Source organism: Pseudoalteromonas mucoides (assembly GCF_049257175.1).
In the GTDB taxonomy this organism is placed as follows: Bacteria; Pseudomonadota; Gammaproteobacteria; order Enterobacterales; family Alteromonadaceae; genus Pseudoalteromonas.
The window spans coordinates 57672-115342 of the sequence record NZ_JBMMUC010000017.1 but is presented as its reverse complement, the minus strand read 5'-3'; the positions used below and the strand labels follow the sequence as shown (position 1 = coordinate 115342).

Sequence of the window (57671 nt, the reverse complement as noted above, 5' to 3'; positions counted from 1 at the left end):
TTTGTAACCGCCTTATAAGTTTGTAGAAGCAAGCGTCATCTCGTGGTATTTTAAGCCTAGAGTATAAAAGGATACCTTCTTGTTTAAACTTCCCCCGACGACTATTGCACTTATCATCATTTGCTTCGGATCCATTATTGGTCCACTTGGAATGGCAGGCGTTAACATCGCGATACCCAATCTTGCTGAAGATTTAGACGCAAGCGCAAAAATGATCGCTTGGATGCCTACATTGTATTTACTCAGTAGTGTCATATTTATGCTCCCGTGCGGAAAAATTGCAGATAACTATGGCCGTAAACGCGTTTATGCGTTTGGTTTAGGCTTAAATGCACTCGCCTCGTTTATGTGTGCGATAGCAACCGCTATTGAATGGGTCCTTTTTTGGCGCTTTATTCAAGGTGCGGCTGGGGCCATGATTTTTGGTATCGGAGTTGCCATCATTACTTCAGTCACGCCAAGTAACAAACGAGGCATGGCGCTCGGTACTTCAGCAGCGTGTGTATACATTGGACTCAGTGGAGCGCCTGCGGTGGGGGGGTGGCTGACTGAGCTATGGGGGTGGCGCGCCGTGTTTTACTCGCAAATTCCGCTGGTACTTATGCTGCTCATTGCTATTAAATTGTTTTTACATGGAGAATGGAAAAATGATACCAAAACACCCTTTGACTGGTGGGGTACCGTTATTTTCTCGCTTTTTGCATTTTGTTTAGTATTAGGGCTGAGTGACTTACCGAGTACTGCGGGCTGGTTATTAACCGTGCTTTCAATCATCTGTTTAATGCTATTTATTGTTCACCAAAGTAGAAGTCGGCGCCCCCTAATTCGTGTACAAATGTTTTTAGAAAGCAGAGTGTTCAGCCTATCACTATCAACTTCATTTCTAATGTATGCCAGTAACTTTTCATTGGCCTTTTTATTAAGTTTATACCTGCAATATATTAAAGGGTTGAGCCCTGCACAAGCTGGGCAAATAGTATTACTTCAAGCAGTTTCAATGGCTATAATGGCGCCTCTAGCCGGTAAACTTGCCGATAAAATACAGCCTCGCTTACTTGTTACATTTGGCTGTATGATTGCCATGTTCAGCTTTTTTATGCTGTCCCAGCTATCGGTTAGTTCAAGCATAACTTACATAAGCGGCTCACTACTATTATTAGGGATTGGATTTGGCTTATTTTCAACCCCAAACAACAACGCCATTATGGGGGCTGTCGATAAAAGTGAGCTAGGCGTCGCATCTTCTTCAATGAACTTATCTCGTACAATTGGTAATTTATTTGGCATGAGCTTAATCAACTTGATTGTGCATTACTACCTTGGTGACAGCACCTTTTCAGCGCAAAATAGCCACGCATTAATGAATACCATTTCATTGGCGTTTAAAATATCTTTCGGATTTGTAATTTTAGCAAGCTGTATTTCTGCGCTGCGTGGCCGAGCTTAATTTATTAAAGAGTGTGGGGTATAAAAACTAAATAAAATATCTACTAACAATAAATCTATCTCCAGCGGTTGGTCCAACCTACGAGTGAAATATTTTTTAAAGTTTGATACCTACTTGAATGAGCCGAAAACCGTGATAACCAAATAACATCGGTAAATTGCGTGTTCATACGATGATAACAAACAGCCATTAAAGTAAATGCTTTAATAATTCCATACGTACGCGGAGCTCTTAGCTTTAGTTTAAATCTAGTTAAGTGCTTAAGACCACACTATACAAGTTTTGATGCGACCAAAAGCACTTCCATTTATAAAAAGTTTAATCTAAAAGCTGTTTTATTGTTGTTTGCACAGTTTCATATTCTGATGACTCAATAAATCCAATTGAAAACCGTTGTGCTGTAGTGAGATATTTATCTTTATTGCTACGGCCAAAACCAAACACCGTCATATCTGGTCTACTTACGTAATTATCAGGATTTTCATCATCTTCATGGTGTAATAAATACAGCATACGCGGGCTATTAACATCGCCAAATGCTATCCATTCAGGTGAGGGTAAATCCCCTAAAAATGATTCATCAATTAAATGAGCTTTAGTGTCGGCGGATGAATACCAAAAATCGGTTTTATCCATTTCGCCATAAGGTACGCCTTCATATTGCACCCAATAGCTATATCCTTCACTGACTTTACTCATGGTAAAATCTAACCGGCGTGGGTAAAAATCCCATTGCCCTTGCCATTGTTTGTTTTCAGACGTAAAGGTAATACGCACGTGTTGTTCAGATTCAATATCTACCACAGATGTAGATAGCTCTGTGCCAGCATTGAGTGCATGGAAATAGTTACCGTCTTGTTTATGAATCGCATTAGGAAATCCGCGATACTCTCCTTTATGGCCAGAGCCTTTTTCATTATGAAAACCTAGCCAATCAATCCCCTCTTTATCGACAAGACTTGATAAACCCCCACCTTTCTTTTCAAGATAGTAAGTCGCGTTAGTTGTGTTAATTATGTAGCTTGATACGCCCCCCGCTGATTCATCAATACCATGAGTAAGTTGTACATAGTCAATTGCTTCATTGTTTTGGTGATCAGTCGTGCAGCCAAAAATAAAAAATAATATTCCAAGCGATAAAACCAAATAACTTAATTTTGTTAGCTTCACAGGTAACTCCTTCTAAATTTATTACGAATTTGTATTGCAGGATACGGCGTTACACATGCAGTTGGTAACGCCGAAAGTCATTAAAACGTTATGCTAAAGCGTGTAGTGGCTTTGCACTTTTTTTCAACAACATGCCTGTAATAAAAATGATCAACGCACAACATACAAAAATTAAGCGCCCCCACCATGGGTTAGGAATTAATGCCATAAAGACAATTCCAGTGCCCATATACATCACCATAGATCCTAGTTTGTTACGCTGCTGACGGTCGTAATCATCTTGTTCATCATCCGCTATTACCGGGGTTTCAAGATCTTTAAAGAATTCATCTGTTTGCTGTTTGTATTGATCATTTTCTTCTTTATAAAACACTGACGTTAAGCAGAAGAACCCCGCGGTAATCACCAAGTGCGCGCCGATGGTTAAAATCAAGTTCATATCTGTTGCTTCTCTTGGCGTAAATTCAGCAATACCAATGAAACGCGCAAATACATCAGGTGTTAATATATTCATCACGAACCATGAAACAAATAAACCAAGTGCAACCGTAACCCAAGGAGCCCATGTCGGCGTTTTCTTAATAAATAAACCAAAAATCAACGGGATTAAGATGGGTACTTGGATCATCACAGAGAACGACATCATTAAATCAAACAAACTAAGCTCTTTTAAGGACTTGAAAAACAACGCCATCACAATAACTAGTAAACCACTAATAAAGCTTAATATTTTACCCATTTTTAAAAGGTGTTCATCTGTTACTGCTTTGTTGCGCTTTGCTAAAATGGGTTGATAAATACTGCGAATAAAAATACCTGAGTTTTTATTTAATGCTGAATCCATTGATGACATAGACGCTGCAAATAACGCAGCTAACAATAGCCCTACAGTCCCTATCGGCATCGCATTTCGTGCAAACACTAAATACACAGCATCGGCGGCTTTATTACCAAGCTCAGCATACGCAACCGCTGCATCTGGGTATAAAATTGCAGATGCCCAAGGTGGGATAAACCAAATAATACTCCCAATGCCCATCAGTACCATGGCTAATAAGGACGCTTTACGTGCATTGTCTGTGTCTTTTGCATTTAAAAAACGAAATGAATCATTTAAGTTCATTATGGTGATCATTTGCTTGGCGAGGAAAAATACAAAAGTGCCCACCAACAATAAGCCATAATTCATATCAGGGCCCATTACAAATCCTGATGGGAAGTTATCGACTAACTCGACCGGCCCACCTACCATAACTAGTGCCACTATCGCGCACGCGATAGACACTACTGCAACCACCAGCGTTTGCACAAAATCAGACGCAACAACACCCCACGCCCCCGACAACACCGAAATAAACAACACAGCTAAACCGGTAACAATAATAGTGACGTTTATATCCGCCTCAAATACTGCACTGGTAAAAACGCCTAGCGCATTTAACCAAATACCTGCATTTAAAAAGCTAAAAACGATCAAGGCACACGAGAAAAACAATTCATTTTGGCTACCAAAGCGCCGCTTGATACCCTCGGTTGGAGTATCTACACGCATTTGACGAAAACGATGCGCAAAAAAAGCCCAACCACAAAAATAAGCAAAGGTATTAGCAAAAAACACTAAGCTCACGGCAAAACCATCTGTAAATGCTTTGCCTGCGGCTCCGGTGAATGTCCAGGCAGAAAACTGCGCCATAAAGGCGGTAGATCCAACCATCCACCACAGCATCCGCCCGCCACCACGAAAGTAATCACTGGTTGATTTTGCTGCCATTTTTTTAAAGGTAAAACCAATACCAATAACTAACAGAAAATAACCTACTATCACTGCGTAATCATAGAACATGTTGTCGCCCTTCTATTAAAGTTTACTAACGTCTACCCAATAGTCATTTTTACGAATTAGGTCTATGAGTTGCTGATATTGACTACCTTCTTTAAAGGTTTGATACGGCTGCACATCTTTGCCTTCAATATCACTGACCATTTCACGAATGAGGTAACGCCAGTTTCTTTCGGTATCTCCTTCAACGTCAGGTATATTTGCAGCTATATCACTTGGTAATGCTTGCTCAAGCCATTCTTTAGCATCCCCCCCATTACTTTCACCATATAAATAGAGTGGTCCTGCGCCGTAATGACCTTTAATATAAATAGCGCCTTTGCTGCCATAAAATACAATATGATCTTCATTAAAACGCGGGTGTAAACCGCCATGTTTAAACATGACCGACACAGGCTTTTGCGCGAATTCGCTTTCAAGTTGTGCAAGCACGTTATAAGACCATTCAACATTGGATTCCCCCCACTTTAATGAAGGGTCGTTAATGTTCTTGGGAATAAAGTCACGACGTGTTTTAAAGTTATGTACCCCTTCAACAATCGGTGCTCGGCCTAAATCGTCGCGCACCTCTCCCATAATGGATAATATTTTTTCACCGACCACAGAGGTCACTATCGACATCATATGAGTAAAGTTATTGTTTAAACGCCCGCCCCCCTCTTCTTGACGATGTGACCAACCAAAGGGAATATCACGCTCTAAGTTAAAGTGAGAAATACACTCGACTTCGAGAGGCTCACCAATTGCTCCCGCTGCTACTAAACGTTTAGCATGCAAAATTTCAGGCATGTATCTAAAGCTCGATGCAAAAGCCGTTTTAACACCTTTTGCTACAGCTAAGTCGTATAACTCTTTTGAGGTAGAGCCATCTGCGGTTAACGGCTTATCTGAAAATACATGGCAACCAAAAGCAATGGCTTGCTTGATAGGCTCGACATGAGCGCCGCCTGGTGTGGCGATAGATACCACATCAGGTTTACAGTCTTCGAGTGCTTGTTGCCAATTTGTGCCCGCGTAGGCAATCCCCATGTCTTTGGCAACTTGGTTAACGATGCTTTCTGTTCTTCCTACTATGCCAATAACTTCTGCACCTGCGTATCTAAATGCTTCTGCGTGGCCTTGGCCTGCAAAACCAGTTCCGTGAACTAATACTCTGACTTTATTACTCATTTTGTCACCTGTGATTCTTTAAATTATCTATTATTTTTATAGCTATTAAATTGCTTTTACCAGTTCCAGACTGTTCCATCTTCTAATCGGCTGACTGGTAAATACGAGCGTTTATACGGGTACTCAGCTGCGGCCTCTTCATCAAATTCAATGCCTAACCCAGGGGCTTCGCTCATTATTCCCATGCCGTTTTCAACGGTGAAATTATGTTTAAAAATACGGTTTAACCCTTCGTTACCAAAACCAACAAATTCCTGAATACCAAAGTTAGGTGCCCAAATATTTAAATGCATGTGAGCTGCAAAACACACTGGCGATAGATCAGGTGCGCCATGTGGCGCAGTTTTAACATTGTAAATGCTGGCAAAGTCGGTAATTCTTCTAAGTGCTGTGATTCCACCAGCATGTGTCGCTGCCACACGGATATAATCAATCAACTGATTTTGAATAAGATCTTTACAATCCCAAATAGTGTTATAGGTTTCACCAATAGCTAAAGGCGAGGTGGTATGATTACGAATAACTTTGTAACTATCTTGGTTTTCTGCCATAGCTGCATCTTCAAGGAATAATAAGTTATAAGGTTCTAATAACTTACCTAACTTAGCAGCTTCAATTGGGGTAAGACGGCTGTGAACATCATGAGTAAAATGTACTTCATATCCAAAACGCTCACGGGCTTGTTTAAATAACTCAACAATTGAATTGAAATACTTTGCGGTTGACCATTCTTCTTCCGGTGGTAACGGGCGGCTACCTTGTAATTCAAAGTAATCTTTTTTATCACCTAGCACACCATAGGTCACTTTTAGCCCTGGAATGGCTGATTGCAAACGAATAGCCTTAAAGCCATTGTTAATATGTTCTTGCGCCCTATTTAAGGTGTCGTCGATATTTTCGCCATTTGCATGCGCATAAAACGTAACACCTTTTCGGCTTCTGCCACCCAGAAGTTGGTAAACGGGTAAGTTGGCCACTTTACCTTTAATATCCCAAAGAGCCATATCTATAGCTGCAATTGCAGCCATAGTTATTGGCCCTTTACGCCAGTAAACACCTTTGTATAGATATTGCCAAATATCTTCAATTTCTTGTGGGTCGCGACCAATTAAACATGGCACGAGATGCTCTTCTAAATAAGCAACCACCGCCATCTCTCGGCCATTTACCGTTGCATCACCTAATCCATATGTACCTGCATCAGTGATTATTTTCACTGTTACAAAGTTTCTTCCAGGACTACATACAAATACTTTTATGTCTTTAATTTTCATTGGTTTTCCTTATTTAGATTACCAAACCTAAAACTTACTAAACCGATTTAGTTGGAAATTATAGTACTGATGCAAAATTACTAAGTCAACAACATTTCTTAAATCAAATCTCCTCCGTTTAAGATCCTTCTTCGCCAATAAATAAGATAAACGAGGAAATATCAGCAGTTTAATTAATAAACAATAATAAAATTTATAAATTAGCTAGCATCTTAAAATCAACCGTTAACATATTTATTACAACCGCTCAAATATAACCCTATTGACATCTGGTTATTATGTGTTAGGTTTTTAATAAATCGATTTAGTAAATCGGTTTTTATTTCTGGTTAGTTACATTTTTAAGCGATTTGTTTACACGAACAATAACGACAACACACATAGTTAAAGGGTTAATCATGAACATAAAATTAAATAAAATAAGCTCTGCACTGCAAAACCGTCGATCATATTTACCTTTGTATAGTGCCGCGTTAGCCGCATTTTTAGCTACACCGAACATTCATGCTCAGGAAGTTCAAGCTGATGATGACCTTGAAGTTATTCAAGTAAGCGGTATACGCAGTGCGCTGACAAGCGCGCTTTTAGAAAAGCGTGATTCAAATAATTTAGTCGAAATTATTGAGGCCGAAGATATTGGTAAATTGCCTGATCAAAATCTTGCGGAGGTTTTAGAAAATGTAACTGGTGTGCAAATTACACGCACTGCGGGTGTTGGCACAGGTGTACAAATCCGTGGTACTAACGCTAACCGCACTGAAATAAATGGAGTATCAACTGTTGGCTCTGGAGCGGGTCGCAGTGGAATTAATTTTGAGGATGTATCAGCTTCCATTATTGCCGGTGTCGAAGTTACAAAATCGCCAGATGCAAAAACCATTGAAGGCTCTGTAGGCGGTACCATTAACTTGCGTACAATTCGCCCACTTCAATTAAGTGAACCTCTCGCATCAATTAGAGTACAAGGTGAATCTAGTAGCCTGTCAACCGATGGTATAAAACCTCGTCTTTCTGGCACATACGGTGATAATTGGTTTACTGAACATGGTGAGTTTGGCGTTGTAATTAGTGCAAGTTATGCTGAAAAAGATGTAACTGCTTTTCGTCCGCGTGTTGACCGTGATAACGTGATTACTTCAGATGGCGGTACTGCAAACGCTCAAGATTTTGATTTTTTAGGTATTCAGTTTCTAAACCAAGATTACGATAATCATGAGTATGAAACTAAGAATATATCAGGCTCATTTGAATGGGCTCCAAATTCTGACTCAAAACTTTATTTTGATGCCACTATAAATGATCAACAACGCTATGCTGAAGGTGTAGCAATACAAGCATCCGGTGTCAGTGATGTTATTGGTGTAGGTGTTCCAACAGCATTTGAAACAGTTAATTTTGGCACCTTGAATGGCCAAAACCTAGGTAGTATTCAAGCGGCTACTCAAGGGGTTATTCCTGTTGAAGATGGTGGTGGCGATCCAAACTTACGTGTTAATGCTGATACCAGCTCTCGGGTAACAAAAAGCGAAATATTTAGACTTGGTGGAGAGTGGCAAGGTGACAACCTTAAAGTAGTTGTTGAAGCATCAACATCAACGTCTGATTCATCAAACCCTAGCATCAACACCAGACTTAACTTTATAAACCCAAATGCTGCACTTAATTCATCTAATGAAAATGGCACACCATTTATTTATGACTTAACCGGAGGTTCACTCGCATTTGGTGTTGCATTTGATGAGGCGAACTCCCCAACAGTCGCAGATATGATGAACCCTGCAAATTATATGCTGCGTGATGTACAATCCGCTCGCGATAAAACAGAAAACACTGAAGACGCTTTTCGTGTTGATCTAACTTACGGTTTAGATTGGTCAATATTTACTACTATAGATTTCGGATTACGCCACAGTAAAGCAACGAGTATGACAGATCAAATCCGCTCTAATGTGGGTTTAAGAACAGCAACAGATAGCCCGCGAGGTGACTTATTTGCTGAACTGCTGATTGCGGGTCCAGATAACTTTGGCGATGCTGATGGTAGAGAGTTATTTGTAAGTGATTTTCTCATGGTAAACCCTGAGATGGTTTCAGCCGATCAAGATAATGTGTTACGTATTTTAAACGATGCAGTAACCGCCCATGGCGGATCAACACCTATTACAGCGCCAACGTCTGAAGTAAGTGCATTTTTTGATATTGAAGAAACGACAAACGCGCTTTACGCCCAAGCAAACTTTTCAACCGATTATATACGCGGTAACGTGGGTGTGCGGTATTTAGAAACAGAAGTAACCTCTACTGGTAATTCTGTTACTACCGATACGAATGGCAACCCCACAGTATCAAAGGTAACAAACGTAGGTGATTACAGCTTTTTCTTACCGCGCATTAACCTTGTTGGCGATGTAACAGAGGACTTAGTTCTTCGTGCTGGTTGGGGTAAAGATATACGTCGCCCTGACTTTAATGACCTTTCAACTTCAGTAACTTATAGCACTAGCCCTAACCCACCGGTTTCAGTTGGTAACCCTAACTTAGAACCCGAAGAGGTGACTTCATTTGATCTTTCAGCCGAATGGTATTTCGCACAAGCCAGTGTATTTAGTATTGGCTATTTTCATAAAACACGTAACAACCTATTTGCTAATCAACAAGTAGACCCATATGAAGACCCAGAAACAGGGTACCGTGATACAACAGGCCCTGATTGCGAACAAGGGGGGATTTGGAACCCTATTGCTGATATTAATGTATTTGGCCCTGTAGGCGTGGGTGTTTGTGTTCCTTGGTCAACAACGATCAATGACACCGGCGAAACCACCCAAGAAGGTGTTGAAATGGCTGTTCAGTATGACTTATCTAGCTTTGAAAGTGAGTTAGGTTGGGCATCAGGTTTTGGTGTTTTAGCAAACTATACGTATCAAAAATTTGATGGCGGTGAAGCATTAGATTATGCCGCAAGTCGTCCAAATGAAGTATTTGCAGCAACAACGGGGATTGACGGAATTGAAGTCTCAGCGCTGCATGGGCTGCCAGATTTATCTGAAACCGCCTATAACTTCACCTTGTATTACGAAAAATTTGGCCTAAGTGCAAGAATGCGTTACACCTGGCGTGAAGCATATCGTTCTGAAGATTTCGGCAGTACAACTACATACCCATGGGGTTTCATGGTTGTACAAGAAGACAGAGGGCAACTTAATGCCAGCATTAGTTATGATGTAACAGAGCAGCTAAACATTGGCATCGAAGGGGTTAATTTAACCGAGTCCGAAGTGGCTCAATCTTGTGTCAATGGCGGAGCATTACTTTGTTTCCAAGGTCTTACTGATCGCCGCATTACATTTGGTGCAAGTTACCGCTGGTAAACTTAACACTTCTAGATGATATAAATAGCGGCCATATATGAATATGGTCCATTTTTAGCTACAAAACATAGCTTATGCACACTTGCTGGAGATCACATAATATGAAGATCAGTACACTATTTTTGAGTGCAATTGTATTGCTTGCATTCACTTTTACCGCTAAATCACAAACTGCTTATACCTTAAAAAATAATGATGTAACTGTCATCAAAGGCGTGCTTACAAGTACAACACTCACTGATGCTACAGGTGATAATTATCGTCCTTCGGTTATTATTCCCAATAAACTCGATGGACAAGTTATAAAAAAAATTGGCAATAATGCCTTTCAAGCCAATGGCCTTACAGCCGTACGATTACCTTCTGGGCTCACAGCTATTGGTGACTTTGCTTTTCAAAATAATCGCATATCAAATGTAGACTTACCTGCTGGACTTATCTCAATCGGCGAAGGTGCTTTTGAATTTAACACGCTAACCCGTGTAGATTTACCTGCGGGTATCACATCTGTTAGTAAAGGTGCTTTTGCAACAAATAGTATTAACCATGTGACTTGGCCTAAAGGGCTTAAAAGCGTCCAAGGTAGTGCTTTTAGGGATAACAGCCTAGTTATTGTCGATTTACCTGCAGGTGTTACATCTATCGGGGACTTTGCTTTTCAAAATAACCGTATAACCCGTGTAACTTTTCCGCCAGGTATTACAACCATTGAAGACAGCGCTTTTAATGTTAATTTTTTAATCACGGTGGATTTACCCGCAGGACTTAAAACCATTGAAGAAAGTGCTTTTCGAGATAATCGTTTAACCCACTTAAACTTACCGAAAGAGCTTGAATATATTGGTGAGAAAGCGTTTTTGGCTAATCGCCTCACTCACGTGGATTTACCCGATGGAGTGACCTATATTGGAAAAGACACGTTTAAAATCAATAGCGACTTTAACAACTTTGTATTACCAAAAGGCACCACAGCAAATACTCCTCTAAAGTGGCAAGCAAGTGATGGCACAATTTTAGATTCAAAGCATATTGTTTCAACAGATAGCTTTGGCAAGAGTTATAAGGCTATTACTCTCGATTAGATAACCTACCCCAGCAACCATAGTGTTGAGATCAGCTTAGCTGATATAGCGCAATGGTTGCTTTATCTTCATACTACTTTCGCTATAAATCTAGGATAAACGCTTTTTTGTAGCGATAAAACGGAATTGTTTTAAGCAGCTCTTCAATGGGTAGCAATGCGAAAGCCCAAAAAATTGAGACCTCAAAATACAAAACTAATAATGCACACACAGGTAATGCTATAACCCACTGCGTAATAAAATGAACTTTTAGCACTAAATTACTCTTACCTAATGCACGAAGTATGTTTCCTGCCACTGTATTGTAGGCTCTAATGATAGGCAAAATGATATATAAGGGTGCAATAATCATTAATGCGATTTGCGTTTCTTGCTCTATATCGGGATAAATAAACGCCATGTACTGACTCAGTACACTAAACAACCCTGCAATAATAACCGCTAAGAACATGGCTACTTGCGTACTATGTCGGGAAAATAGTTTTAAATTTCCCGTTTCTTTATGACCTAAAAGTTGGCTAATACTGATTGCAGATGCTTGCGCCCAGGCGTTAGGGAACTGCGTTCCAGCCCGTAACCAAGGAAAAATTAAGGTGATAGCCACAAATGCATAGAGATCTAATTGAGCAAACAATAATTGATACGCCGTCGAGCCAACACTCAGCAAAAGAAAATTAGCGGCAATTGGGTATATTTCACTAAACTGCGGCCCAATTTCACGTAAGAATAGCGTTTTTTTAGGGAAGGATAAGTCCGCTTTTTCATCTGTACCTAATACAACGTAAAAAAATACAGCCCTTAAGCTTACGGCTATCAAGCTCCCCCACGCAGCACCTTCTAAACCAAGCCCTTCATAGGTATTAAAGCCATTGATCAAAAAGTAGCTAAGTAATGCATTAATGGGTAATTCGAAGATAAAGCCCTTTAAAGAGACTTTAGAGTTACCGCGACCATTACAAAAGGCCGTGCAAACTTGCGTGTAAGCTGTTATCAAAACAATATACTTAGTAATTGATATATATTGCTCTGCTAGTTGCGCTATATCAATATCGTCAGTTATAAACGCAATTAAGCTTTCACTGCTCACAGTCAAAATGGCGATACAGCCCAATGCTGTTGAAACACTTATCAAAAGACCTGACCAATAGGCAATTATTAAACCAGCTTTATTGCCTGAGCCGAACGCTCGCCCGACAAGTAATTGCACCCCATTACCAATAGCGATTTCAAGACCCAGTACAAATGCAATAATTGTGGTAGCAATCCCCATAGCGGCAATGGGTACTTCTCCCAACGACGCAACAAACAATGTATCAATCATCAACATTGATTGAACTAATAATGCATTAAATGCGAGTGGCCACGCTAATGCAAAATTATGCCGAATATACGCACGAGGGTTCATTTGAGGATGACCTATATAAAAAACTTACTTTAGGTGAATTTTAAAGGGTTAACCTTACCAATTCAGTGCACACTATAAGCACCGCAACTAAATCGGTTTAGTTGATTAAAATATCACAATATTGCAAAATATCAATATTAAACGTATTTAGACTTTTAAAGAAAATACAGATGCAAAAAAAAATAAAATTAATTGATGTTGCACAGCTCGCCGAAGTTTCAAAAAGTACAGTGTCTCAATACCTAAACGGCCGCTTTGACTACATGTCAGAAAAAACTAAGGAACGAATCAAGCTCGCGATTCAAGAGCTTGATTATGTACCAAACCCTATCGCCCGTAGTTTAAAAATGAATACAACAAAAACCATAGGAGTCATTGTTAGGGACATTACCGGTTTTTATACCAGCCGCACGATTCGTGGAATTGACGACTACTGTAAAAAAAGCAATTACAATGTATTGATTTACAACACTGATTTTGACTCAGAAATAGAGGCAAAATCATTAGAAACCTTATATCAATTACGGGTTGATGGAATAATTATTGCTTCATCGGGTAAGAATACCCAGTTAATTGATAAGTATATTAGCAACGGCTTACCGATTGTTCATTTCCAATTAGAGCATGATGGCAATGAAAAAAATATCGTGGTTTCTGATTATCGAAAAGCCGCTTTCGATGCCACTGAGTATTTAATTAAATTAGGCCACAAACGGATCTGCTTTCTGACTCAAGACTTTCAAAGTATGAAATCAAGAAAAGACCGTTACTTAGGCTATAGCGATGCTTTAGAGAAACATAATATTGGAGTCGATAAAGCGTTAGTACAATATTGGCATCGTGAGTCAGGGTTTGTCCAGACACCTAAAAACATGCTTGATGCTCCTAATCCTCCAACCGTATTCTTTACCCAGCACTTACCTATTACCACTGAATTATTAAAAGCTTTAAATAACGAAAATATATCCATTCCTGAGGATGTATCACTATTAGCATTTGATGAAATTCCAATGGCTGAATACTTAAAAGTGCCTATTACTGTCGTCACTCAAAACCCTTATGAGGTTGGTAAAGAGGCAACGAAATTACTGCTTGATAACATTAGTAACAACGACGCACCGCCGCAAAAAGTGATTATCCCAAGTGCATTTATCAAAAGGCAGTCATGTAAAGATGTGTCTAACTAATTCATTAAAATTGTTTTATTAATAAGTCTATGTGCTGATGCTATTTATCAGCATTTATGAACAATAAAGTGCTCTGAATAACGTTAAAGATCATTTATAGATCATACTTATTAGCCCTCGCATTAATTACGGGGTCAATTATGAACCTTTACAGTAACAGCCCTTACTATCAGTGACGACTAAATTTGAGTTAAAACCAGCGGCCAGGTTATCAATGGCGAGCTCAACAAAACCAGTTGAAGCAGAGCATGCTAAACCTTGTGAAAGTGGCCCTGCGTATACCAGGTTTCCACTAGCATCTAACAATACTGCACCTGGAGTATTAGGTAGTAAATGAGTAGCTGTTGAAGATTGATTTATAATTTGTACATCATAGCTATTTCTCGCAACGTATTTTTGCAACTGCTTTATGTGGCTAAAAGCTCGCTTAGAGCAACCACATGTGCCATCAATAACAATAATCAGCTTAGGATTCTCAGAAGACAACCATTTTATGTTTCGTTTGAATTGTTCTGACCATTTTGATTGGGTCATTTCATTTTGGGGATCAAACGTCGTGATGCTCGCGAGCTGAAAATACACGAGTCCCGAGACAACCACGACGAGCCAAATCAAAACCAACAGGTAGAGCCTAACTTTCGGGTTATTTAAATTTAGCAATGCTTTGCTCAAGTACATCAATACTCACATCAATCATCTGCACTTTAGCCGTTAGTTTTTCAACAATCTCAGAATCTAATTGCTGGCTCATGCGCAAACCATCTGCACTGGCGGAAATTTGTTCAGTATTGGTTGCTTGCTCTGCAACTACTCGAGCCACTGAATCCGTACTTTTTGCCACCGTGTCAATTTGTTGTGTCATACCCAAAATATTTTCTTTCATAGTGAAGCTAATTTGTGTGAGTTCATTTACCACACTCAAACACTGACTCATAGATTGTGTTGAGGTTTGGCTATTTTTAACCAAATCATTAAGCGTATGAGCAATTTTATCTGTTGTTGCTTTACTGCTTATAGCCAAAGAGCGTACTTCATCAGCAACCACAGCAAATCCCCTGCCTTGCTCACCCGCTCTTGCAGCTTCAATTGCTGCATTTAATGCTAAAAGATTTGTTTGTTCGGCAATACCTGATATCTCATTAAGCAAATTAGAAATTACATCTCCGGCAGCCACTAGATGATTAATTTGTTCTTCAGTATGATTTAAGTGTCCACGTAATTCTTGGCTTTTATCATCTGTTTGTTGCACATCGTTCAACGCATCATCAGCGGCAAGCGTAATTGCATCCACTTGTTGTTTAAGCACTTCACTTTCTTGCTCAACTAAATTAAAACCCTGTGCAACAGATACCCCGGATTGTGCAATATCGTCCGTTTGCTGAGCTCTCAGTGCCGCCGCATCAGCTAACTCATCGTGTACAGCCACTAACTCCTGCGAATTAGCATGCAATGAACCGGATTGAATTTTAACTTGTTCAATTACTTTACTTAAAGTATCTAATAAAGAATTAAAACCCTGAATAACTATATTTTTAGTATCATCAGCACGTACTGACAATTGAATATGCTCAGGATCTGCCATTATCTGTTCTGTCGCATTACTTAATGATCGACCCCCTCTACGTTCTCTTCGCAAAGAGACTGCAATGTAACCGGCTACGACCGCTTCAGCTATAGCATACACCGCATGTATCAGTACTGTACTGAAAGCTAATCTATCGGGGTCAAATACATAAAAACCGGAGCCTTGAGTTTGTAAATAATAAAATGAAAGATGATGCACAGCGACAAAGGCAATGGCAGTTATAAATACCTGCCATTTAACAAACATAATTAACACAGCCAGCAAAATAAATATTTCAAAATGCACTTCAATCAAACCAAAAGTTTGCTGTATATGTAAAAAAGCAAAAAGCATTAAAGATGCGCTGGCTACGTGCGCCGTTATGGGGCTATCGGGTTGTGTTTGCAGCAGCCAGATAGGTAATAAGGTAAGGGGAACACCAACAATTAATGCAGGTATTAGGGTTGAAAAATAAAACCCCAGCGCTAGTGACTCTATAAAGAGCAAAGCAAATAAAATAGTAAACAAACGACTTATATGAGTCATACGCACCCCTAATAAACAACTCTAAACGTTTTGAATCTCCATTTAGATCATTCTAAATCCCTAATACAGTAATTATAGCATGTTCCTTACAATGCAAAAAAATGTGTTGTGTTGTCACTTAACGATTTTCAGCACTTTTTTAAACTGCTCTGTAGCTGCTACCTCAGCCCATTGGAAGATCACACTTTCTGCGTTCGAGATTATAGCGCCGGCCTCCTGTAATTGTGCTATTGCAATATCACGATGACGGTCTTGGCGTGAGCATACGCCATCAGCAATAATAAATACGTTATAGTCCTGTGCCAGTAAGTCTAAACAAGTTTGCAACACGCAAACATGCGCTTCCATACCAACAACAATAATGTGTGGCTTTTTATAGCACGCAATTAGTTCTTTGAATCCTGGTTCTTTATACGCGCTAAAATGGATTTTATCAAAATACTGCGCATCTACTAACTGACTTTTTAATACCTCATCTGTTTCGCCCAAGCCCTGTTTATACTGTTCAGTGACAAGTGAAGGTACATCAAACAGTACTGCAGCTTGACCCAACTGCTTAGCAACGTCTTTTACTTGCTCATAGCGAGTCATTGCTGGTGCGAGTTTTTGTTGAATATCAATGACCAACAGAAGGCTCTGTGCACTTTCTGGTGAAAACACTTTTTTCATATTCTGCTCCCTGACGTTCAGTCTACTTTGTTGCAACAAAGTTTATAAATACTTAGTAATTAAATTATTACTAACGAATTGCTATGCTATATTTATCTATAATAGTAAATTTAGCTGGGTAAACATATACGTGCGTTTGAGAACCTTTTTTATCATATTGTTAGGTTTCATATCGACTTTATGTAATGTGCAAGCAAATACAAAAAATTATGCTCAACAACTACAACGCTTATCTACCGATGAAGGCCTCTCGCAAGGCCTTGTAAATGATATTTTGCAAGATAAGCTAGGTTATATTTGGATAGCAACCAACCAAGGCTTAAATAGGTATGACGGCTATCAAGTACAGATTTTACCTGACTTTGATCAATTCTCAATATTACTAATATACGAAACCAAAGACAGAAAAATTTTTGTCTCTACAGAGTACTCTGGTGCTTATATTATTGACCCTACGACCTTAGCGGTAAATAAAATATATTCAGGCAAACTCAACGAAGTAGATAAAATATTTTCTCCAATTATGGCGGTTGAACAACAAGGTGATCTGTTTTATCTAGCTATTAATCAACATGTGTATATTTATAATGCGGTGAAAAAAACGTTCAGTCATGAATTTTCTATTCAAAAAAAGGATCATGTCGTTCGTGCCCTTACAGTTCATAACAACTATCTTTATATTGGTACTAGCGACGGCTTATTTTCACAATCATTAATTGATGGATACACAACCAAAATACCTTTATTACCTAAGCTCAAACAAAACGCAGATAACAGTAATGTGAAATTTTTAAGAGCCGACCAACAGCTAGGTTTAATGGTTGGTACGGTTGAAGGGCTTTATAGAATTGCATTTAATGAGGTAGGTCAACTAAATACAAAGCAGATCAAAACTTTAATAAGTGAACACAACATATGGGATTACATAAACAGCCCGTATGGTGAATATATCGCAACCGAGAGTGGGTTATTTCAATATCATCGTAATACTGGTGAAAAAGAATTTATTCTTAGTTTTGATCAAAGTAAATTTAATATCTCTGACAACACCATAATGAACGTAATGTTAGACAACACCGGCTTAGCGTGGCTATCTTCTCGCTCACAAGGTGTATTTAGATGGTCGACGCTTGCGAAAAGATTTAAAAACATAGAAATAAATCACAATGGCAAATTACATAACAATCTCGTTCTAAGTGTATATCAAGATGCATTAAATACACTTTGGGTTGGTACCGGTAATGGGCTAACGAAACTAAATACAGCCACCTCACAAAGCCAAACATTTTTATCAACTGAAGATAAAAAATCTTTTTTTGGCGAGTTTGCCGTGTTTGGTGTCACTGATGCAGACTTGGGAAAACCTAATAGATATTTATGGTTATTAGTTTACGATGGCCTTGCCCTTTTTGATAAGAAAACACAACGCTTGTCACCTATAAAGAGCCATGGCCTAACTCAAAGCGTTATTAATCAACGTGGTTCGTTTGGTTATCATCAAATCACAACGGACACATTTGCCTTCATAAATTCTGAAAATTTTTATTTATACGATGGCACTACGGGGAAAACCAGAGTCATTAAAGGCCTTATTGACCAATTAGATCCCCTTGTAATGCATACATTTTTAAAACCGCTGACTAATTCCCCCAATGATTTTCTCATTAGTGCATCAGGTGCTTTGTACCGCTACAATGAAACAACGCAAAAGCTCACCACTATCTACCAAGTTAAAAACCACAACCCATTGATGTATATAACAATTGATGATTGGGTTATTGATTATAATAATACCTTATGGCTTGCATCATCCCATGAAGGCTTAATTGCCTTAGATGCAACCAGTTACAAGGAGAAACATCGTCTAAATTTCGCCGATGGAATAAACACTAAATCTATTTTTGCGTTACAGATTGACCAGTTTGGTTTTTTATGGGCAAGCAGTCAAAATGGTTTGTACAAAATTGATGTAAATTCAATGCAGGTCGATTCATATACGGTCAAAGATGGCTTAACGGTCAACGAGTTTAACCTTGATGCACACGCAATTCTTGATGATGGCCGAATTGCCTTTGGCACTACTCAAGGTTTATTAACAATCGCCCCGCAAGATTTTTTAGATGTAAGTGATGTCACAAACAAACTCAACACCCAAATCACCAACGTTTCATTATTTTCAAAACATATCCAATATTACCCAATGCGCTACGAAAATAAACAACTGGAGTTAAGCGCCGATGATATGGGTTTAGAAGTCAGCTTTTCAAATTTCGATCTTATAAATATTGATAAAGCCCGTTATCAAGTTTCTTTAACTGGACCTAGCTCATTTAGTTATAACAATTACCGAGACAATAAAGTTTTTTTACCTACATTACCACCAGGTAAATACACATTATCCGTCGCCTCATACATAAATAGTGACACAAAGTTAACTACGCCTGCTACATTGCACTTTAAAGTTGCCTACGCCCCTTGGCGCTCACCAATTGCATTATCTTTATATGGGCTTATGAGCGTATTCATTCTACTTTTTATTTTTTGGCAATACCGTACGAAGCGAATTACCATAGAGCAATCTCACAAAAATGTGTTGCAATCACAACAGCAAACTGCTTTAGCATTAAGTAGCAGTAACAGTGGCGTCTGGGAGGTAAACTTACTAACTCATTCAGGTACTCAACATCGTTTAAAGCAAGAACTTGGTTATAAAAGCTTACCTGATAATATCGATTTTTCAGAGTTCTCTAAATTAATACACCCTAACGATTTTAACAAGCTAAGCCAAGACTGGGAAAACTTCATAACCCAAAATAACAATCAACAATGGCAAGCAACATACCGTATAAAACATGCTCAAGGCCATTGGTTATGGTACCAAGATATTGGTAAAGTAACGCAAAGAAACGAAACAGGTGAGGTGATACGAGTATCAGGGATCTATACCAATATCACTCAACAAAAAGCAAACGCGCTACAAGCCGCGATATTAGGCGAAGCATTTAGCCAAATCAATGACTGGTTATTAATATTAGACTGTAATTATCAACCTCTTTCGGTCAATAACAGTTTTGCTGAAGCATTTTCTATCAACTCAAAAGCAGATAAGTTAAATATCAAACGTTTCTTGTCAGCCCTTGGTAAGCACCAATACCTCAATTATATTAATGTTATTAAAACCTTAAAGGCGAAAGGAAATTGGCGTGGTGATGCATATATAAAAACCAAGGCCAATCCTTCCCACCCTATCCATGTTAGCATCACCGCTATTACCAAAGAAGCTCCACTAATTGGCTACTATGTTATTGTTATTTCTGATCTAACTGAACAGAAGCGAGCTGAAAATGAATTGCGCTATTTAGCCAACTACGATCCACTAACTAAATTGCCTAACCGCTCTTTAATGTACAAAAAAATTAACTATATTATAAAAACAGCCCACCAAGATGGGACTCTCGCGGCACTCCTTTTTATTGATTTAGATAAATTTAAGCCTGTGAATGATTCTTTTGGCCATGCTGTTGGCGATCAACTCTTATGTAATATCACTCAACGTGTAAACAATATGCTGGATAGTAATTCACTATTAGGACGCCAAAGTGGTGATGAATTTTTATTGTTAGTAAAAAATATTGAGTCACCTCAATCTCTTAGCGTTTTAGTAAAATCTGTTTCAATAGAGCTTGGTAAACGCGTTGAAATAAATGACTTTGCAATCAATATATCAGCCAGTATTGGCGTTGCCCTATACCCTTTTGATGCCGATAACGCAGATACACTGATCCGCCATGCAGACATAGCCATGATGCATGCTAAACAAGCTGGTAGAAATAGTTTTAAGTTTTTTACCGAACAAATGAATGAGCGGATAACACAAAAGTTACTATTAGAGAATGCCTTAAAAGATGCGCAAAAAGACGATCTATTATTCAACAATTACCAACCAATTGTTAATAGCAAAACAAAAAAAATAAATGGCGTTGAGCTATTAATGCGCTGGAAGCATCAAGGCAAAATGATTTCTCCGGCAGTATTTATTCCTATCGCTGAAGAAGCGGGTTTAATTGATATTCTCACTGAGCAAGCGCTAATTAGAGCCTTAACAGAGCTAGCCTCAGTGCTTCGTGCTAACCCTAAGTTTTATTTATCGCTCAACTTATCCCCTGTGCATATATTAAAAACAAATCTTAATGTTCGGCTTTTGGAAATTTTATCGCAGCACCACATTAATCCTACTCAATTAAGGTTGGAGATCACCGAAAACACCTTACTTGATGATAAAGAAAAAGCGGCAAAGCAATTACAATTGTTAAAAAATGCAGGGTTTAAACTATTACTTGATGACTTTGGTACAGGCTATTCTTCGCTTACATATTTAAGCAAGTTTCCTATTGATGTAATAAAAATAGATCAAAGCTTTATCAGAAATATCGGCACTGATGAAAGTAATGAATCTATTATCAAAACAATTTACTTACTAGCAGAAAACTTAAATTTATATTGCATTGCTGAGGGAGTTGAAACAATAGAACAAATACAATTTTTGACCAAATTAGGCTGTTACGATTTTCAAGGGTATTATTTTGCCAAGCCAATGTCCTGTAATATGCTTTTAGATGAAAAAGAGCTCAGCCCTTTACTGCAAAAGCTACAAAACGTATAGCCTAAGATAAAACAGCTGATAAGTTTAATTAAATACTCACATTTACACTGAGTTGGTTAGCCACTTATTAAGGCATTTATACAATTGTTCTCGAGCTACAGGTTTAGCTATAAAGTCATTCATTCCAACGCTTATACATTTATTTTTATCATCTTCGAACGCGTTGGCTGTAATGGCAATAATAGTAACTTCACCGTATTTTGAAGTATTTTCACGAATGTGAGCCGTGCAATCAAAGCCATCCATTTTAGGCATTTGGCAATCCATCAAAATTAAATCAGGTGTGATAGTCTCTAAACATTCCAAAGCATGCTCACCATCATTCGCTATTGTAAGCGTACATCCTGTCGCTTCTAATATCTTACCTATAACCAGTTGGTTAATTGAGTTGTCTTCCACGAGTAGCAAACTATAATCAGTTAAAGCAGGTACCCCTGTTTTATCAGAAACTTGGCTAATAGTCTGGGCGTGCTTCACAGGTATTTCGAAACTAAAACAACTTCCTACATCAACCTCACTGGTTAAATTAAGTCGTCCTCCCATTAATGTAATTAAACGCTTACAAATAGCTAAACCAAGCCCTGTCCCGCCATAATTACGGGTTGTTGAAATATCGGCTTGGGTAAATTCTTTAAAGAGTAATTTTTGTTGTGCCTGTGATATACCTATGCCGGTATCTGCTACTTCAATAGCAAGTTTTGATGCTGAATACTGAACATGTAAGGTAATTTCACCAACAGAGGTAAACTTACCGGCATTACTGAGCAAGTTATTAATGATCTGACTGAGCCTTAAACCATCTAACAAGAGAATTGCGGGTAAATTAGGGGAAATTTCAAGGTTAAATTTCACCCCTGACTTCAAACCCGTACCTATAAACACTTTTGTCAAACGAGTGAGTAACTGTTCAACATTTACACTTTGTAAATCGAGTTTTAATGCACCTGCTTCTATCTTCGAAAAATCCAAAATATCATTTAGAATAATTAATAGATTATCAGCACTTTGTTGAATCATTTTTAAATAGCTATGTTCTTCATCATTCTTAGATTTATTACTAAGCAAAATATCTGTTAAACCTATTATGCCATTTAAGGGTGTACGAATTTCATGACTCATATTCGCTAAAAACTGTGATTTTGCTTGGCTTGCTTTATTTGCAACTGCAACTGCATTCAACAGCTCATCCGTTTTTTCATTAACTTGATATTCAAGCTCAACATTAAAGTTTTTTAGTTGTTGATTAAGTGCGTTATTTTCGGTGTTAACTTGCTTTAACTCATTAAAGTTATTACTTAATTTAACTGCCATGGAAGTAAACTGTTGTTGCAGGTTGAATAATTCTAACCATGAACTCGCATTTTGAGGAAACGAAACCGCATTGAATTGTGGGTCAAATTCATCAATTTGCGAGCTAAGCTCCTTAATTGGACGCACCAACCACTTACATAGCTGCGTTATAAAAACGCTGATCAATAAAATAATAATGGTGGCTAGCAGCAGTGATTCAAGCCAAGCACTTGCTGCAACTAAATTTGCATATTTGCGTTTAAACAACGTAACAACATACCATCCCTGTTGCGGTGTCTTTTGTAATTGCACATAGTGCTGCTCACCATCGATCGTTTTTTCCATAATTGACCTTGAATTCCCATTAAACTGAGAGAGATCAACATCCGTTAATTTTGATAACACAGTGTAATGCTTACTAAGTGTAGAAAAGACGACTTGTTTGCTCGCATCGAGAACAATTAACTCCCCCTCATTATCAAAAAAGTGAGGTCTAAATTGCAGCAGTGAACCAAATACCAGAGAACCTTCAACAATCCCTTGAAAAACTCCGTTAATAGTTATTGGTGCTGACACCCCAACAATAGCCTCACTCCCTAAACCTCGGCCTTTAAATATATTAGAAATATAACCGTTTGGCTGTTCCTTTCCTTGCCTATAGTAATCACGATCAGCAATTGACGGAGCATCATCATTTAAACTTGTTTTTAAACTTCCAGGATTAAAAATGCGCACAATTGCGTTCTCATCACTGACAATCGAAGACCGAAAGTTAGGATATTGAGCCATTAAATTGGCTAAGGCAGCCTCTTCATCAACGCCCTGCTCAATTGCTTTGGCTGTTAAAACTACCGCACGACGATAATCATTAAGATAAAGGTCAATTTTAACCGCTATATCTTTGGACTTGTCTAATAACTGGCTTTTAACCTCATATTCCACGCGAGAATAATGGTTATTAGTCAGTGCTATCGTGATTATCAAGACCACTAGAATAACCAATAGGCTAACGATATAATTTAAAATTTTATACAAAGACGAAGAATTACGATGCCAAGATTGACCATTGAAGAAAAAGCTAATTAAATCAACAACACTAAGGACAATAACAGCATTTAAAAAATATTTCACTAACGCGGTGAGTACGGCTAAATTTGGCAATTCCATAATAAATATACCAATCAGCCCAAGTACAGGTAGACCAATTATGAGCCAATACGCCATGCCGATAAAAAACAATCTTTTTGCGCGGCAGTAGCAAAAGTAATAAAGCCAAAATACTTCCCCCATGAATACAATGGCAGGCCAGCAGTGTCCCCAGCGATAAAATATGAACGCGGCACTCACTGCACAAGCTAACACGGCATAACGCAAGCCAAAGCTAAGTAGACAAAATAAAACGAATAATTGACCGAGAAGAAACTCTGAACTGTCAAGAAACCAAAAAGGAAGTAAATTGAAAAAGCCAGCGAGCAGCGCTAATACAATTGTGCCAGTTAATGCAAAATAGCGATGCTGAATGTTTACCAAAAGCTTACTCAAACAACTAATTAATAGTATTAAAAGTAAGGGAAAAAATCTATTTTGCCAAGTATTAATTAACGCGGTAGCGTATTAGCACATTTAATGTTGGCAGCCGTTGCTTTCAATTTGTAATACGCTCTCAACAATATTGAATTGCTTTGCAAGTATCTGCTCTACTTTTAAGCGGCAAGCCTCATCATGCTTCTCTTTCGTACAATGGCGCTTCAACACCACATGTGCACCAACAACTAGCTTTTCTTCACGGCGAACCACTGTCACATTATGAACATTTTCAACATGTTCTACTTGCGCTATTGAACATTCAATATCTGTAACATCGGGCAGCTTTGCTTTGCTCAGTACTAACCCTTTCACACATGAGGTAATAACTTTTAAACCCGTAAACATCACAAATGAGGCAATTAACATGCTCGATAAAATATCGATAATTGTCCAACCTGTTAAGTAAATTAACACACCCGCGATAAAAGTGGAGACCGTAGAAATTAAATCAAAAAATGAATGTAAAAAAACAGCGTAAACGTTAATGCTTGCTTTGCGCCCTTTATAGAGTACCCAAGCGGCAGCACCATGAAACAAAAAGCCCGTTGCAGCTATAACCGACATTAAATAACTATTGACTGGTGGCCCTTGCCCTTCGTGATGATGCAGAATACGTTCCCCACCTTCAAATAAAATAATTAAACTAATTGCCAGGTAAAGACAACCATTAATTAAGCCTCCGGTTAACTCCGCTTTTTGATAACCATCATTAAAGTTTTTAGCTAAATGAATTGCTAAACTTGAAGCTATTAGTGCGATAAATAAAGAGCTGTTATGTACAAATAAATGCCCTGCATCTGCTAAAACAGCTAATGAGTTTGCATAATATGCCCCGATGACTTGGATCACCATAAAGGCACAGGTGATAGAAAGTGCAATTAATAATCTTCGACGTGAAGCTTGGTGCGTCGTAATATCGGTCATGAAGGTGTAGTTTACCTGTGCTTAATTGAGAAGATAGATATCATGCTGGTGAAAGTATTGCGTCGCAATGATATACAATCTCAATTGTAATACGTCCCTTAGCCAAACGCACTAAAAAATTCCCCTTAAAGATGATAAACCTGACATCACCAGCTAATATTAAAACAGTACCAATTCAAATAGATTGCTTGTATGCTCAATATGTTAATAAGGGGTTGAAGCAACAGTGACATATTCGTTAAATAATGAAGTGCAAACAACAAAAAATACATGGGATACGCTATCTTCGCTGCCCATCGCTATTATTTTATTAGATTTACAAACCAACCTCGTTTACTGTAACGCTAATACACAAGCACTATTTAACTTACCAAATCAGTTAGACCTTTCCAACACACTACTCAAGGCTCTTGACCTAACAGATTTACATACACTCAAAACATTGTCACTATACAGTCTCATCGCTCATGCTAATTTTACCGACAACACGTTTTCATTAGCAAATGGTCAACTCAACATAAAGCGCAACCAATTAACGCCATCACTTAAGGTTTTTATTTTTGAACCGACAAATAATGCAGCTTCAGCTGATAACTTTGATGAAGTCATCGCCAAAATATCAACTCAACTAATCGACATACAAACCGACAACCTTGATCATCAAATCGAGTTGGTACTGCAAACTATTGGTACATTTAGCAAAGCAGATCGTAGCTATTTGTTTCAATTTAGTCGTGATGGCAAATTAATGAGCAATACTCATGAGTGGGTTAATGACAATGTAAGTCCCTTTAAAGATCGATTGCAGAATATTCCGCAAAATGCACTTCCTTACTTTTATACAACAATGAAAGAGTCTGAGGTGTTTAATGTTTCTGATGTTAACCAATTACCTATTTGCGCAGAGGGCGAAAAGGCTGAATTTCAAGCCGAAGGTATTCAGTCACTGTTATGTGTTGGACTGAAAGCAGATAATAAGCTGTTCGGTTTTATTGGTTGCGACTGCGTGAAAAACGCTAGGAACTGGACTAATACGGATTTAATCCGGATCAAGTTAATTGGCGAAATAATAACGCGAGCATTAAGTAATGCGTTATATAAAAAACACATTGAGCAAATTCAACAGCAATTACTCAAAGCAAATAAAGAACTCGAATTACAAGCAAATATCGATAGCTTAACCAGTATCGCCAACCGGCGTCGTTTTGATCAAGCTCTACAATATGAAATTAAACGTGCCGTACGCGCACAACAACCACTCAGTTTAATTATTTGCGACATCGACTATTTTAAATTGTTTAACGACAACTACGGCCACCAGCACGGTGATAATGTGCTAAAACAAGTCGCGCTGACCTTAGATGAAGTTTGTAAACGTCAAGGTGACTTAGCCGCCCGTTATGGCGGTGAAGAATTTGCAATTATTCTACCTTGTATTGATGCTGAGCACTGCAAGCAATTTTCTGAACTGATACAAAGCAAAATAAAAAGCTTAGCCATTCCTCATCAGTTTTCTAAAATTTCAAGCCAACTAACCTTAAGTATAGGTGGATTTAGCTGTATACCAACCCTTGAAACAAAACCTGAACAGCTAATCAAAACTGCGGACAAGGCACTTTATAAAGCAAAAAACTCTGGCCGTAATAATATTCAAATGTCTGATAAACGTTAAACCGAAATTTGTAACAGCGAGTTTACCTCGCGACAAACCTTGGCCTTGAACCAACATTAGCGTGTTAATCTATCCATGGAGCTTAGTTACATCACTCCTTCACAACCCACCACCTCAGGCTGCACTGTTTATTCGGTACGTTGTTTTCGGCCCATCGTCATCTAAGCTGCTGGTGTTAAGTTAACTGGATCAGATTTCAATTGTTGAAGTGGATCATTTTTGCATTGCTGGTAACATTATGTTTATTGATGACTTTAACGGTTATGTTTCAATCCACGCGCCTGCGTGAGGCGCGACGTAGTGATATCAGGTGTTAATTCGTTAGCAGGCGTTAATGCTAATTGCCCCAACATTGCTTTTTCATTCGGAAGCTGGTGAAGTAATGGCTGGGTAGCAGTGCACATCACCGCGGTTGCTTTACAAAAACGAGCTAAGTAATTTATGGTGTTATTAAATAAATGCACACAGCGAATAGGTAAAGTTTGTATTTCATCAAACACCAAGACTGCATTACTCATTTGCTGGAGTCTTCTTGCCCCTCTTGTACCACTGCCAAATGTACTTTCTAAAAACTGTACCATAGTAGTTAAGCACAATTTGGCGATCCCAGTTTTCGGCTGCTAACTTTGAGCGCCAACTTTGTGCTTCGGGCTCTAAGTTTGAGTGATGCTCTAATACCCAACTTTGCTTATTTTCATCGTCAAGCACATTGCGTATTGCATCGGTATTTTGTTCGATAATGGAGGTAAAAGGAATAATGTAAATGATGCGAACAAGATTATGATTTTTCGCATGATGTAATGCAAAGCGAAGACTGGCATGTGTTTTGCCGCCACCGGTAGGAACAGTTAGACTAAATATACCCTGTGGATCCTGTGCACGTGTGTGGCAATTATTAGATATATCTGCACGTATAGCATCAATCGGTTCACCAGCTGAAAACTGGGCTACAAAACGCTCAATTTTGTTGCAAGCCTTTTCCCAATCTGCTGCTTGATTACGTTCTGCTTTATTATCAGGGTTTTCGAAATCAGCACTGTCGATTCTGTCTGCAACGATTAAACTACTAAACAATAATTTAGTGTACATCCCTAAATAAAAATCATGCTCTACGACGCTTAAGCTATATTCACCAAGTAATACTTTTAATTGGGTAGTGGTTTTAAGTAAAAATGACTTTGTTGCTAGTTGCTGCGCTTTTCGATGACGGTCACATCTGCATTTTTTATATACTCATTAAAATGCGCTCCTTCTTCGCTTTTCATCAGCCGTTTTGCAAAACCACCTACCGGCTCAGGCAAATTATTTATCAAACCACTATGATGCGAAACTACGCATAAACTAAGTATTTGCAAAATAGCCGGTGCATATGTTTGTATGCTCGGCTCATCTTTACAAACCGATTGTAAATGCCTGTGCAACTCCTTAGCGATCTACTGCGCGCCTGCCGTTGAATGATCGATAGAACCTTTTAATTGTTTTGCCACTGCACCATCTAAATCAGGGTCATAATGGCTTGATTGTTCTTTAATAATGATCTGCATATAACGCTGAAATGCACAACTGTACTTTACAAAGTCATGCAGCAGGCCAATTAATGCCGCCGCATCTTCACAATCGAACTTTTTAGCAATCTCCAAAGCTATATTACTAACAGAACATAAATGCGACTTTACCAATTGATGATGCAGATCTGTAGAACTTGGGTGAGCCATAGCAACGCTTTGTGTTGCTTTCGTTTTTAAATTACTGGGGCTAAAATGATCCATAGCATTCACTCATTATAAATATGTTTTCATTAAAGGAATTGTATTTAAAAGAGTTGTTTGAATATAGAGTTGTATATCTGTGGTTATTAAGCCCCCTTCGCACTGATTTTTTCATTGCGCTACAAGCTCAATAAAATGCCAATATTGTTGGCTTATGCCATTAAGGTAATGAGTATTCTGATCCTGTTTTGTAACCATGCATTCCCTGCACTCTTTTTGTTATGATTAATTAACGTTATCAGAAAAACCGTTGGTTACAAGCAGAATTCCTTTTCTGCTTTATTGACTTTTTTTGAAGCAAAAATTAAAACCTGCTGTCGCATTAGCTTGCTCGCACGGCTTAACTTTACCTTGAAACTGATTAAATAGCGTTGTTTTTTAAAACAAAAGGCGTGCTTTTAGAATAAATCTACACGCTTCATAGCTGCAATCTCCTTTGACATACTTTGTCACTATTTTTTGCTTGGAGAGCTTATCACTCAATGGTAATCTAAAGTTAGTCACGCTTTTAAATACATAAATAAATGTGTGACCCGCCACTTTGGCAATAATCTAAGGAGAGCATTTATGGACCCTATCGCGCAAATTATCAACATGCTGTTTACTGTTGAAGCGTTTTTACTAATCTTTGTTTTAGTGCTGCTTAAAAGCAGTGTTAAGTTTGTGCCACAAAATCGTGCTTGGCTCATCGAACGTTTTGGTAAGTACCAATCAACCAAAGAAGCTGGCTTAAACTTTATTGTGCCTTTTGTTGACCGTATTGCTGCCGACCGAAGCTTAAAAGAGCAAGCGCAAGATGTGCCTTCACAATCTGCAATCACTAAAGATAATATCTCATTAATTGTTGATGGCGTTTTATATTTCCGTGTACTTGACCCTTATAAAGCAACCTACGGTGTAGACGATTATGTGTTTGCGGTAACGCAACTATCGCAAACAACGATGCGTTCTGAGCTGGGTAAAATGGAGCTTGATAAAACGTTTGAAGAACGTGACCTACTTAATACTAATATTGTTGCAGCTATTAACCAAGCGGCTGAGCCTTGGGGTATACAGGTTTTACGTTACGAGATTAAAGATATCGTGCCACCACAATCTGTTATGGAAGCGATGGAAGCACAAATGAAAGCTGAGCGTGTTAAACGTGCACAAATTTTAGAGTCAGAAGGTGACCGCCAAGCAAACATCAATGTTGCTGAGGGTAAAAAGCAAGCACAGGTACTCGCTGCTGAAGCCGATAAATCAGAGCAAATCCTGCGTGCAGAAGGTGAAGCTAAAGCGATTATAGCTGTCGCCGAAGCACAAGCTGATGCACTGCGTAAAGTCGGTGAAGCAGCTGATACTGAACAAGGCCAAAAGGCAATACAACTTGACTTAGCCACTAAAGCGATTGCAGCAAAAGAAGCCATTGCCCGTGAATCTTCGGTGGTATTACTACCCGATAACGCCACTGACGCCAGCTCACTCGTAGCACAAGGTATGTCTATTATTAATACACTAAACCAAAAGCAAAAAAGCTAACCTTGGAGTAAGTGATGGACTTTATAATTAATAATCTGTCTGAAACATTAATGATTTTAGGTGTATTAGCACTGATCATTGAAGTGGCTGTGCTAGGTATGTCTACGTTCATATTATTGTTTTTAGGTATTTCGCTGTTTGCGACTGGCTTAATGATGAATGTTGGCTTATTGGATGATTCATTAGCAACTGCACTGTGGAGCAATACACTTATAACAGCTGCATGCGCCCTACTATTATGGAAGCCACTTAAACGTATGCAAGAAAATGTGGATAGCAAAGAAGTCAAAAGCGACTTTGCTGAACTTGATTTTGTGCTTGCAAATGATATTGATGAACAAGGTCTCACAACACACACCTACTCAGGTATTGCTTGGAAGCTGAAAAGCCAACAACCACTTAATGCTGGAACACATGTTAAAGTAGTTAAAAAAGAAGTCGGTGTTATGTGGGTTGAAGAAGTTTAAATATACTCAATGCCCACCTTCAGCATATTTTAACGGGCAGTTGTACTGCCCGCGGTTATTACACTCTAAAATATATTTAACAATACCTGAGTGTTAATTACTTAACTCAGCAATTGTAGGTACAACCACGGCAAATAAATCGCTCATAGCAGCCAACGCGGCTTGATGTTGCTCTATGGCACTCACTTGAGCTACAGATGAACTTAATGCTCTAGTTGCACATGCATCGGCAATGACAGTTACTTGATTGCCTCTTAAAAATGCGCCGTGCGTCGTGTATGTAACGCACATATGAGTCATAAAACCAATGATAATCACATTTTTGTGCCCTGCCGCATCCACATGCTCTGCGAGATCAGTATCAATAAAACCATCTGGGTAATTTTTCACGACAATTGCTTCACCTGCAATGGGGACTACACTGGCATGTATTGCTCCTATTTCGCTTTCAATATCATAAGGTGTACCAGGTCCCCCATCATGTATTACATGAATTACTGTCGTTCCTGTGGAACGTGCCCGCGCTAATATGTGAGCTGCGGAGTCAAGTGCGGGTTGCCAATTTTCCAGCTCCATAATACCTTGAGTATAGGTATTTTGATAATCAACCAATATCAGCGTTGCGTGCGCGAGACTTGCTGGAGTCTGCGTTAGAACCTTTAAATTTCGTAGCGTTGTGGTAGTCATAATTTCCCCTTTTATAATGATGAACATTCACTTATCACACCTCTTACAGGTCTATAACTATTCTGTACGGTTATAACTTGAGTGGTGTTACGTTTACATTTGGGTATCTTATAACGTATAGTTTTTGGCAAATAGCGTCCTAAAAGACGCTAACCGATGGGATTAAGCCAATATGAATTCTACTCCAAAACATAAAATAGCGATTATTACTTACGACAATATTAGTTTGTTTCATTTGTCGATCCCCTGCAGTATTTTTGGTGAAGATATAGAGCGAATTGGCATAAAGCCGTATCACGTTATGGTGTGTGCGCAAAATAAGGGTGCCGTACCCACACTATCGGGGTTTCCTATAACAATTGAGCAAGATTTTACAGTTCTTGAAACCGCTGACACGATCATTATTCCTGGATGGTACAACCCAGATACTCCGGTGTCGCAAACGTTGCTAACTGCATTACGCTGCGCTCATAACCGAGGAGCACGCATGGTTGGTTTATGTTTGGGTGCTTTTATACTCGCTGAAGCAGGCATCTTAGATGGCAAAACAGCATCGACTCACTGGGGCTGGGCTAAACAATTTACTCAAAAATACCTTGCGGTTACATTTAATGATAACGTATTGTATATAGAGGAAAAAAACGTATTTACTTCCGCGGGCTCTGCCGCAGCGATTGATTGTTGCTTACACATATTACGCTTAGATCTCGGTAATGATGTAGCCAGTCACATTGCCAGACGTATGGTTGTTGCGCCCCATCGTAGCGGCGGTCAAGTGCAATTTATTGAAAAACCATTACCCCGAGATATCGATAGCAATCGCTTAAATCCAGCGCTCTCTTGGGCAAGCAACAACATAACGCAACCACTAACATTAGAGCAGGTTGCAAGTAAAGCCAATATGAGTCAGCGTAATTTTTCCCGCCTATTAAAAAAAACCATGGGGCTAACATTTACCTATTGGCTTCGAGAACAACGACTTGGCTTAGCTCAACAATTATTAGAAACGAGTGATCTAAATATAGATTTAGTTGCAGCAAAAGCAGGATTTTCTTCAAGTGTTAACTTCCGACAGCATTTCCAAGCTGCATTTTCAATATCGCCCTCTGTATATCGAAAACAATTTCGTTTTAGCGACTAAACTAGCTGCAATTTTGCGAAGCCGTTTATCCTTTAAAATAAAGAACAAACAGCCTTCTCGCTATATTTTAAACTCACTCACTTGCCCTTGCAGTGTTGCCGCTAGCTGTGCTAACTCTTGCGACGCTTGGGCATTTTGTTGTGAGCTTTCACTGACGGAAGCTATACTCGAGCTAAATTCATTTATATTACTGCTTAGTTCATTGGCAACCGTTTCTTGCTCTTGCGTTGCGGTTGATACCTGCGTATTCATATCTGCAATCTCTGTCACTTCATAATTAATTTCACTCAGAACTTGCGACGAATACTGTGCATGGTCAACACTCTCTTGCGCACTACTTTGTGCATTATCCATGGCTTCAACAGCTTGTTGAGCCATTTCTTGCAGCTTAGTTATCATCTCATTAATACTAGCAGTGGCTTTTTGCGTATTATGAGCGAGCTGTCGAACCTCATCAGCAACAACCGCAAAGCCACGACCTGAATCGCCCGCCCTAGCAGCTTCAATTGCGGCATTCAGCGCAAGTAAGTTAGTTTGTTCTGCGACCCCTTGGATCATCATAACCACTTGGTTAATATCGTTTGTTTGAGTATTTAATTCATTAATTAACTGCGTATTGGCACTGACTAAAGTCGACAAAGTATTAATTGATTCTATGTTATCTGCTACCGCTTGTTGCCCTTGCTGTGCTTTGGTATCTGCGTTTGATGCTTTTTCAGATGTTGCACGTGCATTTTGTGCAACTTGTTCAATTGCACTACTCATCTGTGTGATAGCGGTAGCAATCATTGTTGATTGTTGTTCTTGCTCTGTTGCTGTACTGGCTACCTGAATACTAATCGAATTCATTTCTTCAGCTGCGGATGATAAGGTAAGTGTAGCTCCAGCCATATCTGTCACCAAAGTATGGATACGCGATAGCATACTATTGAAGTTAACCGCTGTATCTGCGAGCTCATCTTGCCCTACGACTTGAGCCCGCACTCTCAAATCTGCATTCGATGAAATTTTCGTGATAGTATCACGCAGTGACATCAACGGGCTGTGTATTGAGCGATAAATTAAATAAGCAATTATTAGCAATAATATAATTAAAACGATCGCCGCCACACTCATAGCAACTTTTATAAATTGATAATTATCATTAGCTTGTGCTCGAAAGCTATTCGCTTCTTTTAGTTGCAACTCTATAAGTGATTGATAGCTCGAACTAAGTGGATCAAAATAGCGATAAAGCTCTGCCACAAAATGTTGTTGTGACAATGATTCAAACTCCCCACTATTTATTTTGCTTACTAAAGCTGATATGTGGCTTTGAACCGGGAGTAGCTTTTGCTCAACATCGCCAACCAAGCGTTTTTCTTCATTTGTAAGCTGCGTACTTAGGTAAGCTTTCCACTCGTTGTCAGCTATAGTTTTAGCTTCATCAATCGCTGATAGAAATGCAGGTTTGGTTATTGTCCCCGCTCGGTACTTATGGAGTAAATCGACAATATTAACGGCATAATTATCCGATACCGTCTTAATCTGTTTAAGTGGCACAACGCGGTCGTTATATAAACTATCAATCCCTGATACAAGTTGTCCCATGGTGTTAATTGAAAAAAATGAAGAAAGAGTAAAAACGACCAATGGAAGTAAGGCAAGCATTGCTAAACGGGTACGTACTGAGTAGTTATTTAACATATTTATCCAATGTATTACTGTTGATAAAATAAGTATAATACGCAATGAAGTTTTCATCTTTATTTTTTAAATAATTTATTACATATGCATTGTCTATTTTTGTTATAGTCGTTCCATCAATAAAAATTAGTTGTTCGCTATGCTTTCAAGATTAACAAAAAAGATCGCCATTTTATTTTTGGTTATAATTTCTAACAACTCCTATGCACAAGAGTTAGAGACTGAGGTTAATTTATACTTAGCTAGGCCAAGTGATGTAAATTCACCAACAAACCGCTATATTCATGATCTATTATCAAAAAGTTTTGCCAAAGTAGATAAAAAGGCTAATTTTATTTACTCGATCAAACCCATGAATAAAAAAAGGATCGTAGAAGAGCTCGAAAAGAGCAACAGCATCAACCTAGCATGGCTGGCGGTAAATCCTGACTCTACGACTAATCTAGTACATACCAGCCTACCTATATATAAAGGACTCCACGGCAAGCGCTTATTGATGATTAATAAAAGTCAGCAGCAACGCTTTGCAAAAATTAATACATTAGAAGAGCTCAAACCCCTTATAGCCTTACAAAAACAAAGCTGGTCTGATTTTCAAATATTAAAAAGAAATGGCTTAACTGTTAATGGTGAACTAAATTATAAAAGCATGATAAAAGCTTTGGATACCAAACTAGGTGATTATTTTCCTAGGTCAGTCTCTGCAATAGAAGCTGAAACCGCTAAACAAAAGCATTTAAATTTAATGATAGAGCCAACAATCATGCTGCAATATACAAACCAGTACTTTTTTTATAGCAGTGCTCAAAACCAAGAACTTATTTCCTTGCTACAGGAAGGGTTAACAAAAATGCAGCAAAGTGGCGAATTTGATGAGCTTTATCTGAGCTACTTCGGTGAAAAAGAGCAACGCTTGAACCTTTCAAATAGAAAGGTATTTGAATTGAAATAAGGGCTATCAACATGATTAACCTGCTTATCCGTTTATTGTCTTATATAGTCGTTTTTTTATTTGGATTTGCAGGCGGCATGTACGCCCTGCCATTGCTTACGGCTCCCCCCGCTCCAAGCCAACTAGAACTTGCCACTCATGCTCAACGCGCTCTATTCAGTGGTGAATTCAAACGAGATTTGCCAGGCTCAGATGCACTGCACTATGGGATAGGCCAAGTGCGCTTAACTAATACAACAATTTCTTTCGATGGTGAATTAAGCCCAGGCCCTGATTACCAATTGTATTTAGCAGATCGCTTCGTTGATAACGAAGCTGATTTTCTAGCTTATAAAGGCACATTCACCCGAGTAGCCAGCGTAAAAACATTTGATGGTTTTCTAGTAAATGTACCGCAAGGCATTAATATTGCTAACTTTAATACCGTTGTTGTGTGGTGCGAAAGCTTTGACGAATTTATTAGTGCTGCTAAGTATCAGTAAGAGACTATTACCGACTCGGCTCAAAGCCATCGTAATGTGGTAACTGTGCATCAAAGTCTTCCCAATTTGCTTTAGAACTGCAAAAGTTGTGGCTAATTGGGCGCTCATTAATATCACTGTCTAAAATACCCAAACGTAACCTCAAGCGCGCTGGGTCATCGAGATTCTCACTGTAAACAGGACTGCCGCAAACTGTACAAAAATGGCGAATACGACCCGGTTTAAATTCAAAAGCCGTTAAATTAGCTTGTCCTTTAGTCACTTTAAAATCAGCACGATTAATAAACCCGTTAGTGGCGAATGCAGTACCGCTAGACTTTCGACATAACGAACAATGACAATGGATAATGCTGCTGACTGAACCATTGACTTCTATCGCTACTTTTTTACACAAACAACTACCTTGATACATTACGATCTCCTTTTTTTGCAAATATAACATAAGGTACTTATACAGCGTAAAAAAAAGCCGCCTTTGGAGAGGGCGACTTTGGAGAATAACAGTCATGGGTGTATGGCTGTTAAAACATAGACATAGACTGTTAAATCAAGAGTTGTTAAGCAGCATCGCTGCTTTGCTCACTGTTGCGAATTAAGTAATCAAATGCACCAAGGCTTGCTGTTGCACCACTGCCCATCGCAATAATGATTTGCTTAAACGGTGTATTGGTTGCATCACCTGCACCATACACACCAGGTAGTGATGTAGCACCTTTAGCGTCTACTAAAATCTCACCAAATTTACTAAGCTCAAGTTCACTGTTTTTAAGCCATTCTGTATTGGGGATTAAGCCTATTTGAACAAAAATACCTGCGAGGGTAAGGTTTTTACTTTCACCTGATCGTCGGTCGGTATAAGCCAGCCCAGTGACTTTATTACCATCACCTAACACCTCTGTGGTGTGTGCATTTTTAATAATTGTGATGTTGCTCAGGCTATTTGCTTTACGAATAAGTACTTCATCAGCACGTAATGTATCAGCAAATTCAAGTACCGTTACATGCTCAACAATGTTCGCTAAATCAATCGCGGCTTCAATACCAGAATTACCTCCACCAATTACCGCAACAGGTTTACCCTTAAACAAAGGGCCATCACAATGTGGGCAATACGCAACACCATGACCGCGGTACTCTTGCTCTCCGGGTACATTCATTTCACGCCAGCGAGCACCCGTTGCCAGCACTAATGACTTAGCTTTTAAAGTAGCGCCGTTTTCTAGGGTGATTTCGTACTGGTTATTGACCCGTGCAAGCCCTGCTGCACGTTGGTTATGCATTACATCAACATCGTACTCTTTAACATGCTCTTCAAGCTGAGCAACCAATTTTGGCCCTTCTGTCGCTTTTATTGAGATAAAGTTTTCAATCGCGAGTGTATCTGCCACTTGGCCGCCAAACCTATCGGCAACAATACCGGTATTTAAACCTTTACGCGCTGAGTAAATTGCAGCGGATGCACCCGCAGGCCCACCGCCTACAACCAGTACGTCAAATTCATCTTTTTCGCTAAGTGCCGCTGCTTGGCGAGCCGCACCTTTACTGTCTACTTTGTTTAATATGTCAGTTAAGCTTAATGCACCTTGGCTAAATGGTTCGCCATTTAAATACACCGCAGGGACTGCTAGAATGTTGCGCTTCTCTACGTCCTCTTGAAATAGCGCGCCGTCAATCATTGTTGCCTTAATCTTACTATTAGTCGCGGCCATTGTGTTTAGTGCCTGCACGACTTGTGGGCAGGTTTGGCAACTCAAGCTTATGTAAATTTCAAAATTAAGCTCTTGATCAAGAGATTGTATTTGTTCAATGTCTTCGCTTTTTGCTTTACTTGCATGCCCGCCAGTATGTAAAAGCGCTAACACTAAACTTGTGAATTCGTGCCCCATCGGTACGCCTGCAAACGTAATGTGGGTATTTTTAATCGGTGAATGAACAACCATAGATGGACGACGTGCATTAGCATCTGGGTTGTTTGATACAGTAAATTTATCGCTTAATGACACTAAATCATTTGCTAGGCTTTCTACTTCTGCTGATTTTTTGCTGTCATCCAAGGCGATAAGCAGCTCAACAGGTTGAGTAAGCGATTCAAAATGGCTTTTTAATTGGTTTTTAATGTTGTTGTCTAACATGGCTCTGCCCTTGTTTTCAGCAAAAAGAACCCACTACACATTACATGCTAATGTGCTTAAAACGTTGTGTAGTGGGAGTTTTAGCGCTACTGAAAGTAGCGCTTAATGTAGCTTAGCTACACTTGGCAAATTAGATTTTACCAACTAGGTCTAGTGAAGGAGCCAATGTATCTTCACCTGGCTGCCATGAAGCAGGACATACTTCACCGTCGTGAGTGGCAATGTACTGAGCAGCTTGTACTTTACGGACTAACTCTTTAGCGCTACGACCAATACCTAAGTCGTGAGTTTCGATCACTTTAATTTCGCCCTCAGGGTTCATAACAAATGTACCACGAAGTGCTAGGCCATCGTCTTCAATCATTACACCAAAGCTGCGTGTTATACGCCCTGTTGGGTCGCCAATCATAGGGTAAGTAATTTTACCAATTGTATCTGACGTATCGTGCCATGCTTTATGAGTGAAGTGTGTATCTGTTGATACTGAGTAAACTTCAACACCCATTTCTTGAAGCTGTGCGTAGTGATCAGCAAGATCACCTAACTCTGTAGGACACACAAATGTGAAATCCGCAGGGTAAAAGAAGAAGATTGACCACTTACCAAGTACATCTTTTTCAGATAGCTCTACAAAGTCTCCGTTGTGGTATGCAGTTGCGTTAAACGGTTGGATTTTTGTGTTAATTAATGAAGTGCTCATAGTATTCCTCATTTGATATATAAAGTATTAATACTCAACACAGTCTATTTAATAGACCTTCTGCGTTGGCTTGAGTAATACAATAAGGGTGTTGAGAAAATAAATAAAATTGATTGTTTATATTAAAACAATCGATTTTTAAGATGAAACTGTTTTAACACTTCGTTCGTTATTAACTTAAGCTAGGTTACCTACCTCACTGTAAAGAAAACTGTTACAATACTCACGCTTAAAACATATAGAGACAAGGCATACTGTTATGGAAAAGTTTATCAACCACATTCAATTAAGCTATTTGGGCCTACTGCCCTTCTTAGGCTGTGTGGCTTGGCCGCTTATGTTTGGCAGTAACAGTGTCAATTTAGAGTTTTTTACTTTTTACAGTATAGGCATACTTGCTTTTATGGCAGGTAATTTGTGGCATGCTGGAGAGCAAAGTTATAGTCGTGCAATTAAAGCTGTTGCCACAGTAATACCCATTCCTTTTTTATCATTTTTACCCACTCAATGGATGTTAGTCTGGTTAGCTGCAAGCTTTTGGCTTGTGTTGCTATTTGAAAAAGCCTCACCACAATGGCAAAGCTACCATGTTGATTACCAAAAAATGCGCTTTGTTCTCACCTCAGTGGTTTTTGTCTGTCATATATTGGTGATCGGTATTAGTTTATACCCTAAATAAATGACTAGGTGGTGCAAACCTGCTGAATCCTGTACTATTGCGCATCCCAATTCAAGGAGCCAGCATGATAGATCAACTACGCCTAAAACTTGATCAACTCGGTGAAAACTACGTTGAAAAAAATGGTTTATTTAAAATAAAAGTACTGCCTTTTTTTTGTGCTATCCACATAAAAAAAGACCGTAAAGGCGAAGGCCGTTTGTCTTTTTATTCAAACCAACTCATTGAAATATTTTTAGTAGTGCTGTTTTTATTGTTTGGATTAATGATCTTTGATCCAAGCGAAGGTTTTACCCATGGCCCTATCCACCTTGTTTTTGCAGTGCTGTTAACCTTTAATTTGCTCCTAAAACAAATTGCGATTGAAGGGCTCAAAACACGACTCGCGCTCTGTACTGTGACTGTTGTAGAAACTGAAAAGCAGTTAAAAGGTTAACGCTGTGGTTATTTTTTGCTATCCCTTTTGGCATTAACCACTTTTGCTTTAGCTTAAATAAGACAGAGTAAATGTATGTAGATAAAACAGCAAATCATACTGCAACGCAGCCCTCGATTAATATATTTGGTATACTGCTTTAACTAAGTTTTAGCAATTGATTGAATAAATGTATTTAAACCCTAGTTGGCGGATCCTCACGGTTGGTGATGGCGATTTGTCTTTTTCTAATGCCGTTCACGCAGCCTTAAAACCAAACAGTCTCGTTGCCTCAACCTATGACAGCCAGGCGACAATTACGACTAAGTATGCAGATAATGCTTTTAGTGCTCTAAATGACGCAGGCGTTAGTATATTAACTGAATTTGATGTCACTAAAGTATCAGCTTGGCAACGACTCGATGGGCAAAAATTTGATGTGGTTATTTTTCAATTTCCTCTAATACCCGCATTTAAAAACGAACATGCTTTTAAGCAACAAGTGAATTCAAATACATTGAATCGCGCATTGCTTCATCAATATATAAAAAATGCGTGCGATTATGCACTTGATGAAGCCGGCCCCCAGCTTTGCTTTATAACCTCTAAAGATGTTAAACCATACCTACATTGGAATATTGAGGGCAGTTTAGCGCAAGGCTTAAACGCTAATTATATCGGCCAAATGCCGTTTGATATAACGTTGTTTCCTGGCTATAAAGTACGTAATGTTGACAGAGATAAACATGTTAAAGATACCAGTGGTATAACCTATGTATTCAGCCCGAGCGAAAATAAAGAGCTGATATCGAAACTTACTTACCCTAGCTATTTAACCGATAATCATTGTACGCTATGTCGCGCCGGCCCATTTTGCTTTGAAGAAGATAAGCAAAAGCACTTCAACGGAAAAAAGCATCTGCAAATGCAATCACTTGAAAATGAATGGCAGCAATGGTTAAAACACTTCTACATTGAGAAAAACACATGAATTTTGTAATAGTTGGCACCAATTTTATCAGCGACACATTACTCGCGGCCGCACAAACACTGAGTGAATTTACTTGTTATGGGGTGTGCTCACGCGCAAAATCAACTGGCGATGCCTTTTTAGCTAAACATAACGAGCAGCAAGCCAAAGTATATACTGACATAGCTCAGGTGTGCGCCGATGATAACGTGGACGCGGTTTACATCGCTGCACCAAATAACTTACATAAATCGTATGCTATTGCGTGTTTAAAAGCGAATAAGCATGTACTTGGTGAAAAGCCTTCAGCTGCAAACAGTGATGAATTAGCACAGATAATCGCTACCGCTAAACAGCATCAACGCTTGTATATGGAAGCTATGATGACCACTCACCTACCGAACTTTGAAGTACTAAAACAAGCGCTTGAGAAAATTGGTACGCCTCGTAAATACATAGGCCAATATAGCCAGTACTCTTCTCGCTACGATAAATATAAAAATGGCGAACGCCCAAACACGTTTTTGCCCGAGTTTGCCAATGGTGCATTGGTTGATTTAGGTATTTACCCTTTATATTTATTAATTGCACTATGGGGCGCACCTAATTCGGTGCAAGCCAGTGGCGTTTTACTCGACACCGGTGTTGATGGCGCCGGAGATGTATTACTCAATTACAGCGATAAACAAGCCGTGATCAGCTATTCAAAAATATCACAAGGTGATAATTTCACTGAAATTCAAGGCGAAAAAGGGCGAATTAGAATAGAAGCTGTATCGCTATTAAAGCGTGTTCAATTTATCGCTAATGATGGAACAGTTGAAGAGCTATCACAACCATTTGATGAACACTTTATGCGCCATGAAATGGCCCACTTTATCTCAACCGCTAATAACAATAGTTGTGAGTCAACGGTCAATACCCACCAACTCGCCATAGATGTTATGGCTGTGCTAGATAAAGCTCGGCAGCAATTAGGGGTGGTCTACCCCGCTGATAAATAAGGCGTTAACCGACAACAGAATTAACGCCTCAGGGAAACACTGTTATACAACCTGCTGGCAAGCTTCGGTGATAGCTTGCCAGTTTTCATCATCAATCCATTGCTGAGCAGACACCCATGTGCCACCAGCAGCAAATACATTACTAAGCGCTAAAAACTCGCCCACATTCTTTTCATTAATACCGCCAGTTGGGCAGAACTGACAATCTCTGTATACACTTTTTACTGTGTTCAAAAAGCCAATGCCACCAGCTAGATTTGCAGGGAATAGTTTCATTTCTTTAAAGCCAGCTTCACGTGCCAATGTGATATCTGAGGTGCTAGATACACCTGGTAACACCGGAACACCGCAATCAACTAACGCCTCTAACAGCTTAGGGGTCACTGCAGGCGTAACAATATAATCAGCACCCGCTTTAATAGCATCGTCTAAAATGGTGCTATCAATCACAGTACCTGCACCGACTTTAAGCTCTGGAAATGCTTCTTTAATTGCACTTAAAACACTTAACGACGTATCATGGCGTAGCACCACTTCAACCAAATTAACACCACCTTCATGCATTGCTTTAGTAATAGCAACACCGGTTTTTGGGCAACCTGTTTGGATGATCGGTAATAGTTTTTGACCAGCCATATATTCTGAAAATAACATTATGTTTCCTTTAGTCGTTGAAACGATTTATTGTGTTAAAAGGCCTAATACCTATATCAGGCCTTTAGTGTTATAAAGCACTTGCTATTGCTGGATAAGCAAATAGCGCCCGCTAAAGGTATGGTTTTTACCTTTATAGTTAAATGATTGCTTAGAAAGGTTTTTATCCTGATTAATAGCTAATAATGTGGTTTTACCATTAACAAAATTAATCTCAATTACTTGTATATTACCGATCTTTTCACTTAGCAGCTGGCTGACACGGCTCGTTCCTTGAAGTGTGTACTCTTTGCTAGGGTTATATTCACCATGCGGCTCAATAACACTAACAAACTGGTGATTTTTCACATTTTCAACACGTTGAATAAACGCACTTTGATTGCGTAAATTAAAGCTAGGATCATTAGCACCAGTTTGAGTAAATAGAATGTGTGTATTATCATCAGCTACACTGGTCTGAGTGTAAAAACGACCGTTATTGTTAAGCCAAGTGATTTTAGCACCTTGTGACTTAGGTTTAGCTGTTGCTGTTAACCATAAATGCTCATAGCCAGCCGTTTTTCCAAGCGGGCGACGTACTTGGGTGTTATTTTCAATAGCAAAGTTACTATCGATAAAGTGACCGCTGTATTGTACCGGTAAATCGTATTGATGAGATTTATTAGATTCTACATCAAAGATGTCAACTACTATGCTAGGCATGTCTTGTGCTACAGTTAGTAATGCCATCGTACGGCTAAGATTAACCCCATCATAAGCAGTATCAATGCTCGCTGAAGTTAATTTTATATTTTTATCATCAATAAAATAGTGCACTGTAGGCGCATATTTCTCAGCAGTTGTAACATTACCATTAAAATGACTGCTTTCATCTACAACGACAGTGTTATGAGCTATTGTCTGCTTTGCAAATGAATTGTTTTCTGGCAAATAACGACCACCAAATTTTGCTTCCACATTCAAAAAGCGCGCAGCACCGTAATCAGTTACCACTTCATTACCTTGGTCGTAAAAAATCCAGTTAAGTTTATCAAAGTGACCATGCCCCATACCTTGAGAAGTTGCTTTGAACACTAATGCTTGATCATTTTCTTCCCCAGCACGCAATACAACAAGTGCGCCGTCTTTACCACTGCTACCATCACCGAACTCTTGTGAGCTAAACTGATAAGGTTGTGCTTTATTAGCATCAAGCGCATTAGCTACTTTCAAACCGTCACCAGTTAGAATGATCTGATCTTGACGTTTAGCGATATCGAGTAACTGTGGATCTGCTGTTAAACCATAGGCAATTGTGACACCTTGCACCAACTCAATAGTATCGATACCTTTATCTTTAATTGCATCGTTGATACCGAAGAATAAGCCGTTATAACTTAAATCAATGGTTGATTTAATCGCTTTTAAAATCACCCCATCACGATAACCAAAAATATCTCGCTGAGGTTCATTACTTTCTATCGCTTTAGCAAATGTAATAAAAGGCAATAACGCATAACGTTGATAATAAGGGCCTTCGGTGTAATATCCTTGTGGTGAGAACAATTCGTCAACTTGGCGTAAAAAGCCAGCCTTTCCAGATTTATCTAAACCGTATAAAGCTTGTTCAACAAGTTCTTGGTCATCAATTACATAACCTGTCATACCGACAGCTGCTGTTGCCCAAGTACCATGGTTATGAACTTTATCAAACGTGCCAGGTGATTCAGTAGATAAAAACGCAGCAACCGGTTTTAAAATACCATTTTCAATGCGCTTGCGTTCATCACTTGAAAGTGCACTAGCAACTGCATCATAGGCTTGAATAGTGTGCACAAGCCAGACAGCTTCATTGAGTATTTGCCAAAAAAGTTTACCCGGATTCTGATTCTTTTGTTTTGGATGTAAACCAATCTTTGGGTATAAGTCTACATACTCAAGTAGCATATCGCGCACATATTGCGCATACTTCGACTCTCCCGTTAATTGGTAAATTACACCTGCCTGGTACATCAGTTTATAATTTTCTTTATGGCGCTCATGTGTGTACCCTCCCCCTGCATCCTTAGGTAAAGGTACAGTGATAGGTAGCGCTAATTGAGTGTCTAACTTGGCTTTTACTGCACTAAAACGCGCAGAAAAAGAACTAGGTTGCGTTATTGCTTTGCGCATATCAGCAACGTCATCTTGTGTCAGTACCAAATTAGGGTGCTCATTAGCTAAGCTTAAAGATGACGCTAATAAGCTAGACGACAGTAACAGTGATTTTAAAGTAAACTTTGAAGATGGAGAAAACACCATAATTACCTCTTAACAACATATGTTTCTAAAGCGTCTAGCTGCTTAGCAAAAAGCTCAACGATTTTAGGCTGCTTTGAATTGTTATAAACGTTATTTTTAATATTTGTTTTTGGCTCACCAACGGTATGTTCAACTAATATACCAGCAGTATCCTCGAACTCATTTCCTTCAATATCGGTTACTTGTACACCATGTAGCCATGCTAAGGCATTTTGCTTATTACGTTTCCCCTTACCAACATTTTTAAATTGATTATTAGTTAAAGTAACATGTGGCCCAAATGTACTTTCATCAGTACCACCACGGTAAACTTTTGCAACAGCGCCTTTTATATCATTAAACTGACTATTTTTAATCGTTACGTATTCAGCGTTATAAATACCTAAGTCTTCATGCTCTTTATCTAGGCGTAAAATATCACCCGTAATATTATGAAATTGACTATTAGTAATATTAACTTCTTCAGCTAGTGCGCCCTTACCTGAGTCGAAGAAATGAAATGAGTGATTAATATCAAGATCAGTTACTTTCACTGTATCAATCGTTAAACGATAATTATAATACATGCCCCATTTTGCAGTGCGTATAGCTTTGTTACCTGTTGCATCAGGGCTATTTTTACCCGAAATAGTTAGGCCGACTAACTTTAAGCTGCCGCCATTATTAATTTCAAATAGCGTAGAACGTGAAAATGTAAGTTCAACACTGCCAACTTTTTGAGCGCGAATCGTAAGTGTTTTATCTATATTAACGATTTTCATTAGGTCATATTGGCCCGGTTGAAGCACTAAAATATCACCATCGTTTGCATTCTTAACGGCATTGAAAAGTGCACCTTCCGCATTATTTACTAGATGACTCTGACCAGAATCAAATTCGCTAAACAATGGTTTCTTTTCATACCAATCTGGGCCTGTTTGTGTTTTAAGCGTAGGCTTCAAGCTTTTAGATACACCGTACTCTTCATTGTTAGCAGGGTACATTAAACCATTAGTTGCGCGCTTCATTGAAATTGACTCATTCGAAAAGCCAGAGTCAGTTAAAGGTTTAACTGTTTTGCTAAGTAAGTTATTGCTAAACTTTATACCGCTTATGTCATCAAATGCTGTAAATACATCTGTTGTTTTTTGGTTATATACTAAATTGTTACGCATAACACTGTTCACAGGCACTGCAGAACGCTCTTGGTCACTACCTGCAGCAAGTTGAATATGGCTCACATTTACGAGTGTATTATTTTCTATTGTTGCATTATCGACTTGGTGATAACGGTTAATAGTTGAATTAGGAACGCCATTCATCACAGTTAAACCACTACCAAAACGATAACCTGTTAACCCTTCTAAATAGTTATTGCGAACAATTTGGTCTTTATTAATTACGCGAATACCGCCAGTGTGATCAACACCATTACCAAAGAAAACATTATTTTCAACAATATTGCCGTTACCATGGCGAAGGGTTAATGTACCCCTTGATTCATAAAAAGTGTTATTTCTAAGCTTATTTTTACCAGACTTAACAGAAATAATTTCAACTTCGCCATCGCAGCGTTCAAAGTAATTATTTTCAACAACGGTTAACGAATCTGTTAATGAATAATGGCTTGTGCCTATTCGCAGAGTTTCACCACCATTTGAGCCAAACACAGGGCGTGGACCAAAATAGTTATGATCAATACGGTGATTGTTTTGCTGGCTTAGCTCTGAATCCAAGCGCACAGCCATTGTTACGCCTTTATTGCGTTTACCAGCTAAATAGCTATGATCAAAACGATTGTTTTTACCATACAGAGCAACCCAGTAATCTGACTCTTGTTTATCAGGATTACTATAATTATCTATTACTACCTCGCTAACACGTGAGTTGTTCGCATATTCTTCTTTATTTCTACGAAACGAAATAACAGCACCTGTTGGGGTATAACCATCTTTAAATACAAGCCCCTTAACAACTAAGTGCTCTCCGGCCAGACGTAAATTAGATAACCCTGATAAAATCACTTCACCACTTGTTTGAGCTTGCAAAGTAATAGGTTTATCTTTTTTACCTTGACCGCTGAAGAGCACTTCAAAATTGTTCCAAGTACCATTTTTTAATGTAACAACATCGCCAGCAACTAATTTATTAGCCACCTTATTGTATTCACCTGCGTCACTAACTAAGTAGGTTTTTGCAAACAACATCTGACTAGATAACGCGGTAGCAAGTGCTACAGATGTAGCAAGTAATTTACGCGTAATTATTTTGCTTTTATGAAAACTAGACATACAAATCCTTATTACTTTATTTGGCTTAACACACTAAGTTGATTGCAAAGCGCGCTGTTAAATAATTGAAAACCTGGCTTAGGACCTGTTGTTAGTACTGTAAGTTGTAATCCAATGAGTTCTTGGCGTGCAGTTGCACGCTGGTGTAATTGTGTGTTTTTTCATGTTGTCTCCGAAATACGCTTTTAATTTTTATTCACAACCGTTTGCAACTAGTGAATTATTACTCGCCGATATCCTATGATTTAGCAAACCTTCATGCATATAATCATAACAAGAAGTAACACAAAACTAACACACGAAAACTGACCAATCAAGATGACCAATTGGTTTATTTTGAAATAAATTGGTAATACAGTTTGAAATTACCAAAAAGAAGTACTATTTTTGGTAATAACATCCTTATGGATTTTGACAGAATGGCTGAATTTACTGTAATCTAGAGTATTGACGCGTGGTCTACTAAAAATTAGAGCAATAAAGGTAAAATATGGGAAATCGTCGCTTATTTTGGCGTATTGTCGATAAAGTTGAATCTTTAATCAATGTAGGGGAATTCTCTGCTGGCAGCCGCTTACCACCGGAACGTGAACTTGCAGAAATGTTTGATGTGAGTCGTCCGACAATTAGAGAAGCCATTATAGCCCTTGAGGTGCGTGGTAAAGTTGAAGTAAAAACCGGTTCTGGCGTTTACGTTGTAGACACACCAGAACCTGCATTTAAATCACAAGATATTAGTGCATTTGAGCTAACTCAAGCCCGTGCATTAATTGAAGGTGAAATTGCCGCCTTAGCAGCACAAACAATTACCGAGGATGAGCTTAAGCAACTTCATCAAACGCTTGTTGACATGGCTGAAGGCCGTTACGTTGAAAAAGCAGACCAAGAGTTTCATGAAATTATCTCGCGTGCCACGCGCAATAAAGCGCTTGAGTATGCTGTAGCTAACCTGTGGGAGTTGCGTTTAACCAATCCACAAATTGTAGCTGATTACAAAAGCGTTTGTACCAACAATGATGCATGCGTAATGGATGAGCACACCGCTATATACCAAGCGCTACTTAATCATGATGCTAATGCAGCACGTTCGGCTATGCATCAACATTTCAATAGATTGATCAATGCTTTATTTGACGCAGTTGAAGCTCGTGCACTTGAAGAAATTAAGCGTAAAAACAGTGAAAAACGAGGCCTATACTCGTTAGATGGTCTGGTAAAAACGAGTCTTTAAATTTGTGCGAGTGTCATTAACCTCGCTCAATGTCAATTTAGACCCTACACCTCAAATACGCTAACAGCCAGAAAGAAAAAACCCCCTATCGGGGGTTTGGTTTCCTCGTACTATCAGTATTGTAAAAAGGATTTAATGTGAGAGGAACCCTTAAAACAAACTATAGTATGTGCAAGAATCTGGTTACTTACATAAGTTATAAATATTAATAACATCCTGTTTGTTGATGCTCCATGCGCCTAATTCAGCATCTTCAATCGCATTTTCGTGTAAGCGTATGGCATCTTCAGCCATAAGCTCAAACTTTTCATTCGGAATGCCCACATCCCCAAAAGTTAGATAAGAATGGGTGCTTTTAAACCATTTTGTCACTTCACCTGATAACATGGCTGCCGCTTTAATGTCATCTTGTTCGGTCACGTTAAAACAACGCCTAGCTAATTTAGCCAAACGCTGAGGTGAAACATCAGCAAAATATGCTAAATAGGCAACAACGATCAGCACCATACTTCTACCATAAGGTAAGTCGTAACGAGCGCTCAAAGGCATTCCTAGATACTGTAATGAAGCCTTTTTTTGTATACCATTAGTATTTTTACTTGAGCAAAAAAAAGTTGAGCACCGTGCAAGTTGGCTACGAACTTCAATATTATCGATGTCATATATAATTTTTTCAGTGTTGTCTTTTAAGCACAAAATCATGTCTTCAATGAGCTTGTCTGCACATTCAGATTCATTCGAACTTGCTAAGTAACGCTCTAATAAACTGGCAAATATACTTATACAACTATCTTGTGTTAATCGCAGTGGAACTGACGTTTGTATCTCAGGATCAATAACTGTAACTTTTGGCAGCAATACATCTGAACGGATGATCCCTTTCTCTTGTGTGTTTGAGTTCACGACAATAGCAGTACTGTTTGCTTCAGAGCCAACAGCTGCAATACTTGGGATAGCAATTAAAGGGTATGTATCATTATAATGGTTTGACGCATTATTCACGCCCATAACATAATCCCAACATACCCCACCACAGCATGCTGTTGCCGCAACAAGTTTTGCAGCATCAATCACACTGCCACCGCCTATAGCAATAACAAAATCACAGTTGTTGCTAATAAACATAGCAATCGCTTTATCAATCGTTTTAGAGCGAGGGTTAGGCTCTATATGAGCAAAAACAACTGACTCTAAACCAATATCCGCTAGCGACTTCTCCACTTTGTCGAGCGTCTTATCAAGACCATTACCACGAAGATAAGTAACAATCATTGCTCGATGCCCGTATTGCAGAGACTCTCGTGCAACATCAGTGACACAGCCCGCACCATAAATTAGCTTTGTAGGTAGCTGCCACTCAAATTCATTCATTTGAACGTTCTCGATAATTTTAGTTGCAACTTGCAATAATTCAGCATCGATACCTACTATTTATAAAATGAGCAACAGATAATAAACCAGAAAACGCAAACTGGTAAACCAAGATGTAAGACATAGGTTAATAATTAAGTAAAATATTGTCAACCAATAATTAAAAACCTCTTGACCAAAGTTAGTGTATTCTTGGTAAGTGGCATAAAGTAACGCCATATTTGTAACTTCATGAAGTAGTTTTGCAATTCTAGAAACGCGTTCAGAGCCTTCAATGTCATTGTCATTTATCGCAAATATATAAAATCTTTACTATTGCCTGTACACTCTGGCCATTGTCAGCTTTTTCATTCTTTATAAAACTATGTCTCGTGTTATTCCGCCTTTTTTTATTGCCGTAGTTTGCGTACTCATGGCTATGGTGACCATACAGTCGGGTGCCTCTGTTGCAAAACAACTGTTCCCCTTGATTGGCCCTGAGGGTACAACGGCCCTGAGGCTAGGCTTCTCAGCAGCTATTTTATGCTTGATATTTCAACCCTGGAAAGCGTTTCCACCATTAGGTCAGCGCATACCGGTGCTTATATATGGGTTGAGCCTTGGGGGTATGAATATATTGTTCTACTACGCAATCGAACGTATTCCATTAGGGATAGGAGTTGCACTTGAATTTACGGGTCCATTAGCCGTTGCATTATTGTCATCTAGACGCAAACGAGATCTATTTTGGGTCGCCTGTGCTATTGCTGGCATAATTTTATTATTACCTGATATGAGCGGTGAAGAAAGCTTAGACCCTATTGGGGTTATTCTAGCGCTTGCGGCTGGTGCATGCTGGGCTTTTTATATTTTATTCGGTAAAAAAACCGGGAATCAAGGCTCTGGTGGAATGACTGTCGCACTGGGTATGAGTGTTGCTGCTATCGTGTTAGTACCATATGGAGCCATTCACCAAGGTATGAATTTATTAAGTTGGGAAGTTATCCCTCTCGGTTTTTTAGTAGCAGTCATGTCCAGTGCCCTGCCATACACTTTGGAGATGGTAGCCCTGAGAAATATGCCGGCGCAAGGCTTTAGTATAATGATGAGCTTGGAGCCTGCTATTGCAGCAATGGCTGGTTTTATGATCTTAGGCGAGTTACTAAGTTTTTGGCAGTGGTTGGCGATTTTATTAGTGATTACCGCCTCTGTTGGTAGTTCATTAGCTACTGATAAAAAGTAGTGTCTAACCCCTTATTCAGATAAGGGGTTAGCTTGATTAAGTTTGAATTTATTCACAATTGCGCTGAGTTGGTTATTGATCCCCGCAATATGGTCTATCTCACCATGTACTGTTCCGCCATTTTCTGTGAGTTTATCAACCATGGTATGAATGCGGTTCATATTTTGACTAATACTTTGTATAACAACATTTTGCTCATCTGCTGATGTTGATATTTGAATACTCAAATCATTTATTTTGGTCACGTAACCACTCATAACTTCTAGGCTATCAGCAATCCCGACCGCTTCGTCTACCGTTTTTTCGCTCGTTTTTTTTGTGCTGCCAATTGATGCAACGACTGAACCTGCGCCATGTTGTAATTTTGCTAATGCGCTTTCAATCTCTCCGGTACTATCTTGTGTTCGAGCTGCAAGTGCCCTTACTTCTTCAGCCACAACGGCAAAGCCTCGGCCCTGTTCGCCAGCCCTTGCGGCCTCAATAGCTGCATTAAGTGCTAATAGGTTTGTTTGATCAGCAATACTGCCTATAACACTCAAAATTGAGCTTATATCTTTGGTTTCATCACTCATTTTTGTCACGCTTTGACTCGCGCTATCAACTTCGCTCATGAGCTGCTTTAAGCTATGTTGTGCATTTATGATTGTTGCTTTTGACGCTTTACCTGAGTGGTTTGCTTCTTGTGTAAATTGAGCAGCTTCACTGGCATTTTGCGCAACCAATTCTGCGGTGGTCCCGAGTTCATCCATTGCTGTGACAACTTGATTTGTTTCAAGCTGATGTTTATCAAGGATTTGCGTGTTGTTATCTGAATGGCTACGTAAATTAATTACCCCATCAGACAAATTACCGGTTACTTTTTTAACCTCTAACATCATATTGTGCAGGCTTTCTATAAATAAGTTAATACCCTGCGCTATTTCACCTAAATCATCCTTGCTGCTGACATTTAAACGCTGTGTTAGATCGCCATCACCTCGAGATAAACTCAATACAAGTTCTTTTAAAGCAATCACAGGACGATAAATATGATTTAGTACGACCACTAAAATCACTACAAATATAATAGCAATAACAGCAGACCACACAACAAGTTGCCACGATACTTTGTTTACAGTCGCTAATGCCGTTTTCTTATCAATTGCGTTAATCAAGTACCATTTATCCGAACCCATTAGGTTTATTTGGGTAGAAAATACAAAACTGGGTAAACCTTCAATTTGCTGCTCAACAACTGTTGATTCACGCTTTAATAAATTAGCAGATACATCACTAAAATCTTCCATATCTTGAATATACGAACGGATCTGAGCATAATCGGCCGTCGACGCTAGCACTAAACCATTGTCATCAACAATCATAGAAACAGCACCAGGAATAACATTGACCCCTTCAAGCGTTTTTTGTAAATGATCTAATCTAACATCGGCAAGTAACACACCATTTTTTATAGGCTGAACAGCACCTAGAATTGGCGCTCCTTCTTTGGTAAAGAATACATCACTCAATGCAAGACTATTCACCTTTTTACCGAGCTGATACCAAGGTCGAGTCCGCGGATCATATTTTTCAGTTCTACCTATACCATTTGGAAATGTACTCGATGAGGCAATAGAAACATACGACCTACCATCGTCAAAACCTAAAGTGATTTTGTAAACGCCAGCTATACGAGCAGCAAACTCCATGTATTTTTCATGACTGGTTTGATAGTCGTATTGTTCATACAAACTTGCTAGTTCTACAATCGGACGGGAGTTATCACTAATATATTTTTCAATATTGTGTGTTTCATACTGTGACGATGTTTTTATCGTATGAATAAGATCATTAGTGGTAAGTTTAGTTAATTGCGCAATCGAAATATAACTGGTGATACCTAAAGCAATCACCAATAAGGTGACTACAACAACTATTAAAACGTGCTTAAAACCAAGCTGGTTCATATTTCACCTTTGTAATGTAGTAAGTAAATGTACACGAATTATTAATCGGTACAATCAAATACAAATCAAAGGACGTCGGGAGAGAAAAGAATTTACATTGTTTCAATAGTTGCCAGTCCAACTTACTTGTTAAAAATTAACAAGTCAATCATTTTTGCAACATTAAGTTAAGCACTTACTACACGGTTGCCACCCGCTTTTTTGGCTGCATACATAGCGTTATCAGCATGTTGAATTAATTGCCGATCACTAGCCCCTTTGTCTGGATAAATGGCCATACCAATACTACTGGAAATTGTATGTGATTGACCTTCAATGACAAAAGCACGCTCACACGCTAACCTTACTTTTTCTGCTAGCCCCAGAGCATTATTATGATTCTTTACATCATGTAACAATATCAAAAATTCATCCCCCGCTAATCGTCCGACAGTATCAGACTTACGAACACAGCGTAAAAATCGTTGTGCTATTGCCGTTAATAATTGATCTCCAATATGATGACCATAATTATCATTAACGGCTTTAAAGCCATCTATATCGATGAACAACACGGCTAACAACGTTACGTCACGTTCAGCTTTAAGCAAGCTAGTTTTTAAACGATCTAAAAGCAAAATTCTGTTAGGTAAATTAGTTAGTGGATCATGACCTACTAAGTAATGCAGCTGTTTTTCCATCTCTTTACGTTCAGTAATATCGTGCGCAACAGCTATTCGTACCTGGTGCTGCTCTGACCAACATACAGACCATAAAACAGATACTATAGTGCCATCTTTACGGACCCAGCGATTTTCAAAACGGGGGTTTGCTGCACCAGATAATAATATCTCGACAGTTTCAAGCGTAAGCTCTCTGTCTTCATGATATACAAATTCTATCATGGGTCGGCCAATAACCTCTTCAGCACGATAGCCAAAAATAGTTTTAAAAGCAGCACTTACAAATAAAAAACGACCCTCTTTATCAACAACACAAACCGCATCCAGCATTAGCTCTAGGACATCAGTCAAACTAACTAAATCATTTTTAATCATAGAGCCTGCTTTAGAGGAGATTATTTATATATTAGCCCTTACTCGCTAATTGTTCAGAAACACGGATGACTGCTTCTTCTATTGAGTGTAGTTTAAATGGCTTAGAAATAAACATATCCATGCCAGCTTCTTTACATGCGGCTTTATCAGTGGCTGAGGTGTTGGCAGTTAGCGCAACAATTAAAGTATCGCCAATTGGACATAAGTTTGTTTCTCGTAAGATTTTAGTCGCTTCTAAGCCATCAAGCTGAGGCATAATGCAATCCATAAAAATGAGGTTATATTGCTTTTGTTCACATTTAAATATAGCGTCTTGGCCATCAACAGCAAAATCTGCTTTTATATTCAACTTATCAAGTGATGCCTCAAGTACTAACCTATTAATTTGATTATCATCGACCACTAAAACCGACAAGTCTTCAATACTTACGTCAAATGTATTACGCTCAAAATGCTCAACTTGAGCAGTCCCAATTTCTAATGGTATTTGGATGTTAAAAGTAGTTCCTTTATTTAAAGTACTTTGTACCGAAATAGTGCCATGCATATAATCAACAAGCTCTTTTACTATTGCCAACCCTAGTCCTGTACCACCGACGCTTTTTGTTACATCAACTTCCTGTGTGAAAGGAGAGAATAATGATTTTAAAAACTCTTTGGTCATACCACGGCCACTATCCGAAACCGCTATATCCAACATTATTTTAGACGCTTGCTCAGAAGAGCTTATAATAAGGTTTACACCTCCGCGCTCTGTGAATTTAAGTGCATTACTTAATAAATTAGATAAAATTTGGCTCAATCGGGCATTGTCACAATAAGCCCAGCAGCTATCATCGATTTTGATAGAAGTTTGAAAATCAACATTTTTATCTTTAAATAAAGGTAAATAAAGAGAGGCTAAGTCCACAAAGATTGTTTTTAATAAGAAGTGATTAGGTTCTAATTTAAGCTCACCATGATTAATTTTAGAAAAATCCAACACCTCATTAATTATACTAAGTAATATGTCTGCACTTCTTAATGCAACTTTTAACTTTTCAACTCGGCGCTCTTCATTTTGTTCATCGAGTAAAGTGGTTAGCATACCTGTTATGCCATTAAGTGGTGTACGTAGCTCATGGCTTATTTTTGCAAGTAACATACTTCTATCTTCGAGCATTCGTTCTGCAAGCGCTTTTTTATTTTTCAGCTCTTCGCGAAGCTCAACAGATTCAGTGATATCTTGTAGCGTGCCAAATAAACGTACACATTTATCGTCAATGAATTCAGCTTCACCAAACGTTGAAACCCAGATACTTTGATTGTTTGCAGTAATTAATTGTAATTCTAAGTCCCATTTATTTCCGCTCTCAATAGCGGTCTCAACAGCACTAGTAATGCTATCACGGCTCTTTCCTGCTCTAAAAAATTCAATCGCAGATTCTAAATCTGGTTGATAAGACGACGGAACTTGATAAATACGCCTAGTTTGCTCACTCCATGTTACTTTATCTAACAGTAAATCCACTTCCCACGTGCCAATTTTTGCAACACTCTCTAGTTTTAGTAAAGTGCTGTTATTTTGTATTAGTTGCTCAGAGGCTCTTTTGCGGGCTTCTTCTGCACCTAGCCATTGTGCAAATAGTTCAACATAGTCGTAAGCTTGATCTGAAAAGGGGGGCGAGACTTTGGCTGCAGAGAAATTAACAGTTCCATATATTTCTTCACCAACTTTAATTGGAGCGCCAATATAAGACTCTAATTTAAAATTTAAGTAACAAGGGTGATTCGCCACACAACTAGTTGAAGCTTTATTAAAAGCAACTGCACTGCCAGCTGTCAATGTATGGACACAATAAGTGCCTTCTAAATCGAAGGTAGTACCTACAGGTAATGAATCATCAGGTGTAATAACGTGCTTAACAAGGTAAGTACCATCAATAACCTTACTTACAATCGCAATCTCTAGATCAAAGACATCAAGTCCAAATTTAAGAAGCTTATCTACTTTTTCATCAAAGCTTTGTGTTTGATCTGAAACGATATCATGAAAACTTCTCAGAAAATTCAAAGTGTAGCTCCTTAATGCTCAAATTATAAGCTCAATATTTAACTGATAAAGGTAATATTTTTATCCTACCCAAACAATAATGTAGCCAATTTAATAAAGCAATTTATTCCGTATTTATCTTGGTAGTTAGAATAAATTACAACTGTGCATTGTGATTTACCCGTTGAATAAATTATTTAGTAATTACTCTATTAACGATTGTTAATAAAACCACATCAATATACAATAATAACTATTATCATTTATAGTTACCAGAAGGACTACAACCGCTAATGCGTAAGCTCACCAAATCAACAATTGCACTGACTATTGCCTCTTCTCTCACCAATTTAGCTGTTGCTGATGATTCAGGCATCGAAAAAATCATGGTCAAAGGCCAAAAAATAGATCGCACTTTACAGGAAACACCCGCAAGTGTTGCTGTTATAACGAGTCAAACAATTGAACGTGAAAACCTAAATGACTTTTATGATGTACTCGCGCGTACGCCGAATGCATCTGGCGTTGATGGCTCTGGTTTTAATATTCGTGGTATTGATGCATTTGGTGTAACTGATGGTGGGACAGGCGGACTTGCCAGTGTGTACGTTGATGGTGCACCGTTGCCGTACCGTATGATGCAACAAGGTGGCTTTTCAACGTGGGATATAAGCCAAGTTGAAATTTTACGAGGCCCACAGTCTACCTTACAAGGTCGAAATTCTTTGGCCGGTGCCGTGGTCATGAAAACTCGTAATGCAGTCCAAGAGTATGATTTTAAGGGCCGTATTGGTATGGGAGAATACGGCACTAAAGAAGCAGCAGTTGCTTTTGGTGGCGGGTTAATTGAAGACGAATTAGCATTTCGGGTAAGTGCTGAGCAACGCGATTTTGACGGTTATAATACTAATGTGGCTACAGGCGAAGAGTCTGACTTTGATAACAATGAATTTTACAGTGCCAAGTTACGCTATACACCCTCTGCCCTGCCTGAATTTGAAGCACAACTAAGTTTTATGCACAGCGAAAACGAAAAAGGTATTGATTGGGTTATGGTCGAAAGTGGTCATGCAGATTACCCAATTAATAATATTTATGATGATCGCTATGTTTATTTAGATTCACCCACGTTTGAATCGACTGATACTGATCTATATATTCTGAATGTGGATTATGAGCTAACAAATGAATGGTCTCTGTCGTCAATAACAACCTATTCTGATGCGCAGTATGGTTATGAATGGGACGGTGATGCCAGCATGCAAGGGCCTAAATCTATATTAACCGATACGCGTACCGACAAAACGACCACACAAGAACTCCGCTTTACTTACGAAGGCGAAAGGCTATCGGGCTTAGTTGGCCTTTATTACTCAGATTTAGATGCGTCTGATACCAGTGGCGGTGAACGCGGCTTAACGTTTACGCAGCTAGGCGTAAAAACATTATTAACAGCCCCAGCAGAATATGATGGTTTAGGCCTTCCTGAAGCCATGGCAGATCAAGTTCTGCAACTTTACACAGGCGCAGACCCTGTATTTATAGGCCAAAATTCTGATTTCATACAAAAAGTGAAAACGAAAGCACTTTTCGCAGACTTTACATACCAGTTAAACGACAGTTGGGATGTGTTTGCAGGCATTCGTTATGACAAAGAAGAGCAAGCAAACGGCACCACTGCCGACATCTATATCACAGAGCAAACACAAAATGCGTTACCAAAACCAGCAGACTTTGCTACGGATCCTATGCTTGCACAGTTGATTGCAGGTATTAATCAACAGCTTTATGCTATGGCCGATGGCGCATCAGGTGATGAACCAGTTGAAGATGCAACATTTGATGCTTGGCTACCAAAACTAGGAGCGACATATCGCTTTAATGATGATTTATCAACAAGCTTTACCATCCAAAAAGGCTACCGCTCCGGCGGTGTCGGTACCAATGTCGCGCAAGCAAAACCATTTACCTTTGATCCTGAATATACTTGGAACTATGAGTTCTCTCTTCGCTCAGTATGGTTAGATGACACACTCGTTCTAAATGCCAATGTATTTTACCTTGATTGGACCGACCAACAAGTGTCGGTGTATTTATCAGGTAACCAATATGATCGTGAAACAGTGAATGTTGGTGAATCACACGTTCAAGGTTTTGAAACA

General features: G+C 38.9%; 44 protein-coding genes (1 of these 44 only partly in view). 18 read left to right on the top strand and 26 right to left on the bottom strand.

Annotated features, from left to right (window positions below):
* The first annotated feature begins 79 nt into the window (after window positions 1-79).
* Entirely contained in the window at window positions 80-1447 is a 1368-nt protein-coding gene (locus tag AAEU30_RS17595) for an MFS transporter (protein ID WP_421961647.1), read from the top strand.
* A 318-nt stretch (window positions 1448-1765) separates the two neighbouring features.
* Here AAEU30_RS17595 and AAEU30_RS17590 read toward each other — a convergent pair whose 3' ends face one another.
* From AAEU30_RS17590 to manD, 4 genes are all read right to left on the bottom strand, one after another.
* The gene (locus tag AAEU30_RS17590; protein ID WP_421961660.1) at window positions 1766-2575 is read right to left on the bottom strand and encodes a hypothetical protein; all 810 of its coding nucleotides are present in this window, start codon (window positions 2573-2575) and stop codon (window positions 1766-1768) included.
* A 130-nt stretch (window positions 2576-2705) separates the two neighbouring features.
* Entirely contained in the window at window positions 2706-4460 is a 1755-nt protein-coding gene (locus tag AAEU30_RS17585) for a sodium:solute symporter family transporter (RefSeq protein WP_421961646.1), read from the bottom strand.
* Between the two features lie 15 nt (window positions 4461-4475).
* The gene (locus AAEU30_RS17580) at window positions 4476-5627 is read right to left on the bottom strand and encodes a Gfo/Idh/MocA family protein (RefSeq protein WP_421961645.1); all 1152 of its coding nucleotides are present in this window, start codon (window positions 5625-5627) and stop codon (window positions 4476-4478) included.
* 56 nt (window positions 5628-5683) lie between these two features.
* Window positions 5684-6901 (bottom strand): D-mannonate dehydratase ManD, encoded by a 1218-nt coding sequence (manD, locus tag AAEU30_RS17575; RefSeq protein WP_421961644.1) that lies wholly within the window; start codon window positions 6899-6901, stop codon window positions 5684-5686.
* Between the two features lie 398 nt (window positions 6902-7299).
* On the opposite strand from manD, the gene AAEU30_RS17570 reads away from it, so the two are divergent.
* Together AAEU30_RS17570 and AAEU30_RS17565 are read left to right on the top strand one after the other, a co-directional pair.
* Entirely contained in the window at window positions 7300-10272 is a 2973-nt protein-coding gene (locus tag AAEU30_RS17570; RefSeq protein WP_421961643.1) for a TonB-dependent receptor, read from the top strand.
* A 101-nt stretch (window positions 10273-10373) separates the two neighbouring features.
* Complete coding sequence (locus AAEU30_RS17565) at window positions 10374-11354, top strand: leucine-rich repeat domain-containing protein (RefSeq protein ID WP_421961642.1); 981 nt, start codon at window positions 10374-10376, stop codon at window positions 11352-11354.
* An 82-nt stretch (window positions 11355-11436) separates the two neighbouring features.
* On the opposite strand, the gene AAEU30_RS17560 is transcribed toward AAEU30_RS17565, so the two are convergent.
* Entirely contained in the window at window positions 11437-12759 is a 1323-nt protein-coding gene (locus AAEU30_RS17560; RefSeq protein ID WP_421961641.1) for an MATE family efflux transporter, read from the bottom strand.
* 170 nt (window positions 12760-12929) lie between these two features.
* Here AAEU30_RS17560 and AAEU30_RS17555 point away from each other — a divergent pair, with 170 nt between their 5' ends.
* Complete coding sequence (locus AAEU30_RS17555; RefSeq protein ID WP_421961640.1) at window positions 12930-13946, top strand: LacI family DNA-binding transcriptional regulator; 1017 nt, start codon at window positions 12930-12932, stop codon at window positions 13944-13946.
* A 138-nt stretch (window positions 13947-14084) separates the two neighbouring features.
* Here AAEU30_RS17555 and AAEU30_RS17550 read toward each other — a convergent pair whose 3' ends face one another.
* The 3 genes from AAEU30_RS17550 to AAEU30_RS17540 all read right to left on the bottom strand — a co-directional run bounded on the left by AAEU30_RS17550 (window position 14085) and on the right by AAEU30_RS17540 (window position 16725).
* On the bottom strand, window positions 14085-14528 hold the full coding sequence (locus AAEU30_RS17550) for a DUF6436 domain-containing protein (RefSeq protein WP_421961639.1): 444 nt from the start codon (window positions 14526-14528) through the stop codon (window positions 14085-14087).
* 61 nt (window positions 14529-14589) lie between these two features.
* Complete coding sequence (locus tag AAEU30_RS17545) at window positions 14590-16056, bottom strand: methyl-accepting chemotaxis protein (protein WP_421961637.1); 1467 nt, start codon at window positions 16054-16056, stop codon at window positions 14590-14592.
* A 114-nt stretch (window positions 16057-16170) separates the two neighbouring features.
* Entirely contained in the window at window positions 16171-16725 is a 555-nt protein-coding gene (locus AAEU30_RS17540; protein ID WP_421961636.1) for an isochorismatase family protein, read from the bottom strand.
* A 187-nt stretch (window positions 16726-16912) separates the two neighbouring features.
* Between AAEU30_RS17540 and AAEU30_RS17535 the strand changes: the two genes are divergently transcribed.
* Window positions 16913-21388 carry an EAL domain-containing protein gene (locus AAEU30_RS17535; RefSeq protein ID WP_421961635.1) on the top strand — a complete coding sequence of 1492 codons (4476 nt, stop codon included), beginning with the start codon at window positions 16913-16915 and terminating at the stop codon, window positions 21386-21388.
* Between the two features lie 42 nt (window positions 21389-21430).
* On the opposite strand, the gene AAEU30_RS17530 is transcribed toward AAEU30_RS17535, so the two are convergent.
* Window positions 21431-24220: an ATP-binding protein gene (locus tag AAEU30_RS17530; RefSeq protein WP_421961634.1), complete on the bottom strand. Its 2790-nt coding sequence runs from the start codon at window positions 24218-24220 to the stop codon at window positions 21431-21433.
* Between the two features lie 81 nt (window positions 24221-24301).
* Window positions 24302-25189, bottom strand: a complete 888-nt coding sequence (locus AAEU30_RS17525) for a cation diffusion facilitator family transporter (RefSeq protein WP_421961632.1) — start codon at window positions 25187-25189, stop codon at window positions 24302-24304.
* A 226-nt stretch (window positions 25190-25415) separates the two neighbouring features.
* Between AAEU30_RS17525 and AAEU30_RS17520 the strand changes: the two genes are divergently transcribed.
* The gene (locus AAEU30_RS17520) at window positions 25416-26861 is read left to right on the top strand and encodes a sensor domain-containing diguanylate cyclase (RefSeq protein WP_421961631.1); all 1446 of its coding nucleotides are present in this window, start codon (window positions 25416-25418) and stop codon (window positions 26859-26861) included.
* Between the two features lie 254 nt (window positions 26862-27115).
* Here the strand turns inward: AAEU30_RS17520 and AAEU30_RS17515 are convergent, their stop codons facing one another.
* From AAEU30_RS17515 to AAEU30_RS17500, 4 genes are all read right to left on the bottom strand, one after another.
* Complete coding sequence (locus AAEU30_RS17515) at window positions 27116-27379, bottom strand: hypothetical protein (RefSeq protein ID WP_421961630.1); 264 nt, start codon at window positions 27377-27379, stop codon at window positions 27116-27118.
* Window positions 27372-27950, bottom strand: a complete 579-nt coding sequence (locus AAEU30_RS17510; RefSeq protein WP_421961629.1) for a DEAD/DEAH box helicase family protein — start codon at window positions 27948-27950, stop codon at window positions 27372-27374. Before AAEU30_RS17510 ends, AAEU30_RS17515 begins: the two co-directional genes overlap by 8 nt.
* Window positions 27951-28045: 95 nt before the next feature.
* Window positions 28046-28282 carry a hypothetical protein gene (locus AAEU30_RS17505; protein ID WP_421961628.1) on the bottom strand — a complete coding sequence of 79 codons (237 nt, stop codon included), beginning with the start codon at window positions 28280-28282 and terminating at the stop codon, window positions 28046-28048.
* Between the two features lie 12 nt (window positions 28283-28294).
* Window positions 28295-28630 (bottom strand): HD domain-containing protein, encoded by a 336-nt coding sequence (locus AAEU30_RS17500; RefSeq protein WP_421961627.1) that lies wholly within the window; start codon window positions 28628-28630, stop codon window positions 28295-28297.
* Between the two features lie 567 nt (window positions 28631-29197).
* Here AAEU30_RS17500 and AAEU30_RS17495 point away from each other — a divergent pair.
* On the top strand, window positions 29198-30151 hold the full coding sequence (locus AAEU30_RS17495) for an SPFH domain-containing protein (protein ID WP_421961626.1): 954 nt from the start codon (window positions 29198-29200) through the stop codon (window positions 30149-30151).
* A gap of 14 nt (window positions 30152-30165) precedes the next feature.
* Window positions 30166-30618, top strand: a complete 453-nt coding sequence (locus AAEU30_RS17490) for an NfeD family protein (RefSeq protein ID WP_421961625.1) — start codon at window positions 30166-30168, stop codon at window positions 30616-30618.
* 93 nt (window positions 30619-30711) lie between these two features.
* Here the strand turns inward: AAEU30_RS17490 and AAEU30_RS17485 are convergent, their stop codons facing one another.
* Window positions 30712-31305, bottom strand: a complete 594-nt coding sequence (locus tag AAEU30_RS17485) for a cysteine hydrolase family protein (protein ID WP_421961624.1) — start codon at window positions 31303-31305, stop codon at window positions 30712-30714.
* A 172-nt stretch (window positions 31306-31477) separates the two neighbouring features.
* Between AAEU30_RS17485 and AAEU30_RS17480 the strand changes: the two genes are divergently transcribed.
* Window positions 31478-32446, top strand: coding sequence for a GlxA family transcriptional regulator (locus AAEU30_RS17480; RefSeq protein ID WP_421961623.1), 969 nt, complete (start codon window positions 31478-31480; stop codon window positions 32444-32446).
* A gap of 60 nt (window positions 32447-32506) precedes the next feature.
* Here AAEU30_RS17480 and AAEU30_RS17475 read toward each other — a convergent pair whose 3' ends face one another.
* Window positions 32507-34132 carry a methyl-accepting chemotaxis protein gene (locus tag AAEU30_RS17475; protein ID WP_421961622.1) on the bottom strand — a complete coding sequence of 542 codons (1626 nt, stop codon included), beginning with the start codon at window positions 34130-34132 and terminating at the stop codon, window positions 32507-32509.
* 139 nt (window positions 34133-34271) lie between these two features.
* On the opposite strand from AAEU30_RS17475, the gene AAEU30_RS17470 reads away from it, so the two are divergent.
* Together AAEU30_RS17470 and AAEU30_RS17465 are read left to right on the top strand one after the other, a co-directional pair.
* A complete protein-coding gene (locus tag AAEU30_RS17470) occupies window positions 34272-35084 on the top strand; it encodes a transporter substrate-binding domain-containing protein (RefSeq protein WP_421961659.1) in 813 nt (270 codons plus the stop codon).
* Window positions 35085-35095: 11 nt separating this feature from the next.
* Complete coding sequence (locus AAEU30_RS17465) at window positions 35096-35566, top strand: DM13 domain-containing protein (RefSeq protein ID WP_421961621.1); 471 nt, start codon at window positions 35096-35098, stop codon at window positions 35564-35566.
* 7 nt (window positions 35567-35573) lie between these two features.
* Here the strand turns inward: AAEU30_RS17465 and AAEU30_RS17460 are convergent, their stop codons facing one another.
* The 3 genes from AAEU30_RS17460 to ahpC all read right to left on the bottom strand — a co-directional run bounded on the left by AAEU30_RS17460 (window position 35574) and on the right by ahpC (window position 38398).
* On the bottom strand, window positions 35574-35978 hold the full coding sequence (locus AAEU30_RS17460) for a GFA family protein (RefSeq protein WP_421961620.1): 405 nt from the start codon (window positions 35976-35978) through the stop codon (window positions 35574-35576).
* Window positions 35979-36123: 145 nt separating this feature from the next.
* Complete coding sequence (gene ahpF, locus AAEU30_RS17455; RefSeq protein ID WP_421961619.1) at window positions 36124-37698, bottom strand: alkyl hydroperoxide reductase subunit F; 1575 nt, start codon at window positions 37696-37698, stop codon at window positions 36124-36126.
* Between the two features lie 130 nt (window positions 37699-37828).
* Window positions 37829-38398, bottom strand: a complete 570-nt coding sequence (gene ahpC, locus AAEU30_RS17450) for an alkyl hydroperoxide reductase subunit C (protein WP_394190090.1) — start codon at window positions 38396-38398, stop codon at window positions 37829-37831.
* 259 nt (window positions 38399-38657) lie between these two features.
* Between ahpC and AAEU30_RS17445 the strand changes: the two genes are divergently transcribed.
* The 4 genes from AAEU30_RS17445 (at window position 38658) to AAEU30_RS17430 (ending at window position 41466) form a co-directional block, all read left to right on the top strand.
* A complete protein-coding gene (locus AAEU30_RS17445) occupies window positions 38658-39077 on the top strand; it encodes a DUF3429 domain-containing protein (RefSeq protein ID WP_421961618.1) in 420 nt (139 codons plus the stop codon).
* A gap of 64 nt (window positions 39078-39141) precedes the next feature.
* Window positions 39142-39513, top strand: a complete 372-nt coding sequence (locus tag AAEU30_RS17440) for a hypothetical protein (RefSeq protein ID WP_421961617.1) — start codon at window positions 39142-39144, stop codon at window positions 39511-39513.
* Between the two features lie 169 nt (window positions 39514-39682).
* Window positions 39683-40483, top strand: coding sequence for a class I SAM-dependent methyltransferase (locus tag AAEU30_RS17435; protein ID WP_421961616.1), 801 nt, complete (start codon window positions 39683-39685; stop codon window positions 40481-40483).
* The gene (locus tag AAEU30_RS17430; RefSeq protein WP_421961615.1) at window positions 40480-41466 is read left to right on the top strand and encodes a Gfo/Idh/MocA family protein; all 987 of its coding nucleotides are present in this window, start codon (window positions 40480-40482) and stop codon (window positions 41464-41466) included. The genes AAEU30_RS17435 and AAEU30_RS17430 overlap by 4 nt, the downstream gene beginning before the upstream one ends.
* Before the next feature lie 42 nt (window positions 41467-41508).
* Here the strand turns inward: AAEU30_RS17430 and AAEU30_RS17425 are convergent, their stop codons facing one another.
* The 3 genes from AAEU30_RS17425 to AAEU30_RS17415 form a co-directional block, all read right to left on the bottom strand.
* A complete protein-coding gene (locus AAEU30_RS17425) occupies window positions 41509-42123 on the bottom strand; it encodes a bifunctional 4-hydroxy-2-oxoglutarate aldolase/2-dehydro-3-deoxy-phosphogluconate aldolase (protein WP_421961658.1) in 615 nt (204 codons plus the stop codon).
* Window positions 42124-42204: 81 nt separating this feature from the next.
* The gene (locus AAEU30_RS17420; protein WP_421961614.1) at window positions 42205-44400 is read right to left on the bottom strand and encodes an alginate lyase family protein; all 2196 of its coding nucleotides are present in this window, start codon (window positions 44398-44400) and stop codon (window positions 42205-42207) included.
* Between the two features lie 2 nt (window positions 44401-44402).
* Window positions 44403-46670, bottom strand: coding sequence for a chondroitinase-B domain-containing protein (locus AAEU30_RS17415; protein WP_421961613.1), 2268 nt, complete (start codon window positions 46668-46670; stop codon window positions 44403-44405).
* A 490-nt stretch (window positions 46671-47160) separates the two neighbouring features.
* Between AAEU30_RS17415 and AAEU30_RS17410 the strand changes: the two genes are divergently transcribed.
* Complete coding sequence (locus AAEU30_RS17410) at window positions 47161-47901, top strand: FadR/GntR family transcriptional regulator (protein WP_421961612.1); 741 nt, start codon at window positions 47161-47163, stop codon at window positions 47899-47901.
* Between the two features lie 183 nt (window positions 47902-48084).
* Here the strand turns inward: AAEU30_RS17410 and AAEU30_RS17405 are convergent, their stop codons facing one another.
* Window positions 48085-49272, bottom strand: coding sequence for an iron-containing alcohol dehydrogenase (locus tag AAEU30_RS17405; protein ID WP_421961611.1), 1188 nt, complete (start codon window positions 49270-49272; stop codon window positions 48085-48087).
* A gap of 364 nt (window positions 49273-49636) precedes the next feature.
* On the opposite strand from AAEU30_RS17405, the gene AAEU30_RS17400 reads away from it, so the two are divergent.
* Window positions 49637-50494 carry an EamA family transporter gene (locus AAEU30_RS17400; RefSeq protein WP_421961610.1) on the top strand — a complete coding sequence of 286 codons (858 nt, stop codon included), beginning with the start codon at window positions 49637-49639 and terminating at the stop codon, window positions 50492-50494.
* Window positions 50495-50505: 11 nt separating this feature from the next.
* On the opposite strand, the gene AAEU30_RS17395 is transcribed toward AAEU30_RS17400, so the two are convergent.
* The 3 genes from AAEU30_RS17395 to AAEU30_RS17385 form a co-directional block, all read right to left on the bottom strand.
* Window positions 50506-52440 (bottom strand): methyl-accepting chemotaxis protein, encoded by a 1935-nt coding sequence (locus AAEU30_RS17395; protein WP_421961609.1) that lies wholly within the window; start codon window positions 52438-52440, stop codon window positions 50506-50508.
* Window positions 52441-52607: 167 nt separating this feature from the next.
* On the bottom strand, window positions 52608-53477 hold the full coding sequence (locus AAEU30_RS17390; RefSeq protein ID WP_421961608.1) for a diguanylate cyclase domain-containing protein: 870 nt from the start codon (window positions 53475-53477) through the stop codon (window positions 52608-52610).
* A 31-nt stretch (window positions 53478-53508) separates the two neighbouring features.
* Window positions 53509-55530, bottom strand: coding sequence for a hybrid sensor histidine kinase/response regulator (locus tag AAEU30_RS17385; RefSeq protein WP_421961607.1), 2022 nt, complete (start codon window positions 55528-55530; stop codon window positions 53509-53511).
* A 272-nt stretch (window positions 55531-55802) separates the two neighbouring features.
* Between AAEU30_RS17385 and AAEU30_RS17380 the strand changes: the two genes are divergently transcribed.
* Window positions 55803-57671 carry the 5' portion of a TonB-dependent receptor gene (locus AAEU30_RS17380; RefSeq protein WP_421961606.1) on the top strand. It continues 435 nt past the right edge of the window, so 1869 of the gene's 2304 nt are visible here — the first part of the coding sequence; the start codon lies at window positions 55803-55805; its stop codon lies beyond the right edge, outside the window.

Bases quoted from the DNA above. Each gene is read 5' to 3' on its own strand.
- AAEU30_RS17585 (WP_421961646.1), bottom strand. From the start codon at position 4,460: ATGTTCTATGATTACGCAGTGATAGTAGGTTATTTTCTGTTAGTTATT.
- AAEU30_RS17580 (WP_421961645.1), bottom strand. From the start codon at position 5,627: ATGAGTAATAAAGTCAGAGTATTAGTTCACGGAACTGGTTTTGCAGGC.
- manD (WP_421961644.1), bottom strand. From the start codon at position 6,901: ATGAAAATTAAAGACATAAAAGTATTTGTATGTAGTCCTGGAAGAAAC.
- AAEU30_RS17570 (WP_421961643.1), top strand. From the start codon at position 7,300: ATGAACATAAAATTAAATAAAATAAGCTCTGCACTGCAAAACCGTCGA.
- AAEU30_RS17565 (WP_421961642.1), top strand. From the start codon at position 10,374: ATGAAGATCAGTACACTATTTTTGAGTGCAATTGTATTGCTTGCATTC.
- AAEU30_RS17560 (WP_421961641.1), bottom strand. From the start codon at position 12,759: ATGAACCCTCGTGCGTATATTCGGCATAATTTTGCATTAGCGTGGCCA.
- AAEU30_RS17555 (WP_421961640.1), top strand. From the start codon at position 12,930: ATGCAAAAAAAAATAAAATTAATTGATGTTGCACAGCTCGCCGAAGTT.
- AAEU30_RS17545 (WP_421961637.1), bottom strand. From the start codon at position 16,056: ATGACTCATATAAGTCGTTTGTTTACTATTTTATTTGCTTTGCTCTTT.
- AAEU30_RS17540 (WP_421961636.1), bottom strand. From the start codon at position 16,725: ATGAAAAAAGTGTTTTCACCAGAAAGTGCACAGAGCCTTCTGTTGGTC.
- AAEU30_RS17525 (WP_421961632.1), bottom strand. From the start codon at position 25,189: ATGACCGATATTACGACGCACCAAGCTTCACGTCGAAGATTATTAATT.
- AAEU30_RS17515 (WP_421961630.1), bottom strand. From the start codon at position 27,379: ATGAGTAATGCAGTCTTGGTGTTTGATGAAATACAAACTTTACCTATT.
- AAEU30_RS17510 (WP_421961629.1), bottom strand. From the start codon at position 27,950: ATGTACACTAAATTATTGTTTAGTAGTTTAATCGTTGCAGACAGAATC.
- AAEU30_RS17500 (WP_421961627.1), bottom strand. From the start codon at position 28,630: ATGGATCATTTTAGCCCCAGTAATTTAAAAACGAAAGCAACACAAAGC.
- AAEU30_RS17495 (WP_421961626.1), top strand. From the start codon at position 29,198: ATGGACCCTATCGCGCAAATTATCAACATGCTGTTTACTGTTGAAGCG.
- AAEU30_RS17490 (WP_421961625.1), top strand. From the start codon at position 30,166: ATGGACTTTATAATTAATAATCTGTCTGAAACATTAATGATTTTAGGT.
- AAEU30_RS17485 (WP_421961624.1), bottom strand. From the start codon at position 31,305: ATGACTACCACAACGCTACGAAATTTAAAGGTTCTAACGCAGACTCCA.
- AAEU30_RS17480 (WP_421961623.1), top strand. From the start codon at position 31,478: ATGAATTCTACTCCAAAACATAAAATAGCGATTATTACTTACGACAAT.
- AAEU30_RS17475 (WP_421961622.1), bottom strand. From the start codon at position 34,132: ATGTTAAATAACTACTCAGTACGTACCCGTTTAGCAATGCTTGCCTTA.
- AAEU30_RS17470 (WP_421961659.1), top strand. From the start codon at position 34,272: ATGCTTTCAAGATTAACAAAAAAGATCGCCATTTTATTTTTGGTTATA.
- AAEU30_RS17465 (WP_421961621.1), top strand. From the start codon at position 35,096: ATGATTAACCTGCTTATCCGTTTATTGTCTTATATAGTCGTTTTTTTA.
- AAEU30_RS17460 (WP_421961620.1), bottom strand. From the start codon at position 35,978: ATGTATCAAGGTAGTTGTTTGTGTAAAAAAGTAGCGATAGAAGTCAAT.
- ahpF (WP_421961619.1), bottom strand. From the start codon at position 37,698: ATGTTAGACAACAACATTAAAAACCAATTAAAAAGCCATTTTGAATCG.
- ahpC (WP_394190090.1), bottom strand. From the start codon at position 38,398: ATGAGCACTTCATTAATTAACACAAAAATCCAACCGTTTAACGCAACT.
- AAEU30_RS17445 (WP_421961618.1), top strand. From the start codon at position 38,658: ATGGAAAAGTTTATCAACCACATTCAATTAAGCTATTTGGGCCTACTG.
- AAEU30_RS17440 (WP_421961617.1), top strand. From the start codon at position 39,142: ATGATAGATCAACTACGCCTAAAACTTGATCAACTCGGTGAAAACTAC.
- AAEU30_RS17435 (WP_421961616.1), top strand. From the start codon at position 39,683: ATGTATTTAAACCCTAGTTGGCGGATCCTCACGGTTGGTGATGGCGAT.
- AAEU30_RS17430 (WP_421961615.1), top strand. From the start codon at position 40,480: ATGAATTTTGTAATAGTTGGCACCAATTTTATCAGCGACACATTACTC.
- AAEU30_RS17420 (WP_421961614.1), bottom strand. From the start codon at position 44,400: ATGGTGTTTTCTCCATCTTCAAAGTTTACTTTAAAATCACTGTTACTG.
- AAEU30_RS17415 (WP_421961613.1), bottom strand. From the start codon at position 46,670: ATGTCTAGTTTTCATAAAAGCAAAATAATTACGCGTAAATTACTTGCT.
- AAEU30_RS17410 (WP_421961612.1), top strand. From the start codon at position 47,161: ATGGGAAATCGTCGCTTATTTTGGCGTATTGTCGATAAAGTTGAATCT.
- AAEU30_RS17405 (WP_421961611.1), bottom strand. From the start codon at position 49,272: ATGAATGAATTTGAGTGGCAGCTACCTACAAAGCTAATTTATGGTGCG.
- AAEU30_RS17400 (WP_421961610.1), top strand. From the start codon at position 49,637: ATGTCTCGTGTTATTCCGCCTTTTTTTATTGCCGTAGTTTGCGTACTC.
- AAEU30_RS17395 (WP_421961609.1), bottom strand. From the start codon at position 52,440: ATGAACCAGCTTGGTTTTAAGCACGTTTTAATAGTTGTTGTAGTCACC.
- AAEU30_RS17390 (WP_421961608.1), bottom strand. From the start codon at position 53,477: ATGATTAAAAATGATTTAGTTAGTTTGACTGATGTCCTAGAGCTAATG.